This is a genomic window from Streptomyces sp. NPDC050617, from assembly GCF_040654795.1.
Taxonomy (GTDB): Bacteria; Actinomycetota; Actinomycetes; order Streptomycetales; family Streptomycetaceae; genus Streptomyces.
Map to the genome: position 1 here is coordinate 1 of NZ_JBFAIS010000018.1, position 56,489 is coordinate 56,489.

The window sequence follows — 56,489 nt, forward strand, 5'->3', positions numbered from 1 at the left end:
CAGGCCGGTACCCCGGGGACGCCCCCAGGGGTACCGGCCTGACCGGCCCAGTGGCCGACGGTCAGAAGTCGTACGGCTTCTTGGTGTTCCAGTTCAGGACGTCGGCCTCGTTCCAGCTGAACTGCGGCTTGTCGCCCTTGGCGTCGACGGAGTAGGAGGGGCCGTCGTGGCCGTTCGCGTCGCGCAGGGCGAGGGCGAGGGAGGTGGCGGTGTGGTGCTTCGAGCCGTAGTCGAAGAGGTTCACGGCGCTGTACGCCTTGCCGCCGGGCTGGAGCGTGATGCGCTCGCCGCTGCCCGGGTCGTCCTTCTTCGAGTGCGGCAGCGCGGCGCTGTCGACGTCGCCGCCGAGCCTCACGGACGGGTACGAGGCCACCCAGCAGGGCTTGTCGCCCTTGTTCACCGCGGTGAGCAGCAGGTGGTCGCCCTGCTCGCCGGCGAACCGGTGCACCGCGCCGACCAGCATCTCGTCGCCGCGGCACTGCTGGGCGCCGGCCGTCGAGCCCTTGCTCGCCGTCTCGGCCGTACCGCCCGAGGCGGCGGGCTGGCGCGGGCCCGTCTTGCTGCTGCTGTCGGCCTCGCTGGCGAACGCCGACCGGCCCTGCGCGGAGCCGGCGGCGCTGCCGCTGCCCGCCGCCTTCGAACCGCTGTCCGAGCCGTCCGCGCCGCCGCAGGCGGTCAGTCCCAGCGCCAGCGCCGCGGTGACGCCGGCCAGAGCGACGGTACGAATCCGGGAAGTACGCATGTCAGATTCTCCCTGCGTGTCATGCGGGACGTTTCTTCGGCCGTTCCCGCCCTGTGCACACCACTGTTCCCGGGCCCGCTGACGTTCCGGAAACGCCTCGCTTACGTCCCGCTGAGGGCGGGCTCGCGGGGCCTGCGCAGGGCAGAAAGCGCCGTAGCCGAGCGGAAGTCGGTGCGGGAGAGCTTCAAGTGGCGTGACGAACGCTGGTTTCCGGAACCGGCGATCGTCGTCTGTGTTCCTTCGGCGATGGGGAGCGGGCGCGGCCGGCGGGGTGAGGCGAAGGCCGCTGGAGGCCGACGCTTCACCTACGTGCCCTTCCGCTGTGACTGCTGTGACTGTTGTGAAATGGGCTCGGCGCCAGGCCGCTGGTGGAGCCGGAGGCTGATCAGCGCGGTGATCGTGAAGGCGGCGACCTGGTAGAGCATGGCGTGCCGAAACGCGGTGTCCGCATCGGCGGCGGGGGCGTAGTAGGCGAGTCCGGCCGCGGTCACTCCGATGGATCCGCCGAGCTGCTGTGCTGTGGGCAACAGGCCGGAGACCGAACCGGCCGCGGGGCCGTGCACCTGGGCCAGGACCAGGGCGAACACCGACGCGGTGAAGGCGCCGAACGCGGCTCCGCCGACGGCCAGCACCGGCAGTGCCGTCTGGCGTCCCGCCGCCGAGCCGACGAGGGGGACCAGCGCCAGGCACATCCCGGCGAGGATCAATGACGCGACGGTGAGCACCGTCGGCCCGTGCCGGCGAGTAAGAGCGGGCGCGGCTCTGCTGCCGACGACGGCGCCGGCGGCGAACGGCGCCGACACGAGTGCGGCCGCCAGAGCCGAGTACCCGACAGCGGACTGAAGGTGGAGGAAGAGCAGGTAGGTGAAGGAGGGCACGCCCGTGTTGAACACGAACACCAGCAACGTGCCTCTCCGCGCCGACCGGTCACGCAGCACCGCGGGATGGATCAGCGGATCAGGCCGGTGCGGGAGGCTCCGGACGAAGTGGCCGAGGGCGGCCACAGCCGCGGCGAAGGCGGCCCACGTCCACCAGGGCCAACCTGCTTCCCGCCCCAGCGCCAGGGGCAGGACCAGCGCGCCGGCTCCTATGGTGACCAGCAGCACACCCAGCTTGTCGACGCGGAGTCCGTCCGCACCGCGGGTGCGGGGCAGCGCGGTCGCTCCTGCCAGCGAGGCGAGCGCCACCGGAACGGTGAGGAGCATCACCGGCCGCCAGCCGAGGCCGAAGAGATCGGCACTGAGGACGAGTCCGCCGATCAGCGGCCCGGCCAGTGACGCGACGGCCATGGTGGCGCCGTACAGGCCGAAGGCGCGCGGCCGGCGCGTCGCAGGAGTGGCGGCCCGGATGAGCGACAGGACCTGGGGGGCGACCAGACCGCTGCCCGCGCCCTGCACCAGCCGGGCAATGATCAGCGATGCGGCGTCGGGAGCACACGCGCCGGCCAGCGAACCCGTGGTGAAGACCACGGTGCCCGCCACGAACAGCCGGCGGTAGCCGTACCGGTCGCCCAGCCGTGCTGCGGGGATGAGCAGGCACGCGTACGTCAGGGTGTATCCGGCGAGGACCAGTTGAACGGCGCCGGGGCCAGCGCCCAGGCCGTCCTGTATCGCCGGCGCGGCCACTTGGGCGACAGTGACGTTGAGCAGTTGCACAAAAGTGGCGCTGAGCACCACCGGCAGCACGAGGCGTCCGCCGCTCACGGCAGCAGAGCCGCGGCGAGCTCACGGGGCCGGGCGGCGAACGGGCTGTGGCTGCCAGGGAGGGTGCGCACGGTGAACGGGTTGCCGGGCATGGCCCGGTCGGCTTCCGCGATCATCAGGTCCTGCACGGCCGTCGGCAGAGCCCGATCGTCCGCGCAGCGCAGGAAGGTCCGCGGGACGCGCCCCCAGCACTGTGGAGTCACGATGACCGGGGTGGTGGGGATCGCCAGCGGCAGATCGGGGCTCAGTGCCGAGCGCCAGCGGTCGAAGCGGTCCGGAGCGGTGTCGTGGTAGTGAGTCTGGCGCAGCTCCTCGATGTAGGCGGGATCCTGCGAGAGCGGGTTGATCCGCACGGCGCCCAGTTCTCCGGGGTCACCGAGATTGAGACTCTGGCCTCGTGCCGAGGCGTTCTCAGGTGAGCCGAGGTAGTCGAAGAACCGGGGCCGCCCGGCGGGCACGAAGGCCGAAAGGTAGACGATCTCGTCGACGAGTTCGGGTGCGCGCTCGGCAGCCAGAGACGCGGGGCCGCCGCCCGCGCTGTGTGCGACGAGCACGACGCGACGGTGGTGGCGGGCCTGGCGCAGCGTGTCGAGGACGGCCTCGGCGCTGTCGTCCATCGTCACGGTGGCGAGCGCGGACTTCTCGGTCAGCAGGCCCGGCTGGCCCGGCTGGAGGTATCCGGTGGGCAGTGGCGCGTCAAAGCCGTGCCCCGGCAGGTCGATGGCCATGCTCGCGGCGCCGAGTGCGGCGAGTGCGCGCTGGGTCGCCGCCCACTGTCCGGAGCCGTGCCAGGCGCCGTGCACGAAGACGAAGACGGTGTCTGTGGAGGAAGAATCGGTCATGACCGCATTCCACGCGACCCGGCCCCGGCCATCCAGTGAAAGATCTGACAGACTGCTCGGCGATACATGTGAGATATGGCTGGGAGGCTGACATGGAGGCGCGGCACCTGCGGTATGCGCTGACCCTCGCGGAGCACGAACACTTCGGCCGGGCGGCCGGTGCGCTGGGCATCGCGCAGCCTCCGCTGTCCAAGCAGATCGCCGACCTCGAACGGGAAGTGGGCGCCCGCTTGTTCGATCGCACCCGCCAGGGGGTGTTTCCGACGGCTGCGGGCGCGGCCTTCCTCTCCAGGGCGCGCAGGGCCCTCGACGAGATCGCGGCGGCCTCGGTCGACGCGGCCAGGGCGGCACGCGGCGAGACCGGCCGACTGCGTCTGGGGTTCATCGCTTCGGCGCTGCTCGAACCCCTGCCGGACGTCCTCGGCCGGTTCGGCCGTGAACGGCCCGACGTACGGCTGGAACTGCACGAGATGGCGACCAGGCGCAGCACGGCCGCGCTCGTCGCCGGCGAACTGGACGTGGCGATCGGCCTCGGTCGGCCAAGGGGCATCGGAGCCGAGCAGCTGGTATCGGTCCCGATCGGACACGACCACCTGGTCGCGGTCGTGAGCAGCACGCACCCGTACGCGGGGCAGTCGTCGGTGGCCGTGGACCAGTTGCGGCGACAGCCGCTGATCGTCGCGTCGGGGGAGGACGAGCCGGCCGTCGTCGCCGGGCTGCGGACCCTCCTGGGCAAGGACTCCCCGGCGCTCTCCGGCGCGACCATCGCGAGGGACATCCACACCATCGTCGGCCTCGCCGCCTGCGGGGTGGGCGTCGGTCTGGGACCCTCTCGCATGCTGACGGCCCCACGACGGGGCACGTGGTTCTGCGAGGTGACCCCGCGCACGCCGCTGCCTGATCTGGTGCTGTCCTTCAGTGCCCGGGACCGTTCCCCGGCACTGAACGCCTTCCTCGACGTCATCCGAAAGAACTGCCCCGATGTCGGCGCCGCGCTCGACCACCGGCTCGGCCCGCTCGGACCACAAGAAGAAGGCGACCGCGACTCGACCCCTACCTGACTTCGCCCAGCCGGACGACGGCGAGGCCCCAGGTGTGTTGTTCGGGCACGTTGGTGACGCGAGCGCGGTACACCCCCGCGACCTCAGACCAGGCTGTCCCACCAAGCCCGGTGCAGATCCGCGAACCGCCCCGCCCCCGCGATGAGTTCGGCCGGTGTGCCGTCCTCGACGACGCGGCCGTCGGCCATCACCAGCACCCGGTCCGCGATCTCCACCGTCGACAGGCGGTGCGCGATGACCACGGCCGTGCGGCCGCGCAGCACCGTGTCCATCGCGCGCTGCACGGCCCGTTCGCCGGGGATGTCGAGCGAGGACGTGGCCTCGTCGAGGATGAGGACCGCCGGGTCGGCGAGCAGGGCGCGCGCGAAGGCGACGAGCTGCCGCTGGCCCGCCGATATGCGGCCGCCGCGCTTGCGTACGTCCGTGTCGTAGCCGTCCGGCAGGGCGTCGATGAACTCGTGCGCGCCGATCGCCTTCGCCGCCTGCTCGATCTCCTCGGGCGTGGCGTCCGGCTTGCCGATGGCGATGTTCTCGCCCACCGTGCCGGAGAAGAGGAACGCCTCCTGCGTCACCATCACCACCGTGCCCCGCAGCTCCGCCGTGGCCAGGTCGGCGAGCGGCACCCCGTCCAGCAGCACCCGGCCGCCCGTCGGGTCGTAGAACCGGGCGAGCAGCTTCGCCAGCGTCGACTTGCCCGCGCCGGTCGCCCCGACGACCGCGACCGTCTCCCCGGCGCGCAGCGTCAGATCGAAGCGCGGCAGCACCTCGGCGCCCTCGCGGTACGCGAAGCGCACCCCGTCGAAGACGACCTCCCGGCCGGGCCGGCCGGCGCGGGGCTCGGGCAGCGGGCGCGGCGACGCCGGCTCCGGTACGGAGGGCCGCTGGGCCAGCAGCCCCGCGATCTTCTCCAGCGAAGCCGCCGCCGACTGGTAGGAGTTGAGGAACATCCCCAGCCGGTCGATCGGGTCGTACAGCCGCCGCAGATAGAGCACGGCCGCCGCGAGCACGCCCAGCGCCAGGCCGCCGGAGGCGACGCGGTACGCGCCCCACACCACGAGCACGGCCAGCGCCGAGTTCGCCACCAGCCGGGACGAGACGACGTACCGGGCCATCTCCAGTATCGCCGTGCCGTTGAGGCGCTCGTGGTCCCGGTTGAGCTCCGCGAACTGCGCCTCGTTGACGCGCTCCCGGCGGAACGCCTGCACCGGGCGGATGCCGTTCATGGTCTCCGCGAACTTCACGATCACCCGCGCCACGGCCGTGGACCGCGCCCGGTAGGCGAGCAGCGAACGGTTCCGGAAGTTCCGTATGAGCAGGTACAGCGGCGCGAAGACGAGCAGCGCCGCGCCGCCCAGCCCCCAGTCCAGGTAGAGCAGCATCGCCGAGATGAACACCGTCGACAGGGCGACGCCGATCAGTTCCTGGAGGCCGTCGTTGAGCAGCTCGCGGATCGACTCGACGTCCGTGGTGGCGCGGGAGATGAGCCGGCCGGAGGTGTAGCGGTCGTGGAAGTCCACGCTCAGCGCCTGCGCGTGCCGGAAGATCCGGCCCCGCAGATCGAGCAGCGCGTCCTGGCCGATCCACGCCGCGAGCCGGACGAACGCGAGCTGAAGCGCCCCCGCGAGCAGGGCGCAGACCGCGTAGGCGGCGCCGACCGCGATCAAGGGCCCGTAGTCGTGCTTCCGGAACGCGGGCACCGCGCGGTCGATGGCGAACGCGACGAGCAGCGGCCCCGCCTGCACCGCCGCCTGCTGCAGCAGCAGGACGACGACGCTCACCCACACCCGCCCGTGGGCGGGCTTCAGCAGCGAGCGGAGCAGCGCCCGGGACGCGCCCTTGGGCGCGGGCAGCACGTCCTTGTCGAACGCGTCGTCCGCCACGGCGGGCGCGGCGCGCTCGTCTTCGGCGGTCGACTGGTCGGAGACGACGGTGCTCATCGTCGTACGCCCCCCTCGTGGCTGTCGTGGCTGTCGTGGCCGGACATCAGCGACGCGTACTCGGCGTTGCCGTGCAGCAGTTCCTGGTGGGTGCCGACGGCCGCTATTCGGCCGCCGGACAGCAGCGCGACCCGGTCGGCGAGCAGGACCGTGGAGGGGCGGTGCGCGACGACCAGCGCCGTCGTGGACGCCAGCACCTCCCGCAGCGCCGCCTCCACCAGCGCCTCCGTATGCACGTCGAGCGCGGAGAGCGGGTCGTCGAGCACGAGGAACCGCGGTCTGCCCACCACGGCGCGGGCCAGCGCGAGCCGCTGCCGCTGGCCGCCGGAGAGGCTGAGCCCCTGCTCGCCGACCTGCGTCCGCGCGCCCTGCGGCAGATCGTGCACGAACCCGGCCTGCGCCACCTCCAGCGCCCGCGCCAGGTCCTCCTCCGCGGCGTCCGCGCCGCCCATCAGGACGTTCTCCCCGGCCGTGGCGGAGAAGAGCGTGGCCTCCTCGAAGGCCACGGCGACCAGCGCGCGCACCGTCTCGCGCGGCAGCGCCGCCACGTCCGCGCCGTCGAGCGTTATGCGGCCCGCGGTCGGCTCCTGGAGGCGGGGGATCAGGGTCGTGAGCGTCGTCTTGCCGCTGCCCGTGGCCCCGACGAGCGCCATGGTCTCGCCGGACCGGACGTGCAGGTGCACCTCGTGCAGCACGGCGGGGGCGTGCGGCGGCGCGTCGGGGTAGCGGAACCCGACGCCGTCGAGCCGCAGCCCGTCGTCCGTCGCCCGCGCCCCGTCGAGCGCCCGCGCCCTGTCCAGCCGCGGCCCGTCGCCCGCCGGCCGCGCCGCCGCCGTGCTCCCGGCCGTTGCCGTGCTCCCGGCAGCTGCCGCGGGGCCGGGCGGGCCGGCCGAACCGGACGAAAGAGCCGGGGTGTCCTCCGGCACGGGCGCGTCCAGCACCTCGAACAGCCGGTCCGTCGCCGTCGCCGAGTCGTTGCTGATCGCGAGCAGGAAGCCGATGGACTCGACCGGCCAGCGCAGCGCGAGCGCGGTCGACAGGAACGCCACCAGCGTCCCCGCCGACAGCACGCCGTCGGCCACCTGCACCGTGCCGAGCACCAGCGCCGCCGCGATCGCCAGCTCCGGCAGCGTCGTGATCAGCCCCCAGAGCCAGCCCAGCAGCCCCGCCTTGCGCAGCTCCGTCCCCCGCACCCGGCGCGACAGCGCCCGGAACGCGCGCTCCTGCGCCCGGTGCTGGCCGAAGCCCTTGATGATGCGGATGCCCAGCACGCCCTCCTCGACGATCGTCGTCAGATCGCCGATCTGGTCCTGCGAGGCGCGCGCCGCCACCGCGTAACGGTGCTCGAAGACCGAGCACAGCGCCACGATCGGGACGATCGGCGCCAGCAGCACCAGCCCCAGCGTCCACTGCTGGACGAACAGGATGACGCAGCCGACGACGATCGTGACCCCGTTGACCAGCAGGAACATCATCGGGAACGCCATGAACATGCGCAGCAGCATCAGATCGGTCGTGGCCCGCGAGAGCAACTGCCCCGACGGCCAGCGGTCGTGGAAGGAGACCGGGAGCCGCTGGAGATGCCGGTAGAGGTCGCGGCGCATGTCCGCCTCGATGCGGGCGAGGGGCCGCGCCACCAGCCACCGCCGCAGCCCGAACAGCCCCGCCTCCGCGAACCCGAGGAGCAGCAGCATCCCGCCGCCCAGCCACACGCCCGACGGATCGCGGTCGGCGACCGGGCCGTCCACGATCCATTTCAGCGCCAGCGGAATGACCAGGCTCAGGCACGACGCCACGACGGCGACCACCGCGGCCGTGCCGAGCCGGGCGCGCACCGGCCGCAGATAGGGCCGCAGGCGCAGCAGTGAACGGACGGCGGAGCGGCGCGGCGCGCGCTCCGCGTCCTCCGTCGGCTGGGGTACCTCGCTCGTCATCGACATCAGTGGTGAGACTACGGTTCACCACTGACAACGCTCATTCGGTTTTCCGGCGGGCTTCGCTCCGCACCGGCAACGGCCCGCTCGCGGCCGCCTCGACGACCTTCAGCAGGACGACCGAGCGCGCCTCGACCGTCAGCAGGGTCCCCGCGCGGCGCCGGACGCCCGCCCCCCGCCCCGACTCGCGCGCCGTGTCCACCAGCACCTCGTACGCGGCCGCCCACGGCGCCCCCGGCAGCGTGCAGCGCACCGCCTCGTCGCCCGCGTGCAACAGCGCGAGGAAACTGTCGTCCACCACCGGCACGCCCTGCGGATCGCGCTGCGCGATGTCCCGGCCCGACAGATACATGCCGACCGTCGAGGACGGCGCGTACCAGTCCGCCTCCGTCATCTCCGCCCCGGCCGCCGTGAACCAGGCCAGGTCCCGCAGCCCGTCCGGGGTCTGCCGGCCGGAGAAGAAGGCGCGCCGGCGCAGCACCGGATGGGCGCGGCGCAGCGCGATCAGCCGCGCCGCGAGATCGCGCAGCGCCCGCCACCCGGGGTCCTCCAGCAGCGACCAGTCCACCCAGCTCGTCTCGTCGTCCTGGCAGTACGCGTTGTTGTTGCCGCCCTGCGTGCGCCCCATCTCGTCGCCCGCGACGAGCATCGGCACCCCCGTGGACAGCAGCAGCGTGGTCAGCATGTTGCGCAGCTGCCGCCGCCGCAGCGCCCGTACGGCCGGGCTGTCGCTCTCGCCCTCCGCCCCGCAGTTCCACGCCCGGTTGTCGTCGGTGCCGTCCCGGTTGCCCTCCCCGTTGGCCTCGTTGTGCTTGTGCTCGTACGACACGAGGTCGCGCAGCGTGAAGCCGTCGTGCGCGGTGATGAAGTTGACGGACGCGTACGGGCGGCGGCCGCCCCACGCGTACAGGTCGCTGGAGCCGGAGAGCCGGTAGCCGAGGTCGCGTACGTCCGGGAGGGCGCCCCGCCAGAAGTCGCGCACGGCGTCCCGGTAGCGGTCGTTCCACTCCGTCCACAGCGGCGGGAAGGACCCCACCTGATAGCCGCCCGAACCGACGTCCCACGGCTCGGCGATCAGCTTGACCCGCCGCAGCACCGGGTCCTGGGCGATGACGGCGAGGAACGGCGAGAGCATGTCGACGTCGTGCATGGAGCGCGCCAGCGCCGCCGCCAGGTCGAAGCGGAAGCCGTCGACCCCCATCTCCGTCACCCAGTAGCGCAGCGAATCCGTGATCAGCCGCAGGACGTTGGGCTGCACCACATGGAGGGTGTTGCCGCAGCCCGTGTAGTCCGCGTAGCGCCGCAGGTCGCCCTGGAGGCGGTAGTAGCCCCGGTTGTCGATGCCGCGCAGCGACAGCGTCGGCCCGTACTCGCCCGCCTCGGCGGTGTGGTTGTAGACGACGTCGAGGATCACCTCGATGCCGGCCGCGTGCAGCGCCCGCACCATCCGCTTGAACTCGCCGACCTGCTCGCCGCGCGTACCCGAAGCGGAATAGGCCGCGTGCGGCGCGAAATAGCCGACCGAGTTGTAGCCCCAGTAGTTGCCCAGGCCCCGCCGCAGCAGATGGTCCTCATGGGCGAACTGGTGCACCGGCAGCAGCTCCACCGCCGTCACGCCGAGCTCCCGCAGATGGGCGACGGCCGCCGGGTGCGCCAGCCCCGCGTACGTGCCGCGCAGCCGCTCCGGGATGTCCGGGTGGCGCATGGTGAAGCCGCGCACATGCAGCTCGTAGATGACGGAATCGGCCCACGGCGTCTTCGGCCGGTGGTCGTCAGCCCAGTCGTCGTCGTCATGGACGACGACGCCCTTCGGCACGTACGGGGCCGAGTCGCGCTCGTCGCGCACGGTGTCGGCCACATGCTGCTGCGGCCAGTCCCGCACGTGCCCGTACATCTCGGCGGGCAGCGCGCCGCGCCCGCGCCCCGCCGGCCCGTAACCGGTGAACTCGCCGTCCACGGCCCGCGCGTACGGGTCGAGGAGCAGCTTGGCCGGGTTCCAGCGGGCGCCCATCCAGGGGTCCCAGCGGCCGTGCACGCGGTAGCCGTACCGCTGGCCGGGGACCACGCCGGGCACGAAGCCGTGCCAGATCTCGTGCGTCAGCTCGCCGAGCACGCAGCGCGTCTCCGTACCGTCCTCGGCGAACAGGCACAGCTCCACCGCCTCGGCGCCGCCCGCCCAGAGCGCGAAGTTCGTCCCGGCCACGCCGTCCGGGCCGACCCTGAAACGCGCCCCCAGCGGCTCCGAACTGCCCGTCCACACGCGGGACCCCACCCGCCGCCCGCCATTGCGCCCGCCCGGCCCGGCGGAGCCCGGCGCGGGCGTGCCGGAGGCGGCCGGGGGAGGGGCTCCGTTCGTACGGGTCCGGGCCGGCCCCTCCCGGACGGTCCCCTGCTCGGCTGCGCTCGACACCTGTTCGCCTCCGGGCGGCTCGCGGACGGCTGATTCCTACGATTACGCGCTGGTTCCCGCTGTTCTCTGCTGCACAGGACGGCACCGCCACCGCTCCGGCGTCCCGGCCGGGCGGACGCGATCCCGTCCTTTTACCTGTTCTTCCCAGAACAGGGCATGTCATCACACCAGCGTCCGGCCCCGGAGCCTGCCCGCGTCCTCGTTTCCCCCGGTGGGGCACCGTCGTTGGGCCCGGCGTGACACATGCGACGAAGCGCGGGGCGCGCACGGGGGCAGGACTCTGCTTTGCAACGGCCGTATCGGCGCTCACGGGGCTCGCGGCGCTCACGGGGTGCGGCCGCGGCGGGCCCGCGCCGGACGACGGCGCGCGCCCGGCCGAGGAAGTCATCAAGGTCGCGCCGCGCGACGGCGCGAAGGGCGTACGCGCGGCGGACGCCCTCACCGTGGACGCCCCCGGCGGCAAGCTGGAGCGCGTACGGATCGCCGCCGTCGCGGACGGCGAGGAGCGGACCGTACCGGGCCGGATCTCGGCCGACGGCCGCCGCTGGCGGCCCACCGGACCGGCCGGGCTGCGGCTCGCCGCGAAGTACACCGTGGACGCCGTCGCCCTGGACGCGCGCGGCCACCGCGCCGCCCGGCACACCGCGTTCACCACCTACGTGCCGGAGCACCGCTTCATCGGCTACTTCCAGCCCGAGCACCGCTCCACCGTCGGCACCGGCATGATCGTCTCCCTGGACTTCAACCGGCCCGTCACCGACCGGGCCGCCGTCGAACGCGCCGTCCGCGTCACCGCCGAACCGCGCACCGAGGTCGCCGCCCACTGGTTCGGCTCCGGCCGCCTCGACTTCCGCCCGCGCGCGTACTGGAAGTCCGGCACCAGGGTCACCCTCGACCTGCGGCTGCGCGATGTGCGCGGCGCGGCGCGGGCGTACGGGATCCAGCAGAAGAAGGTCTCCTTCACCATCGGCCGCTCCCAGGTCTCCACGGTGGACGCGGCCGCCCACACCATGACCGTCGTACGCGACGGCCGGCGGCTCGCGACGCTCCCCGTCACCGCGGGCGGGCCGGGCAGCGCCACGTACAACGGCAAGCTGGTGATCAGCGAGAAGTACGATGTGACGCGGATGAACGGCGAGACGGTCGGCTTCGGCGGCGAGTACGACATCGACGACGTGCCGCACGCGATGCGGCTGACCCGGTCGGGCACGTTCCTGCACGGCAACTACTGGGCCCCCGCCGGGACGTTCGGCTCCGCCAACACCAGCCACGGCTGCGTGGGCCTCCGCGACGAGCAGGGCGGCAGTCCCACCACCCCGGCCGGCTGGTTCTTCGGGAAGTCGCTGATCGGCGACGTGGTCGAGGTGGTCAACTCGCGGGACGGCGAGGTCGCGCCGGACAACGGGCTCAGCGGCTGGAACATGCCGTGGGAGCGGTGGCGGGCCGGGTCGGCGCTGCGCTGAGCTCCGCGCCGCGGCGGCGGAGCGGACCGTACGATTCACGCCTCCCGGCCGCGCCTCAGTACGCCCGTTCGCACGGCCCTTACCAGCGGCCCCACTTGGGACCGAACGGTGACATTCGAGGAAGGTGATCTGTCAGTGCCCTGTGGTTATCTATCGCCATGCGCGGTGTGGCGCGCTGTGGACATGCCGCGGGGCCGGCCGTTCGAGGGGAGACGACCGCTTTGTATGCGCAGTCGGGATCGGGGAGGCGGCGGCAGGGCCTGTTGGCACTGCTGCTCGGGGCGTTGCTGCTGCTGGTGACCGCGTGCGGCGGGGGCGGCGGCTCGGACGACGGGAAGAAGGCGGGCGCGAAGCTCGGGGACAAGGCCGAGTCGCGGGCCGTGGTGACCATCACGCCCGAGGACGGCACGACCGACGCCGCGACCAGCGGGGCCCTCAAGGTCACCGCCGACAAGGGCACGCTGAAGACCGTGAAGGTCGTCGACTCCAAGGGGAAGGAGGTCGACGGCAGGATAGCCGCCGCCGGGACGGCCTGGACGCCGACCGGACACCTGGGCGCCGCCACCAAGTACACGGTGGACGTCGTCGCGCGGGACGAGGACGGCCGGGAGGCCGCCAAGCACTCGACCTTCACCACGCTCACGCCGAAGAACACCTTCGTCGGCTACTACACCCCGGAGAACGGCTCGACGGTCGGCGTCGGCATGCCGGTCTCGATCAAGTTCAGCCGCGGCATCACCGCCCCGAAGGCCGTCGAGTCGGCGGTCAAGGTGACGGCCGAGCCGTCCGTGCCGGTCAAGGGGCACTGGTTCGGGAACGACCGGCTCGACTTCCGCCCGGAGAAGTACTGGGCGGCGGGGACCAAGGTCACGCTGTCGTTCGACTTCAACGGCATCGAGGGCCGCCCCGGCGTGTACGGCACGCAGACGCGGACCGTGAAGTTCACCGTCGGCCGCTCCCAGGTCTCCACGGTGGACGCGAGCTCCAAGCAGATGACCGTCAAGCGCGACGGCAAGGTCGTCAAGACCATCCCCATCACCTCCGGCAGCCCCTCCAACCCCACGTACAACGGCCAGATGGTGATCAGCGAGAAGTACGACGTGACGCGGATGAACGGCGAGACGGTCGGCTTCGGCGGCGAGTACGACATCAAGGACGTGCCGCACGCGATGCGGCTGTCCAACTCGGGCACCTTCATTCACGGCAACTACTGGTCGGGCGCCGGGGCCTTCGGCTCGGTCAACGCCAGCCACGGCTGCGTCGGCCTCTCCGATGAGCGCGGCGGCGGCGACCCGTCCACGCCGGGGGCCTGGTTCTACAAGAGCTCGCTGATCGGGGACGTCGTGGTCGTGAAGAACTCCAAGGACCGGACCATCCAGCCGGACAACGGCCTCAACGGCTGGAACATGTCCTGGGCCGACTGGACCCGGCGCTGAGGGCGGCGGGGAGCGGCGGAAGGCGGCGGCGCGGTCCCGGCGGCCTGTGACCGAACGCACCGGCGCGGAGGGTGTTAACGGCAGCTAACCTGCTGCCATGACTGTGCATCTTGAGGCCGCCGACGGCGTCGGCACCATCCGCCTGGACCGCCCGCCGATGAACGCGCTGGACGCGGCCACCCAGGACCGGCTGCGCGAGCTCGCCGAGGAGGCGACGCGGCGCGAGGACGTGCGCGCCGTGGTGATCTGGGGCGGGGAGAAGGTGTTCGCGGCCGGCGCGGACATCAAGGAGATGCGGGACATGGACCACGCCGCGATGGTGGCCCGCGCCCGCGACCTCCAGGGCGCGTTCACCGCCGTCGCCCGCATCCCCAAGCCCGTCGTCGCGGCCGTCACCGGGTACGCGCTCGGCGGCGGCTGCGAGCTGGCGCTCTGCGCGGACTTCCGGATCGCCGCCGAGAACGCCAAGCTCGGCCAGCCCGAGATCCTGCTCGGCCTGATCCCCGGCGCGGGCGGCACCCAGCGGCTGGCCCGGCTCGTCGGCCCGTCCAAGGCCAAGGACCTGATCTTCACCGGCCGCCAGGTGCGCGCGGACGAGGCGCTGACGATCGGGCTCGTCGACCGGGTCGTACTGGCCGAGGAGGTGTACGGGCAGGCGCACGCGTGGGCCGCCCGGCTCGCCGCGGGGCCCGCCATCGCGCTGCGCGCGGCCAAGGAGTCCGTCGACGCGGGGCTGGAGACCGATATCGACACCGGGCTGGCCATCGAGCGCGGCTGGTTCGCGGGGCTGTTCGCGACCGAGGACCGGGAGACCGGGATGCGGAGCTTCGTCGAGGACGGGCCCGGCAAGGCCAAGTTCCGCTGAACGCCCGTGAGTTATGGGCAGTGCTCGACGGGCCGTGCTCCTTGCGGGGGAATTATCCCGGGCTTCGACCGGCCTAATTTTTCCGGCCCCCAGACGTTTGGTGATCTTCCATATGCGAAAGGTCACCGCAGGTCAGTGGGGTAGTGCGGGAGATTAACTGCCGTTGGCATATGTCGGGAGGGTTGCGCGGAACGGCGGATTCCGGCCTGATGAATCCCTCCGTTCCACCCCGGAGGGTCATTTTGACGGCCATGATGGTGCCATGGCGGGCTTGGAGGAAATGGGGCAGCCGCAGCCGCGAGCCGCTACGGCCGGGGCGCGGTGGACGCCGGCCGTCGACGAGGATCCGGCGGCCAAGGTGTTCGAGCTGTACGGGGACCCGACGGCCCGGGAGGTGCGGTTGCCCTCGCGTCCCGAGTCCGCCGCCTGCGCCCGCCGGCTGACCCAGTGCGTGGTGCTGCGCAAGTGGGGGATGTCCCCTCAACTCGCCGAGTACGCCGTCCTGTTGGTGTCCGAGCTGGTCGGCAACGCGGTCCGGCACACGGGCGCGCGCTCCTTCGGGCTGCGGATGCACCGGCGGCGCGGCTGGATACGGATCGAGGTCTGCGACCCGTCTCGGGGGCTGCCCTGCCTGATGCCGGTGCAAGAGCTGGACATCAGCGGTCGCGGCCTCTTTCTGGTGGACAAGCTCTCGGACCGCTGGGGAGTGGACCTGCTGCCGCGCGGCAAGACGACCTGGTTCGAGATGCGCGCCGCCGACCGCTGACCCCTGACCGCCGGGCGCCGGGGATGTACTCGCGAACGCCGACGCGGGCGCGGTCGAAAACACCGCTGAAGAACATCACTGAAGAGCACCGCTGAAGAACACGGCTGAAAACGCAGAGGCCCCCATCCGTCGTCATGCGACAGTGCGGGGGCCTCTGCGTGCCGCCGCGGACGAAAGGGGTGTTGTCCACGGCGCTGTGGTCGACCTTGCCCGGGTCAATGGGGGTCGTGAGACCGACTATGGCAGACGGTGCGCTGTCCCGCTAATAGGCGATAGGCGGAAAATACCCCGCTAAAGCGGACAAAACAAAAGTGAATCAAAGGTGACGTGTGACACGAGCCTTGCAAACAATGGGTGAATGGGTATGTGCCCAAGGGAATCAGGTTCCGGCGTGCGGGAGTATGGGGCGCCCGTAGGTGGACACGCCGCCGCCCGGAATGCCCGTGTCCAATTCCCCTCCGTGCCAACGGAATTGCCCTCCGTTACAGGGGTGGGGAAATCGCCGCGCGCCGTGTGGTTCTTGGCGTGGAGTCGTTGAAAGCTCAGCATGGAGGCGCGCCAGTGAGTGGCATGTACCTGCCTGTATCAGCAGCTACGGATTCGGGAGAACGCATGGCAGAGCAAGAGCACCACAGACCCGGCCTGTCCCGCAGGCACCTTCTGCGCGGTTCGACCCTGATCGGCGCCGCCGCCGCGGTCGGCCTCACCGCCGCCCGCATGACCGGCCGCAGCGCGAGCGCCGCGCCGCAGCCCGACCCGGCCTATCCGCCGCTCCACTGGATCCCGGCCAGCCCCGCCAACTACACGGTCTCCAACCGCCCCGCCGCCTACCCGCTCGACTTCGTCGTCATCCACGTCACGCAGGCGACCTTCCCCAAGACGATGAAGATCTTCAAGGACCCGTCCTCGAAGGTCTCCGCGCACTACGCGGTCGCCTCGGCGGACGGGTACATCGGCCAGTTCGTACGCGAGAAGGACGTCGCCTGGCACGCCGGGAACTGGAACTACAACACCCGCAGCATCGGCATCGAGCACGAGGGCTGGGTCGACAAGCCGGAGTACTTCACGGACGCCCTGTACCGCGCCTCGGCGGCGCTCACCGCGGCCATCTGCGACCGGTACTCCATCCCCAGGACCCGCAGCCACATCATCGGCCATGTCGAGGTCCCCGGCACGGACCACACCGATCCCGGCCGGTACTGGGACTGGACCCGGTATATGAGGCTCGTCAACGCGGCCTGAGCCGTGCGGCGCGGCCCGGACGGCGCGGCGCGGCGTGAGCCGTCAACGCCGCCCGGCGGGGCCGGGGTTCCGGGCGGTGTCTCCTCTGCGGCGCCGCCCGGCGCCACTCGCTGCGACGAGGGTCAGCGCCAGCCCCGGCGCTGCGCGCTGGCCCGCCGCCGGCGGTCGTTGCACAGCAGGCACCGGCCCCACCCCGGCGGCAGCGGGTCGTTCTTGTCGCCGAACAGCGGGTCGACGGCCCCTCTCGGATGCTCCGAGCAGCCCGTGGCGCCGCCGCCCGTCCCGAGGGAGCTCGCGGCGGCGAGCGCCCGGCGCAGGGCGTCGACGAGCTGGTCGGCCTCGTGCGCCGCGGGCGCGGATTCGATGGAGAAGGCGATGTCCGAGGCGGTGCTGAGCGCGCTCTGGAGTTCGCGCAGGTCTGCGTAACTCATGCTCCGGAGCGTACGCGCCACCACTGACAACGCCCTATCCGCCGACCGTGACGGCGGCGCCGCCGCTGTCCCCGCTGCTGGCGGCCGGCTGCCCGGCGGGCACGGGGAGGAGCCGGAAGGCGTCGCCGTCGCGCCGTACGAGCCCGGCGGTCGGCGGCGGGAAGTGGCTGCCGAGGAGCAGCGTCCCCGTGCCGGCCAGCTCCGTCAGCAGCCGGGTCCGGGTCCGGGCCGCCTGCTCGGCGTCGATGTCGACGCTGCTGCACAGGTCCGGGTGGGCGAGCTGCACCGGGTGGTGCACGCAGTCCCCGGTGACGACCGCGGAGTGCTCGCCGTCGCGCAGGGCGACCGAGATCTGGCCGGGCGTGTGCCCCGGCGTGGGCAGGAGGGTGAGTCCGGGGACGACCTCCGTGCCGCCCTCGGCCACGTCCACGAGGTCCAGCAGCCCCGCCTCGCGCACCGGGGCGACGGAGTCCTGGAGCATCTGGCGGCGGCTCTCCTCCATGTCGACGCCCGACCAGTAGTCGTGCTCGGTGCGGGAGGTGAGGTAGCGGGCGTTGGGGAAGGTGGGGCGCCAGGAGCCGTCGGCGGCGCGTCGGGTGTTCCACCCGACGTGATCGGCGTGCAGATGGGTGAGGATCACGTAGTCGACGGTCTCGGGGGCGAAGCCGGCGGCGGCGAGCCGGTCGAGGTAGGGCGTGTCGAGGTCGTGCCAGGCGGGATTGGCGCGCGTCTTGTGGTTGCCGATGCCGGTGTCGATCAGTACGCGCAGGCCGCCGATCTCCACGGCGAAGGTATGCACGGCGAGGCGCAGCCCGCCGTCCTCGCCCGCGAACTCCGGTGTCAGCCACGGTGCTTGCGCCGTGACCTCGGGGGTCGCGGCGGGCAGCAGCCAGGGGCCGGTCTCCGGGGGGAGGGCGATCTCGTCGATGCGGTGGACGGTGGTTCCGTCGCCTACGCGCCAGCTGGTCATGAGGGCCTCTCCACTCTTAAAGCTCAATGTTTGCGTTAGTCGACCATGACGTCTAACGTCTCTAAAAGTCAAGAAAGAGCTTTTAGGAAGGACGGGCCGCCCCATGCCCGCTACTCACGATCTGTCCGCCCAGGACCTGGCGCTGCTCGCAGGCCGCGCCGGGCTGCCGCTCCCCGCCGACCGGCTGCCCCTCGTCACGGCGACCGTCAACGGCATCCACCAGGTCGTCAGCGTCCTGCGCGACATCCCCCTCGGCGACACGGCCCCCGCCTTCCCGCCGGCCCCCGCCGCGGTCACCACCCCCGGCCACGCCCCCGCCCCGTGACCACTCTCCCCCCGGTCCCGTAACCACCCCCACGCCGCCCCCGCTCTCGACGCCCGCTGAGGAGCACCCCATGACCGCCGCCACCCAGCCCTTCCAGCTCACCCTCACCGAGGCCGCCCGCGCCATCGCCGACAGGTCCCTCTCCCCGGTCGAGCTCACCGACTCCGTGCTGAGCCGCATCTCCGCCGTCGAGCCGGAGATCAGCGCGTACGCGACCGTCACCGCCGACGCCGCCCGCGCCGCCGCCCGAGAAGCCGAGCGCGAGATAGCCGCCGGCCGCGGCCGCGGCCCGCTGCACGGCATCCCCGTCGGCGTGAAGGACCTGATCGACACCGCGGGCGTCGCCACCGCCGCGGGCTCCCGCGTACGGGCCGGCCGCGTACCCGACACGGACGCCACCGTCATGGCGCGGCTCCGCGCCGCCGGCGCGGTCCTCGTCGGCAAGACCCACACCCACGAGTTCGCCTACGGGACCATCACGCCCCAGACCCGCAACCCCTGGTCGACCGGCCATGTGCCCGGCGGCTCCAGCGGCGGCTCGGCCGCGGCCGTCGCCGCCGGGGCGGCCACCTTCGCGCTCGGCACCGACACCGGCGGCTCCATCCGCATCCCCGCCGCCCTCACCGGCGTCGTCGGCCTCAAGCCGACCTTCGGCCTGGTGTCCCGGCAGGGCGTCGCCCCGCTCTCCTGGTCCCTCGACCACGTCGGCCCGATCACCCGCTCGGTCCGCGACACCGCCACGGTCCTCGCCGCGCTCGCCGGCCCCGACGACCCGCGGGACACCGCCGGCCCGGCCGGCTCCGGTCAGCAGTCGCAGGACTACGGGCGCGACCTCGGCCGGGACCTGCGGGGGCTGCGCGTCGGCGTACCGGTCAACTTCTTCTTCGACCGGGTGCAACCCGAGGTCGAGGAGGCCGTCCGGCACGCCATCGACGCCCTCACCGGACTCGGCGCGACCGCCGTGCCCGTACGTATTCCGATGGCCGAGTACGTCCACGCCGCCCAGTGGGGCCTGCTGGTGCCCGAGGCCACGGCCTACCACCAGGAGACCCTGCGCGCGGTCCCGGAGCTGTACTCGGAGGACGTACGGCTGCTGCTCGAAGCCGGGGAGTTCATGCCCGCGACCGACTACATCCGGGCCCAGCGCGCCCGGACCCTGATGCGCGACGGCTGGCACGAACTGCTCAAGGACGTCGACGTCGTCGCCGCTCCCACGGTCACCTCCACCGCCGCGCGCGCCGACGAACCGCTGCTCCACTGGGCCGACGGCAGCGAGGAGCCGGTGTCCGAGAGCTACGTACGCCTCTCCGCCCCCGCCAACCTCACCGGCCTGCCGTCCCTCTCCGTCCCCGTCGGCCGCGACGCGCAGGGCCTGCCCATCGGCATGCAGCTCATCGGCAGGCCGCTGGAGGAGGCGACCCTCATCCGGTTCGGCGGCGCGTACGAGCAGGCGCACCGCCCCGCGCCGGAGCTGGCGCCCCTCTGACCCCGCCGGGGCCGGGCCTCTCCAAACGGGCCCCGCTAACCCCGCCGGGACCGGGCCTCTCCAACGGGCCCCGCTAACCCCGCCGGGACCGGGACCCGCTAACCCCGCCGGGGCTCCGCGCGGCGGGACAGCAGGTCGGCCACCAGCTCCCGCGCGTACTCGGCCGTCAGCGGGCTCGGGCGGAACAGGATGCGGTACATCATCGGCGCCACCACGTGATCCATCGCGTACTCCAGCTCCGGCACCGCCTCGCCCCGCTCGGCGGCCCGGCCGAAGACCACCGCCAGCTGCTGCGCCGCGTACTCCGAGCACTGCCCGGCATTGCCGCCGTCCGGGTCGCCGATCAGGGCGTCCCGGATATAGGCGCGTCCGGGCGGGGACGCCATCTCGTCCAGGAACAGCTCCGCCCACGCGTCGAGATCGTCCCGCAGCGACCCCAGGTCCTCCGGCGGGCCTTCCGGCCGCAGCCGCTCGACCGCCACATCGGACAGCAACTCGCCGATGTCGCCCCACCGCCGGTACACCGTCGAGGGCGTGACGCCCGCACGGGCGGCCACCATCGGCACGCTCAGCCCGTCCCGCCCCTGCTCCTCGACCAGCTCCCGGACAGCCCGGTGGACCGACTCCTGCACCCGCGCACTCCGGCCTCCGGGCCGCACGGCTCCTCTCGCGCTCATCCGCCTACCGTAGCGCGAGCCCGTTCGAACCGGTCGCGGCCACGGGACAGTTCGACCACCGGGGCCGGATAGCCGGCCGGGGCCCCGTCCCCGTGCTCCGCCAGCCGCCACGGCTCATGGATGTACCGGTCCGGGACCTCCGCGAGCTCCGGCACCCACCGGCGTACGTACGTACCGCGCGGGTCGAAGCGCTTGCCCTGCACCACGGGGTTGAGCACCCGGTTCGGCCGGGTGTCCGTGCCGGTGCCCGCCACCCACTGCCAGTTGAGCTGATTGTTGGCGATGTCCCCGTCCACCAGGAGGTCCAGGAAGTGCCGGGCGCCCACCCGCCAGTCCGTGTACAGCGTCTTGGTCAGGAAGCTCGCCGCCAGCATCCGGCCCCGGTTGTGCATCCACCCCTCGTGGAGCAGCTGCCGCATCGCCGCGTCCACCAGCGGGTACCCCGTACACCCCGTCCGCCACGCGTCGATCTCCCCGGCGTCCTCGCGCCACCGGTCGCCCCTCGGCCGGTAGTCGGCCGCGGACGTCTCGGGCCGGGCCGCGAGCACTTGGTGGTGGAAGTCCCGCCAGGCGATCTGCCGTACGAACGCCTCGGCGCCGGGCCCCGACGTCCGCCGCGCCCGCTGCACCGCCTCGGCCGCCGACACCGCGCCGAAGTGCAGATACGGCGAGAGGCGGGAGGTGGCGTCGCCCGCCAGGTCGTCGTGGCCCGCCTCGTACCGGGCCAGGCCGCCGGAACACCACGCGGTCAGCCGCCGCCGGGCCTCCGTCTCGCCGCCCCCGGCCAGCCCCGCCGAGACCCCGGTGACCTTCGCGCGGGACGGCAGCGACTCGCTCGCCACCTCGTCGGGCACGCGCACCGTGCGCGGGGCGCCCACAGCCGCCCGTACGCCCTCCTGGCTCCAGCGCCGGAAGTACGGCGTGAACACGGCGTAGTGGTCGCCGCCGGACGGCGTCAGCCGGCCGGGCGCGATGGCCGTCACCACCGCGTCGTGCACCACCAGCTCGCAGCCGGTCCCCTCCAGCGCGTCCCGCAGCCGCTCCTCGCGCCGCAGCGCGTAGCGGCTCACCCCGGCCGCGATGTGCAGCCGCCTCGCCCCCGCGGACGTCGCGACGGAACACGCCCGGTCCACCACGTCGCCGCGGCGGAGCACCAGGCGGCCGCCGCGCGAGCGGAGCGAGGCGTCGAGATCGGCGAGGCAGTCGGCGAGGAACGCGCGGCGGTTCGGCGCGTCGAACCCGGCGTCGCGCACCCCGTCGTCCGCCACGAACAACGGGACGACCTGGTCGGACTCGCGCAGCGCGGCGCGCAGCACCGGGTTGTCGTGGACGCGCAGGTCGGAGGTGAACAGCACCACGGAAACACTCACGCGAGCGGGCTCCTTGCATGGGGGGAGAAAGGGGGATTGCGGGGAATCGCGCGGCTCGGGGCCCGCTGATGCTGCCATATGCCGGGCCGGGGAACGGTGAGGCGGGGCGGGGCCAGGGGGCGCGTACCGGGGCGCGTAAGAGGAGCGCGAGCGTCCTGCCGCGATCCGTGGTCCTAGGACTCCGCGTCAGCGGATTCGGCGGCGCGGGCGATGTTGCGGGCCATGCCGCCGAAGACCAGGGCGTGGAACGGCGCCACGCTCCACCAGTAGGCGTGCCCCAGCAGCCCCCGCGGGTGGAAGAGCGCCCGCTGCCGGTAGAGCGTCCGCCCCGCGTCGTCCTCGTCCACGTACATCTCCAGCCACGCCAGCCCCGGCAGCCGCATCTCGGCGCGCAGCCGCAGCAGCCGCCCGCGCTCGATCTCCTCGACGCGCCAGAAGTCCAGCGAGTCCCCGACCCGCAGCCGCTGCGCGTCGCGGCGCCCGCGCCGCAGCCCCACCCCGCCGACCAGCCGATCGAGCCAGCCCCGTACGGCCCAGGCGGGCGGGAAGGAGTGCCAGCCGTTGTCGCCGCCGATGCTCTCGATGACCCGCCACAGCTGGTCCCTGCCGGCGTCGACGGTACGTTGGCGCCGGTCGGTGTAGAGGCTGCCGCCGGCCCAGCTGGGGTCCGTGGGCAGCGGGTCGCTGGGCGCGCCGGGCACGGACGCCGACGACCAGCGGGTGCTGACCTGCGCGTCCCGTACCCGCTGGAGCGCCAGGGACAGGGCCTCGTCGAAGCCGAGGGGCGTGCCGGGGGGATCGGACACGTACCGCGCGATGTCGTGCTCGGCGCACACCACCTCGTGACGCAGCGACTCCGCGAGCGGCCGGGCGATGGACCGGGGCACGGGGGTGACCAGGCCGACCCAGTAGCTGGACAGCCCCGGCGAGAGCATCGGCACGGGCATGATCAGACGGTTCCGCAGCCCGGCCACGGCCGCGTACCGGCGCATCATCTCCCGGTAGGTCAGGACCTCCGGGCCGCCGATGTCGAAGGAGCGGGCGACGTCGTCGGGCATGGTCGCGCTGCCGACGAGATAGCGCAGGGCGTCCCGGACGGCGATCGGCTGGATGCGGGTGCGCACCCAGCTCGGGGTGACCATCACCGGCAGCCGTTCGGTGAGGTAGCGCAGCATCTCGAAGGAGGCGGAGCCGGAACCGATGATGACGGCGGCGCGCAGCACGGTGGCCGGCACGCCGGAACCGAGGAGGATGCGGCCCACTTCGGCGCGCGAGCGCAGGTGGGGGGAGAGCTCCCCGTCGGGGACGCCCGCCGGAGTGAGGCCGCCGAGGTAGACGACGCGCCGCACGCCCGCCGCGCGCGCCTGCTCGCCGAAGATACGGGCGGCCCGGCGGTCGGTCGCCTCGAACCCGGAACCGGTGCCGAGCGCGTGCACCAGGTAGTACGCGACCTCGACGCCGCGCAGCGCGGCGCCGATCGAATCGGCGTCGGTGACGTCGCCGCGTACGGTCTCGACCTGATCGGCCCAGGGGTGGTCGCGCAGCTTCTCCGGGGACCGGGCGAGGCAGCGCACCCGGTGCCCGGCCGCCAGCAGCTCGGGCACGAGCCGGCCGCCGATGTAGCCCGTGGCGCCTGTCACCAGGCAGCGCCGCGATCCGCCGTCGCTCATGGTCTCGTCTCGTCTCGTCTCCGCCGTGTGTCCACGTGGCCTCTGGGCGCGCTCGCCCCGATGCCTTACGTGCCCACCGTCCCCCGGCGAAGGCGTTTCCGCCTCTCGGGCGGCCGCACTCCGCGACTGAGTGTCGCGCCGCGTGCGCCCGGGCCCTTCCCGAAGCGGTGAGCCCGCGAGGGGAAGGGCCCGGGGCCTGGCTCGGCGCCTGGCTCGGCGCCTGGCTCAGGAGAAGACGACCGAACGCACCTTCAGCCGCTCGGAGCCGCCGCCGGTGTGCGGACGCAGGGAGAAGTACTCCCCGCCCGCGCAGTTGGCGTGCAGGAAGACCGTGGCCGTCCGGTCGGTCCGGTTCTTCGGCGAGTGGCCGGGCGGCAGGGTGTCGGAGCCGACGCCGTGCAGGTTGATGCACTTGCCGCTGCGCGGGTTGTTGAGGAACCCGACGACCTCGTACCCCTCGGTCGTCTTGTACGTGTACCGGAACTGCCCCTCTGCGGCGGACGCGGAGCCGGGCACGGCGGCGAGCAGCGCGAGTCCACTGACGACGGCGGCCGTGAAGGTTCGAAAACGCACGAGGGCAACCCCTTTGATTCGAGGCGGGTATATGGCTCCTCGACGTTGCCCAAGCTCGTGTCCCGAAAGCCCTGCCTCACCCGAAAGGACCAAGCAGAATCGTCCCTGCTCACCCGTATGGCCCACCCAAGCCGGCTTCCCACGGCTCCCTGGCGGCCGCCCACGCGAAACGCTCGACCGGGAAGTCCAGTCGAGCGTTTCGCCGAGTCGCCGAGTCGCCGAGTCGCCGAGTCGCCGAGTGCGGTGCCAATCGTTCACGCGGTGGCGGCGGTTTCAGCGAGTCATGGAACCTTCGGTCTTCAACTTCGCTATGAACGATCCCCACGCCTCCGCGCCGAAGACGAGGGCGGGGCCGGAGGGGGCTTTGCTGTCCCGTACGGGCACGAGCCCCCGCACACCCTCACCGATCTCCACGCACTGACCGTTGCCACTGCTGTAGCTGCTCGTGCGCCACGTCAATTCGGACAGGTCGTACTTCATTCCACGCACCTTCTCCCTTAGTCTCGCGCCTCTGCAACCTTAACCAGCAGGTCAGCGCTTTCGTTCGGGGCCAAGGCGACCGCCTGCAGATGCTCGAACATCGACTTGTAGCGACGCATCTCGGCCTCGGACTCCAGGAAGAGATCGCCGGCCGGAGTGTCCACGTAGACCAGCTCCGGATCGGTGGCGTCCGGAAAGTCCATGTGCACAAAGCCGCCTGGCATCCCGGCGTGGGCCCCTTTATCGAAAGGGATCACTTGGATGGTGATGTTCGGCGCATCCATGAGCCTGAGCAGATGCCGCGCCTGTTCTCCTATGACTTCACGGCCACCGACCATGCGACGGATGGCGGCCTCGTCCACGATCGCCCACAGTTGCAGAGGAAGCTCCTTGGTGAGCAACGCCTGCCGCTCCATACGAGCTTGCACCCGCTGGTCGACTTCCTTCTCGCTGGCCTTCGGCAGTACACCTTTGATGACCGCACGGGCGTAACCCTCGGTCTGAGCCAGGCCGGGGACGAAGAGCGACTCGTAATTGCGCACCGTACGGGCTTCGGCCTCGAAGCCGATGTAGGCGGTGTATTCCTCGGGCAACTCCGAGTGGTACGGCCGCAGCCAGCCTTGGTCATTGGCTCCGCGGTGGGCCGCGAGCAGATCTTCTCGCTGGTCTTCGGTCGCCTCGTAAAGATCGAGGAGGGCGATGAGTGTTCGCTTCTGCGGCCGAGCCCGCGCGTGCTCGACGCGGTAGATCGTCGCTTCGTTGATGCTCGTCCGCGCCGCCACCTCCTCCCGCGTCAGACCTGCGTCCGCCCGGAGCCGACTGATGCCTGCGGCCAGGCGACGCAGTCTGACGGTAGGCGGGCGCTGTTGCTTGTCCGACATGGTGCGTCCCTTCGCTGTCTCGGTAGTACCCGTGAGTCTGGGTGACCACCACACCGCCCTCAATCTACTCCTAATGCACGGACGTACTTTGCAAGGCTTGCATTCTCCTGGTGTGCGAGAGCATGCTGAGCGCGGCAGTCACACACCGTTGCCGCATGTGACGGGAGGGTGATCGCGATGCTCCACCATGCGCTCCAAGGGGATAGCTATGTCCGTACGCGCCAGGTCAGCAGTGGAGACCCCAACGCCCGCAGTGGCGATCGAGGTTGAGTACTGGTTCGCGCCGCATCGAAGAAGCCCGGGGCTGGCTCGCGCGGCCCTTCGGAACCGGCTCCAGGAGTGGGGTATCGGGGGCGAAGTCGCGGACGCGGCCGAGCTGTTGCTGTCCGAGCTGGTCGCCAACGCCGTGAAGGCGTCGGCGGAGCCGGGTGGTGCGGGGCGGGACGTCGGCGTTCGGTTCACGCTGGCGGCAGGGCGACTGCGGGTGGAGGCGGTGGACGGTGGTGACGGGTGGCCGGTGCTCAACCAGGCGGAGGGCGACGACGAATGCGGGCGTGGTTTGGCGGTGGTGGCCGCGTTGGCCGACGCGTGGGGCGTCGCGCCGCACGAGGCCGGAAAGGCCGTCTGGGCGGAGCTGACGGTTACGAACTCGGCGGTGCCGTGAGCGGGTGCGCCTCGCCCGTGCACCACCCCCGGCTCACCCGCGAGATCCGCGTACTGGCGTTGGCGTATCTCCCCAACGGCCGTACCGTGCCGCTTGGTTGTTCCCTGGCGAAGTCGCCGAGGCTGGCGATGCGGTGTGTGCTGAACCGGGTCGCGGACATGGCTGACCAAGTTCACGAGGGTTCGGTGTGGCCGGGCTGGGGGCTGCCGGCCGACTCGCTCGCATACGAGCGGGCTCTCGACCGGTTGGCGGCCGGGTTCGCGTACGCCTTCGAGGTCACGGACGACGACGGTACCCAGTACGTCGTCAGCGCCGCGCCGACGCCGTCGCGGAGAGGCCCCCGGCCGGGAGCCCCGGAACTCCTGCAGGAGTGACTTCAGGCGTCGTCGCCAGCAGGTGAGCCAAGGCCCCCGCGCGTACGGGGTAGGGGCGTTCGCGGGGCAGGAGTCGTCGCGCGGCGGCCAGGTCCCCTTCCCGTACGTGCGCGTGGACCGTATGGGCGAGCGGGGTGACGTCGGTGATGGAGACGGTCCACTCGTCGGCGTAGCGGCGCGCGGCTTCGCCGGTGAGTCCGAGTTGGAGCGACCGGTGGGGGAGCGGCCGGAGGCGCAGGTCGCGTTCGGGGTCCCATTGGACCCGCGCCGGGGCCTGTTTCAACTGGCTTTTCCACGCCGCGTGGTCGGCGTGGAGGCCCTGTTCGTAATGGGACAGGAAGGCGTTTTCCAGCGCCCATTCGAAGCCCTCACGGGCGATCTCCACGGCGAGGACGGTTTCCTGGGATTCTTTGGCGCCCCATCCGCAGCGGTACATCATCCACAGGAATGACGGTTTGATCCACGTCATCCGGTCCCGTTTCCACGCCGCGGGAAATCGGCCGTCCCGCGCCGACGGCAGGCCGATTTCCGGCGCGTACGCCTGATAGACGGTGACCGTTGCACCTGTGTACTGCGCTCGAATCCGGTACTTGGGTTCTTCCACGAAGATCAGGGTGGGCGCGTTGTTCCGCGTACGCCATCGAATTTCCCCGACGCGAGGCCGAAGGGACTACCGCGACCCCTCGGCGAACGAACCCCTCAGCCCGTGACCCGTTGGCGATGGGCGCCGCGGGCGGTGGAGGCGTGGCGGGTGGTGGGGGTGGGGCCGGGGGTGAGGTCGAGTTGGCGGATGAGCTGGTGGAAGCAGAGCAGTACGGTCACGGGCGGCAGCCCGGCCACGATGATGCCGGCGGGGGTGGTCGGGGCGTGGATGATGCACAGGGCCATGGCGATGGCCGCGAAGAGGATGATGACGCACCAGGAGTGGACGGTGCGGCGCCGGTAGGCGCGGGCGCGCAGGATCGAGAGGGTGGCGGCGAGCCACGGCCCGTACACGAGCAGCGGCCACAGCAGCGCGACGCCGCCCGGCGCGACGCCGCTGGCGAGGCCGTGCAGCGCGGGGTACGACGCCGCGGCGCCGAGGATGCCGACGGCGGCCACGAGCACCGTGGTCAACAGGACGGAGACGAGGCTGAGCAGCCGCTTCCAGGTGTAGCCGCCCTTGCCGAAGCTGTCGCCCTTGCCGACGCGGCGGAACGGCAGCCGGGCGGCCTTCCGGTGGCTGTGCGGGGCGGTGGCGTACGGGGCTGTGGCGTACGGGGCGGCTGCGTACGGGGCGGTGTCCGGCCCGGCGTACGGAACGTCGGCCGCTACGGGCGGCTGTTCCGCGGCGCTGAGCAGATCGGCGATCTCGGCGTCCAGGTAGGTGCCGTTCGTCGCGGCGATCGCGTCGCAGGCATCGGCCAGGCTCTCGTGCGAGGCCGTGCCGTTGAAGAGGCCGGTGAAGAGGGGGCCGTCGCCCAGGCCGTACCGCGGCTCGGAGGCCCGGTGCGGATCGGCGGGCGAGGGTTGGAACAAAGGGGAGGCGTTGGGGTCGTACACGGTGACTCCGTGCTGTGAGGAAGCGGTGCGGACCGGGACCGGTTCGCTCAGACCATGGCCGGCAGGGGCCGGTGCGCGGGCGGTGGGCCCGCGGGCGGGCGGGGGTCCGCGGTGAAGGTCTGCTCCCACAGAGCGGCCCCGATGCGGTCCAGTTCGGCGAGCAGGCGCTTCAAAAGGTCGGCGGAGTGCTCAAGTTGGACCTCTTGGCCATCGCATTCCAGGCAGGCGGAGGGGGTTTGGCCGGTCCGGGAGGGAGTGGCGGTCGGCTTGAGGAGCCACTTGCCCATGCGGCGAGTGGGCTGAGCATACGGAGAGGAGGCGCGGGCCATATCGGTCATAACCACTGAAACGACGACCAACGGAGGTTAGATACCGGCCATTCGGCTCAATTCGATAATGTCTTGCGTGCCTCTGTGGGCTGCTGCGTGCTGCTGTGGGCGTCCGCGGACGTCCGCGTACGTACGCGTGCCTCCCTGCGGGCCAGTGCTCGGCGGCGGGGGCTCAAGCCTTCTGCGCCGCGTCCGCCCCTGCTCCTGACCTTGGCCCCGGCTCAGCCCCCGCCCCTGCCCCGGTCTCCGCCGCGTCGAGCACGGCGGAGGCGGCGATGCGTGCCTGGTCGGCGGCGTCCGCACCCAGGAGCGCGGACGTCACCATGGCCCCTTCCATCAGTACGTGCATGCGCTCGCCGATGGCCCGCGGGTCGGCGTAGTCCTCGGCGAGCCCGACCAGGTAGTCGCGGAACAGCGTCTTGTGCTCCTGCACCGCCTCGGTCACCAAGGGGTGGCTGTCGCGTCCGTTCCCGCCGAGTTCGGCCCAGGCGTTGACGAAGGCGCAGCCCCGGAAGCCCGGCGCTTCGATGGTTCCCCGGAGGTCGTCGAACGCCGCGAGCAGGCGCGCCCGTGAGCCTTCCGAGGCCGGGGCGGCCCGCTCGACGGCCTCGGCCAGCCGCGCGCGCAACTGCTTTCCGTGCGCCTGGAGATAGGCCGCCGCGAGGTGGTGCTTGGACGGGTAGAGCTTGTAGAGCCGCGCCAGCGACACCTCCGAGCCGTCCCGGACCTCGGCCATCCCCACCGCGGTGATGCCGCGCTGGTAGAAGAGTTCGTCGGCGGTCTCCAGTACGCGCGACCGCGCCTCGTCGTCGTCCACCCTCAACCTCGGAACCCTTCCGTACTAGAACGCTGGTTCTAGTGTACTGGCGCGGGTCGTAGGGTGAACCATTCGCCGGGCGTCGTGACGAGCGGAACCATCCCGAGCTCGGTCGCACGCTCCTCGAAGCGCTCGACCGCCCGCGGGGTCTCGATATAGATCGGCGGCTTGTGCAGCGTCCCGTAATGGATGGGGACGGCGGTGTGCGCGCCCAGGATGTTCGCCGCGACCGCCGCCTCCTCCGGCAGCATGGCGGCAGCGAACGGGCTCGGCGGCTGAAGGTGGGGGAGCTCCACTATCGCGCCGTTGATGGGCACGAACGCGATGTCCACGGGGCCGAACCGGCGCGCGATCGCCCACCAGAACCCATGGAACATCGTGTCCCCGCCGTGGAAGACGCGGACGCCGTCGCACTCGACGATCCAGCAGATCTGCGGATCCCCCAGCCCGTCGATCGACGGGCCCGCGGCGACGCGGAACGGCCCCACGGTCCGTTCCTCCCACGGTCGCACGACCTCCGTCGCGATCTCGTGCTCGCGGAACAGATCCTCCGCCTCGCAGGTCCACTTCAGATCGTCCCCCGAACCGGGGAACGGCTCGGGCCGGTAGACCGGCGCCCCCTCGGCCAGCGCCTTCCGGATCGCCACCGGGTCCGCGTGGTCCGTATGCAGGTGCGTCACCAGCGCCGCAATCGCCTCTCCGGGGCGGGACGCCGCGGGGAACTTCTCCTTTGAGAACAGCGGCGAAGCGTCCTCGATGAGGTCGATGACCAGCGTCTGCCCCTCGTGTTCGAGCTCGACGCCCGCCCATCCCATACGTCGCAGTCGCACTGCTACTCCTCTGCGGTGAGCCGAAAACGGGCGTGCCGAAGGTCGACAGGCCCTGAGAATGGCCGTTCTTAGAACGGTCATTCTGACCCTAGCAGAATGACTGTTCTAGCTCTGGGTGGAGGGAAGCACCCCGGCCTGCGGACATACGGGCCTACGGACATACGGGCCTACGAGGCTCTGGACCTACCGGCCTACGATGAGCGGCATGCCGCCCGACGCCGCCTTCACCTCTGCCTTCACCTCCACCCCCACCTTCACCACCTCCGTATGGCCGGTCCTGCACTACGACGACACGAGTGCGGCGCTGCGCTTCCTGACCGACGTGCTGGGCTTCGCGGAGGCGGTCGCCGTGTCGGACGACCACGGCGGCATCGGCCACGCCGAACTGCGCCGGCCCGGCGGCGAGATCCTCCAACCACCGCACGCGACCGAGTTCGGTTCGGGCGCTCGGGCATACGCGTTCACGGTGAGCGACCCGGAGGGCAACCTGTGGACGTTCGGCGCCTATCGGGGGACGGAAGCAGTCCATAGCGAAGGCCGGGTGCGATGAGGAAGCGAACTCTGCGGTTCGGCTTGTACGCAGACGCTCAGGGTGCGGCCTGGGTCAGGGAACTCGTCGACGGGGCCGTGGCACCCCGAAATGCCCGCGTCCTCAGGCAAGACGTTGCGCGTACTTGCGCTGACGGCGACCTGACGACAGCTGAAATGTACGACTTCCTGGCGGAACAGTGGGCCGTCGAGCACCCTGGTCAGGACAGCGGCGAGCGGGAAGCGGTTGAACTGCGCGTCCACTTGGCGTGTTCCCTGCGGACATGGCGGGCGATCCGCAAGTCCCTGATCAAGGCTTTGTGCCCGGAAGGCGCCGCGCCCCACACCTGCCGCGTCCCCTGGTGCGCTCTCTGATCCGGCGCCGACCGGGGACCCCCGTGAGGTCCCCGGTTCCCTGAACGTCGCGGTCAGGGCCCGAGCCGGATTTCCCGGCCCTGCCAGCGTTGTCGGAGCCAGCGGTCGTGGCTGGCCAGGACGATCGCGCCGGGGGCAGGGCCAGGGACGGCGCCGGGGCCCGGGCCCAGGGCCGCTTCCAGTTCGTCGCACAGGCGGGGTGAGAGGTGGTTGGTGGGTTCGTCGAGGAGCAGCAGTTGGGGCGGGCGCGCTACCAGCAGGGCGAGGGCCAGGCGTCGGCGTTGGCCGGTTGAGAGGCGGCCGACTGGTTTGTCGAGGTCGGTCTCGTACATCAGGCCCAGGGAGGCCAGTGGTACCGCCTCGGCGCGTCGGGGGCCCAGCGCTTGCTCGTACGTGTCCCGGGCGGAGCGGTCCGGGCGGTCGAAGGCGGTGTCCTGGGTGAGGAGGCCCACGGTCAGTCCGGGCCTGCGCCGCATGTCGCCCTCGGGGGTGAGGCGCCCGGCCAGCGCGGCCAGCAGGGTCGACTTGCCGGTTCCGTTGCCGCCGGTGACCAGGAGGCGGTCGGTCGCCGAGATGTCCGTGCTCAGCGGTGCGAGACGGCCCCGTACCCGTACGGCTTCGAGGGACACCAGCGGGGCGTCGCCCTCGGCCGCGGGTGCGGCGAGCGCCGGGCTCCCGAACCGCAGGGGCTTCGGGGGCTCGGCGACCTGGGAGCGTTCCCGTTCTTCCAGGCGGCGGGCGGCGTTCCGTACGCGCCGGGAGATCTGGTGCTGTACCCGGCCGGCGCGGCGGCCGTAGCCCATCTTCTCGTTGTCGCGCGGGCCCCGGTCCGGTGCGACGCGGTGCGCGGTGGTCCCGGCGGAGACCCGTAGCGCGGTCAGTTCTTCCTGCTCCTCGGCCCAGCGCCGTTCCCAGCGGTCCCGCTCGGCGTGTTTCTCGGCCAAATAGGCGCTGTAGTTGCCGCCGTAGCGGACCGGGCCGTTCACCGCTGGATCGAGATCGATCAAATCCGTGCACACCGCGTCCAGAAAGGCCCGGTCGTGGCTGGCCAGCACGACGACGCCGGGCAGGGCGCGTACCTGTTCCTCGATGAAGGCGGCGGCACTGTCGTCGAGGTGGTTGGTCGGCTCGTCCAGCAGGAGCGCGGCGGGCCGCCGGATCAGCAGCGCTGCGAGCGCGAGCCGACCGCGCTGACCACCGGACAGCGAGCCCAGGGTCCGGTCCGTTCGGTCTGCCCTGTCTGCCCTGCCTGTCCGGTCCGTTCGGTCGGGTCCGGAGAGGCCGAAAGGTCCGAAAGGTTGGAAGGGGGCGAGGCCGAGGCCGTCGAGTACGAGCGCGGCGCGCCGTTCGGCGTCCCAAGCCTCCCGCACCTGGGCCCGTTCGAGCCGCGCGCCGTACGCGTCGAGCAGGCCGGCGTACTCGGGCGCGTCCTGAGGGGTCCGCGCGAGCCGCTCGCCCAGCCGTTCCAGCTCGGCGAGGTCCTCCCGGGCCTCGTACAGGGCGTCGTCGAGTACGTCGGCGACCGTCGCGCCGGCGTCGTACGGCATCTCCTGATGAAGAAAGCCCAGGTCGGGCGGGCGCGTGACGCTGCCGGAGTCGGGTTCGTCCGTACCGGCCAGCAGGCGCAGCAGGGTCGACTTGCCGACGCCGTTCTCCCCGATCAGCCCGATGCGGCGGCCGGGCGAGGCGGTCAGGGAGACGCCGTCGAGCACCCGCCGGCCGCCGAGGGTGTGGACCAGGTCATGGGCGAGCAGAGCATGGGCGAGCAGAGCGCGGTGGGGTTGCTGAGGCATGGGGGCGTCCGTCCAACGTGTTCGGGTTCGGCCCGCGGGGCGGCGCGCCTCGGGCGCGGGCCACATCGACACGCCGGCGGCTCACACCTCAGGGGCCCCCGTCTCCGTCAGCTCGCCGGCGGCCAGCCGCAGCCACCGGTTCACGCCGATCTCGCGCAGGAACCGCTCGTCGTGGCTGACCACCACGAAGGCCCCCTGGTAGGAGTTCAGGGCGCTCTCCAACTGCCCCGCGCTGACCAGGTCGAGGTTGTTCGTCGGTTCGTCGAGGAGCAGCAGGTGCGGGGCCGGTTCCGCGCACAGCACACAGGCCAGGGTGGCGCGCAGCCGCTCGCCTCCGGAGAGCACCCCGACGGGCAGATGCGCGCGGGGTCCGCGGAAGAGGAAGCGGGCGAGCAGGTTCATCCGCTCCGCCTCCGGCCGCTCGGGGGCGTAGTCGGCGAAGTTCTCGGCGACCGTACGATCCGGGTCCAGCAGGTCCAGGCGCTGCGAGAGGTAGGCGATACGGCCATCGGCCCGCTTGACCTCGCCGCCGACCGCCGTCAGGCCGCCGCTGCCCGCCGTCAGGCCGCCACCGCCCGCGGTCAGGTCGTCGCTGCCCGCCGTCAGGCCGCCACCGCCCGGTGTCGGGTAGCCGCTGCCCGTGGTCAGGTCGCTGTCGGCCGGTGTCCGGTCGCCGCCGGCCGGTGTCAGGTCGTCGCTGCCCGGTGTCAGGTCGCCGTTGAGGAGGCGCAGCAGCGTGCTCTTGCCGGCGCCGTTGGGGCCGGTCAGCGCGATGCGCTCGGGGCCCCGGACGGTCAGGTCGACGCCCTCGCCGGCGAACACGTCCTTGTCGCCGAGGCGGACGCGGAGCCGCTCGCCAAGGAACAGGTTGCGCCCGGCGGGCACGTTGGTGTCCGGCAGGTCGAGCGTGATGCGCTGCTCCTCGCGCAGCGCACGCCCGGCCTCGTCCAGCCGGGCCTTCGCCTCGCCGACCCGGCCCGCGTGCATCTGGCCCGCGCGGCCCGCGGACTCCTGCGCGCCGCGCTTCATGTTGCCCGCGAAGATACGGGGCAGACCGGCGCTCTTCAGGTTGCGGGCGGCGTTGCTCTGCCGGCGGTCGGCGCGCTCGCGGGCCTGCTGCATCTCCCGCTTCTCCCGCTTCAGCTCCTGCTCGGCGTTGCGCACGTTCTTCTCGGCGACTTCCTGCTCGGCGCGCACCGCCTCCTCGTACGCGGTGAAGTCGCCGCCGTACAAGCGCAGTTCGCCGCGGTCGAGTTCGGCGATACGGTCCATGCGGTCGAGCAGGGCGCGGTCGTGGCTGACCAGGAGGAGACAGCCGGTGAAGTCCTCCAGGGCGTCGTAGAGCTTGTGCCGGGCGTCGTGGTCGAGGTTGTTGGTGGGCTCGTCCAGCAGCAGCACGTCGGGCCGCTTCAGCAGCTGGGCGGCGAGGCCGAGGGAGATGACCTGGCCGCCGCTGAGGGTGCTCAGGCTGCGGTCCAGGGCGAGGCCGGCCAGGCCGAGGCGGTCGAGCTGGGCGCGGGTGCGTTCCTCGATGTCCCAGTCGTCGCCGATCGTGGTGAAGTGCTTCTCGTCGACGTCCCCGGACTCCACGGCGTCGATGGCCCGGATGACCGCTGCGACGCCCAGCACCTCGGCGACCGTGAGATCGCCGGTCAGGGGCAGGCTCTGCGGGAGGTAACCGAGGGTCCCGGCCACGGAGACCGACCCGGCGCCGGGCCGCAGCTCACCGGCGACGAGTTTGAGCAGCGTGCTCTTGCCGGCGCCGTTGGGCGCGACGAGACCCGTGCGGCCGGAGCCGACGGTGAAGGACAGGCCCTGGAAGACGGGGGTGCCGTCGGACCAGGAGAAGGACAGGTTCGAGCAGACGACGCAGGCGTCGGACATGGAGGCGACCTCGTGGGGAGGGGGCAGCGCAGACACGTCTGCCCCGGCGTCAGACAGGGGAAGAGGGGACGACAGCGAGGCCACGACGGCGGCGCTTCCGCGCACCGGCCGGTGGCCTGTCGGGTCCGGGTATCACCCGGAGATGTCGTCGTCCACCACCATGTCTGGGCTCCTCAGCACGTAATCAAGGTCAAAACCAAGGTCAAGATCAAGGTCAAAACCAAGGTCATTGCCAGCGTAACAGCAGGGGGTGTCGGAGAGGAGGTGTCGGAGCGGGGGCGGAGGAGAGGGGGTGGAGGAGGGGACGGAGCGCGGGCGCGATCCCCCACGCCGGCCGACCAACTCGTCGTCCGGCTCGTCGTTCGGCTCGCCGCCCGGCGGTGTGCTCAGCGGTCGCGGGCCGTCGGAGCCGACGACCGGTGGAGGGGCGGCGGCGGGTTCCCGGCCGGGGGAGCTGGAGCTGCCTGCACAGAACTGATCAGGAGGTCGAGCGCCCGCCTGGACGGCGAGTCCGGTTGCACGGTGTAGACGTAGAGGCTCGTGTCGGGGTCTCCGGGCGGGGTCAGCGTTTCGTACTGCACGGTCAGTTCGCCGACCAGAGGGTGGCGGAGGCGCTTGGATCCGTAGGTGCGCTGGTGGACGCTGTGCTGGCGCCACCAGTGGTTGAAGTCCGGGCTCTCCTCGCGCAGCTCCTCGATGAGAGCGGTCGTGGCCCGGTCGTCCGGATCCCGGCTGACCTCAAGGCGCAGGCTCTCCACCGTCGCACGGGCCTGGTCCTCCCAGTCGACGAACAGCGCGTGCGCCTCCTCGCTCAGAAGGAGCCAGCGGGCGTAGTTGCGCTGCCGTGGCGGGATCTCGTCGAAGTCGGCGAAGAGCGCCTTGCCCATGCGGTTGACGGCCAGGACGTCGCTGCGGCGGCCCAGTACGAGCGCCGGCTCGCCGTCGAGCGCATCGACGAGCTGGCGGAGCCCGGGGCGGAGGCGCTGGACACCGTGGCCGCGCCGCCGGGCGGGAGCGGCCCTCACCCCGGTGAGCTGTTCCAGATACGCGCGTCCCGCGGCGTCGAGGTTCAAGGCGCGGCACAGCGCGTCGACGACGCCGGGGGAGGGGGAGATGGGGCGGCCCTGTTCGAGCCGGGCGTAGTAGTCGGTCGACACCCCGGCCAGGAGGGCGACCTCCTCGCGGCGCAGGCCCGGCACGCGGCGTACGCGATCGTCGGGCGGGAGACCGGCCTGCTCCGGATCGACCTGGCCGCGCGCCCGGCGCAGGAAGGCTCTCAGTTCACGGTTGTTCTCAGCCACGCGTCTCAGTCTCGCGCGCGGCGGTGGTCACCGCATGGACCTGCGAGTCCTAGGTCGCCGGGTCCTCGGTTCCACAGGGCGCGATATGCGCGCCGACGGCGGCTCGCGGCGGGCGAGTCTTGGTGCAGGTCCTGGGACAGCTCCTGGCGGACGGCCTGGTGGAGGTCCTGGGACAGCTCCTGGCGGACGGCCTGGTGGAGGTCCTGGGACAGCTCCTGGCGGACGGCCTGGTGGAGGTCCTGGTGCAGGTCCTGATGGAGGTCCTGATGGAGGGGCCGATGCAGGTCCTGACGTACGAGGAAGGGAAACACTCATGAGCAAGGGCATGAGCAAGGGCAAGGTCCTGATCGTCATGTCGGCTGCTGCCGTCTGGGAGCGCACCGACGGGTCGAAGTACCCGACGGGCTACTGGGCCGAGGAACTGGCCGCTCCGCACGCGAAGTTCGAGGAGGCCGGTTACGCGGTCGACTTCGCCTCTCCGGGCGGGGTGCTGCAGCCGCTGGACGAGCACAGCGCCGACCCGGCGGTCGCCGGGGAGGACTGCGGCCGCTACGTGGACCACGCCCAGCAGGCGCTGAAGGCGTTCGGTCCGCTGCTCAAGCTCGACGAGGTCGACATCGACGACTACGTCGCGGTGGTGCTGCCCGGTGGCCACGGCCCGGTCGTCGATCTCTTCGAGGACGCCGACCTGGGCAGGCTGCTGGCCCGCGCGGACAAGGACGGGAAGCTCATCGGCGCTGTCTGCCACGGACCGGCCGCCCTGCTGCGCGCCAAGGAGGCGGACGGCGGCTGGCTCTTCGCCGGCCGCAGGATGACGGCGTTCACCGACGAGGAAGAGCGCATGTTCGGCACCGCCGAGGGAGCTCCGTGGCTGCTCGCCTCCCGTCTGCGGGAGATGGGCGCGATCCACAGCGGGGGTGCGGCCTACGAGGAGTACACCGTCTGCGACGGCAACCTGTTCACCGGTCAGAACCCCGCCTCCAGCACCCGGATGGCCGAGAACATGATCGCCGCACTCGATCGCCGCGCTCGGGGGGCAGCCGCGTCTCGGTGAGCGAGAACGGAGAGTTCGGGCCGCGGCGGCCGACCGGCGCGGCTTTGGGCCCCGGCCGCCGTGGGTTGGGCTGCTGCGCTGCGCCGCCCGGGCGTGGGGCGAACTGCTACGGAACCAAGGGCTGCGGCAGCAGGCGGAAGCGGGTTTCGAGCGCGTACGGGGATGCATCGCGGACGCGCCCCGCACCTCAGCCGACCCCGCCGGGTCCTCCGGGTCGGGGGTGAACGGCGCCGGGGCGCTCAAAGTCAGCCGTACCCCGTCTGCGCAGGCGACCGCCCCGGGTCCGTCTCGCCGCGGGTGAAGAAAATCAGGCACACGCGCCGGGCGGGCTGACGAGGCCGGTTCGGTCCGGCCGGCTCCGCGGAACTTGCCGCACGCGGTTGTAACAGTTAGCGTTACGACAGAGGTCGAGAAGCGGGGGGAGGCGGAACCGGACGTGAGCGCCAACAGCAGGCTGACCATCGCGGCACACGCCCTGACCTGGATCGGGCTGTATCAGCGGCGCGGTCACGAGGTCGCCACCTCCGAGCAGATCGCGACGAGCGTCAACACCAACCCGGTGGTGATCCGCCGCCTGCTGTCCGAGCTGCGCAAGGCCGGTCTGGCCGATTCGCGGCGGGGAGCGGGGGCGGGCTGGACGCTCGCGCGTGACCTGGCGGCGATCACCCTGCTCGACGTCTATCAGGCGATCGAACCGGGGCCGGTCTTCGCCCTGCACCGGGCGACACCGAACCCCGAGTGCGTCGTGGGCCACGGCATCGGGCCGGCGATGACCGCCGTGTACGAGGACGTGGAGGCCGCCCTGCGCAGGGAGTTGGCCAAGACCACGCTGGAGGACGTGTTGCGGGACATCTTGAAAGCCGCCTGACCTCGAACCGTCGATTTCCCCCGACTTTTCCCCGACTTTGCCCCAATCGAGGGGGATCGTGTTTTGCGCTCGTAGACGTAACTGAAATAGTTACTTCAAGGAATCGGAGAGTCTCATGGGACAACTGGACGGCAAGACCGCTCTCGTCACCGGCGCGTCCAGCGGCATCGGACTGGCGATCGCCCGCCGTTTCGCCGCCGAGGGCGCGACCGTCTACCTGACCGGGCGCCGCAAGGCCGCGCTGGACGCCGCCGTCGCGCAGGTCGGCGCCCGCGGCATCGCAGTCCAGGGCGATACCGCGGACCTCGGCGATCTTGACCGGCTCTTCGCCGAGATCGCGAACCGCAGCGGCCGCCTGGACATCGTCGCGGCCAACGCCGGGGTCGGGGAGTACGGCCCGCTCGGCGCGATCACCGAGGAGGAGTACGACCGCATTGCCTCGATCAACTTCAAGGGCACGGTCTTCACTGTCCAGAAGGCGCTGCCGCTGCTGACGGCCGGCGCCTCGGTGATCCTGCTCTCCTCCAGCTCGGCTCTGCGGGCCACCCCGGGCCTGAGCGTCTACGCCGCCACCAAGGCCGCGATCCGCAGCCTCGCCCGCACCTGGGCCGCGGAACTGGCCGACCGCGGAATCCGCGTCAACGCCCTCACCCCCGGACCTGTGGAAACCCCGGGCTTGGCCGATCTGTTCGCCGCTTTCCCGCCCCACGCTCGGCCCACCGCGGACGAGTCCGCCCCACTGACCCCACTCGGCCGCGCCGGCCACCCCGACGAGGTCGCCGCCACCGCCCTCTACCTGGCCGGCGGCCAGAGCACTTTCACCACCGGCGCGGAACTGTTCGTCGACGGCGGAACCACACAGCTATAGGCGCCGCATCGACGACGCGGGACGCGCTCCCTGCGCCAGGGCCGAGGCCCGACCGGCACACCTCATGCGCACGACGAAAACACAAAGGACAAGGACAAGGGCAGGGGCAGGGGCGACGGTGGTGACGTCATGCTGCTGGCGGTCTTCACACACACCGCCGCGACCAGCGCGAAGCAATTCACCACACCGGCGGCCATGCACCTGACGGTCGAGAACAACCAGATCGTCCGCATGCACCTGTACGAGGACACGCTGACGGTCGCGGAGGCGTCCGACGCCGCCTGAGCGGAGAGGACTCAGGACCCCGCGGCCCGGGGCGCACGGCGACCGGCGCCTTGCGGGGACCAGCGCGCAGCACTCAGCTCTCTCTCAGCACCCAGCGCTCAGCACTCAATGACATTCACCGCCAGCCCGCCCCGAGCCGTCTCCTTGTATTTGACCTTCATGTCGGCGCCCGTCTCCTTCATGGTCTTGATGACCTTGTCGAGGGAGACGTGGTGGCGGCCGTCGCCGCGGAGGGCCATGCGGGCGGCGGTGACGGCCTTGACGGCGGCCATGCCGTTGCGTTCGATGCAGGGGATCTGGACGAGGCCGCCGACCGGGTCGCAGGTGAGGCCGAGGTTGTGTTCCATGCCGATTTCGGCGGCGTTCTCGACCTGTTCGGGGGAGCCGCCGAGGACCTCGGCGAGGCCGCCGGCGGCCATGGAGCAGGCGGAGCCGACCTCGCCCTGGCAGCCGACCTCGGCGCCGGAGATGGAGGCGTTCTCCTTGAAGAGCATGCCGATGGCGCCGGCGGCGAGGAGGAAGCGGACGACGCCGTCCTCGTCCGCGCCGGGCACGAAGTTCATGTAGTAGTGCAGGACGGCGGGGATGATGCCGGCGGCGCCGTTGGTGGGGGCGGTGACGACGCGGCCGCCCGCGGCGTTCTCCTCGTTGACGGCCATGGCGTAGAGGGTGGTCCACTCCATGGCGCGGGCCGCCGGTTCGCCCTCGGCGCGCAGTTGGCGGGCGGAGTGGGCGGCGCGGCGGCGGACCTTGAGGCCGCCCGGCAGGATGCCCTCGCGGGACATGCCGCGTGAGACGCACGCCTGCATGACGCCCCAGATCTCCAGCAGACCGGCGCGGATCTCGTCCTCGGTGCGCCACGCCTTCTCGTTCTCCAGCATCAGGGCCGATATCGACAGGCCCGTCTCCTGGGAGCGGCGCATCAGCTCGTCACCAGTGCGGAAAGGATACTTCAGCACGGTGTCGTCGAGCTTGATGCGGTCCTCGCCGACCGCGTCCTCGTCCACGACGAAGCCGCCGCCCACCGAGTAGTAGGTCTTCTCCAGCAGCGGCAGGCCGTCCTCGTCGTACGCGAAGAGGGTCATGCCGTTGGCGTGGTACGGCAGTGAGCGGCGGCGGTGCAGGATCAGCTGGTTCGGCTCGTCGAAGTCGATCTCGTGGGCGTCGCCGATCTCCGCGCCGAGCAGCCGCAGCCGCTTGGTCCGCCGGATGCGGTCGACCTCGTCGTCCGCGGTCTCGACGTTCACGCTGCGCGGGGAGTTCCCCTCCAGACCGAGGAGTACGGCCTTGGGGGTGCCGTGTCCGTGCCCGGTCGCGCCGAGGGAGCCGAAGAGTTCGGCCCGTACCGACGTGGTGTGGGCGAGCACGCCTTCGTTCTTGAGCCGGCGCGCGAACATCCGGGCCGCGCGCATGGGGCCGACCGTATGGGAGGAGGACGGGCCGATGCCGATGGAGAAGAGATCGAAGACGGAGATGGCCACGGTGGCGGACCCCTTGTCTGCTCGTGGTGGGTGGTGCGGGGCACTGCTGTGGCCGCGGCTGGCGCCCTGGTGAGGGGCGCCGTGCGGCGCTGGTGCTGCGCCGTGACGGGGCGCATGGGACGGGGCACCGGTGCACTGTTCTGTGTCCAGTGTGCGCGGTGCCCCGTACTCGCGGGTGAATCGGCTACTTCACTCGGACTTCAGGCCCGGGTACAGCGGGTGCTTCGCGGCGAGGGCGGTGACCCGGCCGCGCAGCGCCGTCGCGTCGTAGGACGGCTTGAGCGCCTCGGCGATGATGTCCGCGACCTCGGTGAAGTCCTCGGCGCCGAAGCCGCGGGTGGCCAGCGCCGGGGTGCCGATCCGCAGGCCCGAGGTGACCATCGGGGGGCGCGGGTCGTTCGGGACGGCGTTCCGGTTGACGGTGATGCCGACCTCGTGGAGCCGGTCCTCGGCCTGCTGGCCGTCCAGCTCGCTGTTGCGCAGGTCCACCAGGACCAGGTGCACGTCGGTGCCGCCGGACAGCACGGAGACGCCGTGCTCGGTGACGTCGGCCTGCGTCAGGCGCTCGGCGAGGATGCGGGCGCCGTCCAGCGTGCGCTGCTGGCGCTCCTTGAACTCCTCCGTCGCCGCGACCTTGAAGGACACCGCCTTGGCCGCGATCACATGCTCCAGCGGGCCGCCCTGCTGGCCGGGGAAGACCGCCGAGTTGATCTTCTTGGCCAGCTCCTGTGTGGACAGGATCACACCGCCGCGCGGACCGCCGAGGGTCTTGTGCGTGGTGGTGGTGACGACGTGGGCGTGCGGCACCGGGTTGGGGTGCAGCCCCGCGGCCACCAGGCCGGCGAAGTGGGCCATGTCCACCATCAGGTACGCGCCGATCTCGTCGGCGATCTTGCGGAACGCCGCGAAGTCGAGCTGGCGCGGGTACGCGGACCAGCCGGCCACGATCAGCTTCGGCTTGGACTCCTTGGCGAGCCGCTCGACCTCGGCCATGTCGACCTGGCCGGTCTCGTCGTCCACGTGGTACGCGACCACGTTGTAGAGCTTGCCGGAGAAGTTGATCTTCATGCCGTGGGTCAGGTGCCCGCCGTGCGCGAGGTTCAGCCCCATGATCGTGTCGCCGGGCTTGAGCAGCGCGAACATCGCGGCGGCGTTCGCCTGCGCGCCGGAGTGCGGCTGCACATTGGCGTGCTCGGCGCCGAAGAGCGCCTTGATGCGGTCGATCGCGATCTGCTCGACCACGTCGACGTGCTCGCAGCCGCCGTAGTAGCGGCGGCCGGGGTACCCCTCGGCGTACTTGTTGGTGAGGACCGAGCCCTGCGCCTCCATGACCGCGACCGGAGCGAAGTTCTCCGACGCGATCATTTCGAGGGTGGACTGCTGGCGGTCGAGTTCGGCGTCGACCGCGGCGGCGACGTCGGGGTCGAGCTCATGGAGGGAGCTGTTCAGCAGAGACATGAGTTCTTCCTGGGAAGCGGAGGCGGAGGGCGGAAGGTGTGCGGGGCGTACGGGCGTACGGTCGTCCTAGCCCGCGAAGGCGGTGTACTCGTCGGCGGACAGCAGCTCCGCCGGCTCGTCCGTGATCTTCACCTTGAACAGCCAGCCGCCCTCGAAGGGGGCGGAGTTCACCAGCGACGGGTCGTCCACGACGTCCTGGTTGGCCTCGACGACCTCACCCGTCACGGGGGCGTACAGGTCGCTGACCGACTTCGTCGACTCCAGCTCACCGCAGGTCTCGCCCGCCGTGACGGTGTCGCCTATCGCGGGGAGCTGGGCGAAGACCACATCGCCGAGCGAGTTGGCCGCGAACTCGGTGATGCCGACCGTCGCGACGCCGTCCTCGGCGGTCGACAGCCACTCGTGCTCCTTGGTGTAACGCAGCTGCTGGGGGTTGCTCATGACTAGATTCTCCTGGATACGCGTGAATGCTCGTGCAACGGGTCTTGACTGGTGAGACGGGGCGGGCAAGGACCGGACGTGCGGGACGGCTCCCGCCCGAGCCCGCATCCCCCGGGAAACGGCGGCGGCTCCCGCGGAAGGGCGGCGCCGACGCCTGGGGATCCGGTGGTCAGCGCCGGCGCTTGTAGAAGGGCAGCGCGACCACCTCGTACGGCTCGTGGCTGCCGCGGATGTCCACGCCCACCCCGGCCGTACCGGGCTCGGCGTGCGCCGCGTCCACGTACGCCATGGCGATCGGCTTGCCGAGGGTGGGGGAGGGGGCCCCGGAGGTCACCTCGCCGATCACCGAGCCGTCGCCCGCCACCACCGAGAACCCGGCGCGCGGCACCCGCCGCCCCTCCGCGACCAGCCCGACCAGCTTCCGCGGCGGCGCCGCCTCCGCCTTCTCCGCCGCCTCGGCCAGCGCTGCCCGGCCCACGAAGTCGCCCGCCTTCTCGAACTTCACGACCCGGCCCAGGCCCGCGTCGAACGGCGTTGTGCCCTTCGTCAGCTCGTGCCCGTACAGCGGCATGCCCGCCTCCAGGCGCAGCGTGTCCCGGCAGGACAGCCCCGCCGGCACGAGCCCGACGCCCGCGCCCGCCTCGGTCAGCGCCTGCCACAGCCGCTCCGCGTCGGACGGGTCGACGAACAGCTCGAAGCCGTCCTCGCCGGTGTAGCCGGTACGGGCGATCAGCGCGGACACGCCCGCGACCGTGCCCGGCAACCCCGCGTAGTACTTCAGCCCGTCCAGGTCCGCGTCGGTGAGCGACTTCAGGATGCCCGCGGACTCCGGGCCCTGCACGGCCAGCAGCGCGTAGGCGTCGCGGTCGTCCCGTACGGTCACGTCGAAGCCGGCGGCGCGCTCGGTCAGCGCGTCCAGCACCACCTGGGCGTTGGAGGCGTTGGCGACGACCATGAACTCCTGCTCGCCGAGGCGGTAGACGATCAGGTCGTCGAGGATGCCGCCCCCGGCGTCGCAGATCATGGTGTAGCGGGCGCGGCCCACGGCGACCTTGCCGATGTTGCCGACGAGCGCGTAGTCGAGGGCGTCGGCGGCCTGCGGGCCGGTCAGCGTGATCTCGCCCATGTGGGAGAGGTCGAAGAGGCCGGCGCGGCCGCGGACGGCGAGGTGCTCGTCGCGCTCGCTCGCGTAGCGCAGCGGCATGTCCCAGCCCGCGAAGTCGGTCATGGTCGCGCCGAGGGCGCGATGGGTCGCGTCGAGCGCGGTACGGCGCGGAGAAGACGAATCGGTCATGGTTCAGGCTCCCGGCTGACGGTGGCGAGTTCTTGGAAGAAGCACACGAAGAACGCGCCTCCCCATCTGTCATCGGAACCTGAGAGGTTCACCGGGAGGCCCGGACGGGCCCCTCGGCTTGCACCTTGGGTGGGGCCGCCGGTGGAACGGCGGCCCGCTTTTCAGATCTGCCTCGCCCGCGCGGTACGGGGCCTGAGAGATTCAAGGGAGGAACTTGCTCCTTCGGCGCCCAGCGCACGGAGCGTGACCGGGACTCTCCCGCGCGGACTACGAGCGGCCGATATGCAGTTTGCGGGCACATCATCGCATGGCACGGTCCGCTGTAAACCCCCGGACGTGCGGTCAATCGTTTTGATCCGCCCTTGAAGCGCATTACCTTTTCTTGACACTCTTCGGGTAGCCCGCAGTGACCGGACCGGGGAGGACGATCACCGTGCACGCGCAGCGTACGTATCCGAGGCCGGCGTTGCCCGGCCCCTCACCGCGGCTCAGGCCCCCGGCCGCGGTGGCGGACCTGCGGGGCACGGCCGCCGCGCACGACCTCAGATTTCCCGTCGGCGACCTGCTCGTCGTCTCCGGCCTGCCGGGCAGCGGCAAGTCCACCCTCATCCGGCGGGCGGTGCCGGGACTGGACGCCCGCGGCGGCATCGTCTGGCGCGTCGACTCGCAGGACGCCCGCGACCGCTGGGCGCACCGCGTCCCGGCGTACGTGCCGTACGGGCTCTACCGCCCGCTCGTCCGCCTCTCCCACTACACGGGACTGCGGCGCGCGCTCCGCTCCGGCTCCAGCGTGGTCGTGCACGACTGCGGCACGCTCGCCTGGGTCCGCCACTGGCTGGCGCGCGACGCGCGGCGACGGGGCGTCGCGCTGCGGCTGCTCCTCCTGGACGTGCCGGCGGCGGACGCCGTGGCCGGGCAGGCCCGGCGAGGGCGGCGGGTCTCCGCCTACGCCTTCGCGCGCCACCGCCGGGCGGTGGCGCGCCTCGTCTCGGCCCTGGAAGCCGGCCGCCTGCCCGCCGGCACGGCCTCGGCGGTCCTCCTGGACCGGCCCGCCGCGGACGCGTTACGCACGATCCGCTTCGGGCGGGCGGTGGAAGGGGTGGTGGAAGGCGTGGTGGAAGTCGTGGTGGAAGGGGTGCCGAGGCCGGGCGCCGGGGGCCTGTGACCGGCCGTCGGCATCGGCGGGGCGCCACGGCGCGGGTGTCGATCGCCCTTGGCCCCGGTGACCCGCCGCGACGGGTTACGGCGCCGGGTGCCCGTAAAAGACTGTCTGGTCGGTTCAGGCGTCGCGCACTACGACGGCAGGCCGGGGGTCTTCGGCGCCGCCGGGAGCTTCGGGAGGCCGGGGAGGTCCGGGGCGGGGAGGCCGCCGCCGAGGAGGGTGCTCGTCACGACGTTCACCGTGGCGGTCAGCGTGGTCTTGAGCGCCGTCGCGACCTCGGCCGGGCTGCCGTCCGTCGTGGCCTTCAGCAGCGCGTTGACCTTGGCCTGGAGGTCGGTCACGGCCTTCGTGACCAGCTCCGGCTTCGGAGCGGCCTGCGACGGCGCGCCCTGCTGACCGGCCTTCGGCGCGACCTTCGGCGCGGCGGGCGTCTCCGGCGCCTTGGCGTTCGTCGGGTCGACGGGCGGGGCGGACGCCTCCGGCGCCTTCGGAAGCTCTGATGTCTGTTGCTTCTGCGTCTTCTGCGTCTGCTGTGTCTTGGGTGTCTTGGGCGAGGCCGGGTCCACCGGCGTCTTCGGCACCTCGGGCGCGCTCGGCGCGACCGGCGCCTCCGGCGCCTTCGGAAGCGTTGATGCCGATGCCGTCGGCGCCTTCGCCGCCGCCGTGATCTTGGCGAGGGCCTCCTTCACCGCCTCCGCGTGCTTCGCCGCCTCCGGTGTCGGGAGTTTGCCGTCCGGCGACTTCAGCACCGCGTCGACGAGGTCCGTCACCGGCTGGAGCACCGAGCCCAGGCCGCCCAGCAGTCTCGTCTGGCCCGCCAGCGCGTCCGCCCCCGGGATCGGGGCCGCGGCCGTCGCCCCGGCCGCGTGCGTACTGTCGTCGTGCGCGGTCGCGAGGGCCGCTCCGGAGGCGCCGAACGCCAGCGCGCCGCATACGACGGACGAGACGACCGCGCCGGTCTTCCGGGACATCTTCCGGGGCATGCGCATAGGGGCTTCCCTTCGTGGTGCGTGCAAGGTGTCCGACCACCCTGCGGAGGGCCGGTACGGTCCGCAACTCGCCGACTACCCGCAGTGTGCCCCCGTCCAATTCCCATCGCCCCCGCCTGACCTGGGTGTTCGTCAAGAAATTCGGCGGTCTCCGAGGAACGTGGGGCATGCAGCCGTTAGGGTTCGGATGCGGCTTTGTCGAGACGGCGGTTGGACGGAATGAGCATCCCGGAGAGTTACGGACACACCCAGGCCCATGGCTGGCCCGCCAATGAACTCGAAGAGGTGCTGGCCGCCTCGCTCGGCGTGCCGGACGCCGGGGCGCGCATCGTCGAGGTGCTGGGCCGCAGCGTGCTGTGGATCCCGCTGCCCAACGGCGGCTCCCCGGAGAGCCGCGAGCTGGACCTGCCCACGCTGGAGATCGACGGCGGCGCGTACGTCCCCGTGTTCAGCTCCGAGCAGCAGTTCCGCAGGGTGACCGGCGACCGGATGTCCTGCACCGTCGCGCCCGCCGTCGAGTTCGCCCGCGGCCTGCCCCCGCAGCTCGGCATCGCGGTGAACCCCGACGGCGCCGTCGGGGTGCCGCTGCCGCCGCCCGCCGTCGCGGAGCTGTGCCGCGCCGGGCGCGGCCCGCTGGACGGCCCCGCCACCGGCGGCCGGGTGCGGCTCCACGAGCCCGACTGGCAGGACGAGCCCGTCGACTTCCTCGCCGCCGCCGGGCTGGAGTTCGCCGCCGTCGGCCGGGTGCGGACCGCCCGGCGCGCCCTGGCCCGCGTCGAGACCCAGCCCCCGGCGCTGTTCGTCGGCGTCGAACTCGACCTGCCCGACGACGAGGGCCGGGCCGCCGCCGTCGACGCCCTCGGGCGCGCGCTGCACGCGGTCCCCGTCGCCTGGCCCGTGCAGATGGTGTTCCTCGACGTCGCGCAGGACCCGGTGGGGGAGTGGCTGACCGAGCGCGTCCGGCCGTTCTACGACCGTGACCGGTGACGCCGTGACCGTGGCGGACGTGGCGGTTCCCCGACGGGGCCGGCGCATGACGACCGGCCGTGGATATGACACGAGCGCTGACCCGCGGCAGGGCGGTACGGACTCGTAAGCTGGTGGGATGACCGGCGGGGCGCACTGGCGCGCCCCGAAGCGGTGCCGATACGGCCGAGGGAAAGGGCGGACCCAGGTGAGCGCGGGCGCGGAGAGCGGCGTGGAGCAGATGCTGCGCCAAGTGGCGCCCGGCCGGTACGACGCCTACGAGGCGCTGCTGCACGCCCTCGCCGACGGCCAGGTGTGGATGCTGCTCTGGCACGGCCGGGCCGGCTCGCCCGACGCCCAGTACGGGAACATGGAGATCGACGGCCTCGGCTACGCGCCCTGCGTGACCTCCGCCCCCGAGCTCGCCGCCAGCGGCTGGAACCGCGCCCATGAGGTGGTCGGCGGCCGGGCCATCGCCGCCTCCCTCTTCCCCGACCGCTGGGGCCTGTGGCTCAATCCGCACGCGCCGGGCGGCGGCGTCGGCGTCCCCTGGCTCGACCTGCGGCGCGTCGCGGGCGGCCTGGAGCGGCTGCCCGCCGGTCCGCTGCGGCTGAGCGAGCCGGCCATCGAGATCGACCATTTCTATGGCCTACTGGGGCAGAACGCGCACCGTACGCCCGTGGTCCGGGCGCTGCGCCGGGCCTGGGTGCAGCCCGCGCTGGGCGCGCCCTATCTGGCTATCGGCCTCGATCTGTACGACACGTCCCAGCCGGCCGTCGATGCGGTGCGGCTGATGATGCAGCAGTCGGTGGGCGTGGTGCCGGAGGGGCTGCCGGTGTCGACGGTGTCGATGTCGGACGAGTACGACCCCGTCGCGATGTGGATGCGGGCCAACGCGCGGCCGTTCTTCGACCGCGACGCGTACGGCGCCGGAGCACCCGCGCCCACAGCCGGTTACGGCTACCCGCCGCCGCAGGGCCGCCAGGCCGGAGCGTACTGACACCAACTGGACAAACTGTCCTCCCAGTTACTGATCCGCTCACGGATCACAACTGTCCGTATAACGGAACCTCTCCCTACACATCACGGTTGCGCATCCATTGCCGGTCAGGTCTGGCGGGTGATCGCGAGCCCGATGAAGACTCCCCGAAACAAGCAGAGTCGGTCCTGTGTACGACCTGCCCCGCGTGAACTTCCCGCGCCTTCAGCACCATTCGCAGCACCAGATGTGAACCAAGCCGCGTCGGCGGCAGCGTGGGCCGGCTATTGCCGGTCGAGAGGGGTCCCCCAGACGATGACGGCACCAATGCACGACACGAGCGCGGCCGAGACCGCCGCCGTCGATGTCGCGGCCGGCGTCCCGGCGAAAGCCATCGAGGGCCGTTCCCCGTGGCGTATCGCCTGGGTGCGGCTCAAGCGCGACAAGCTGGCCCTGGCCGGCGGAATAGTCGTGCTGCTGCTCATCCTCGTCGCGGTGTTCGCGCCGCTGATCGTGGATCTGCTCGGACATCCGCCGAACAACTTCCACGAGGACCAGATCGACCCGCTCTTCGGCACCCCCAAGGGCTCCTGGGGCGGCATCAATTCGGACTTCATCTTCGGCGTCGAGCCCGTCAACGGCCGCGACGTCTTCAGCCGGGTGGTCTACGGCGCCCGCGTCTCGCTGCTCGTGGCGTTCTTCGCCGCCGTGGTCGCCGTCGTCGTCGGCACGGTCTTCGGCATCATCGCCGGCTACTTCGGCGGCTGGGTCGACGCCATCATCAGCCGCGTCATGGACATCCTGCTGGCCTTCCCGCAGCTGCTCTTCATCATCGCGCTGGTCTCCGTGGTGCCGAACTCCATCTGGGGATTCACCGGTTCGGGCGTGCGGATGGGCGTGCTGATCGTGGTGATCGGATTCTTCGGCTGGCCCTATGTGGGCCGGATCGTGCGAGGCCAGACCCTCTCGCTCAGAGAGCGCGAGTACGTGGAGGCGGCGCGCAGCCTGGGCGCCGGACGCTCGTACATCCTCTTCCGTGAGCTGCTGCCCAACCTGGTGGCGCCGATCACCGTGTACGCGACGCTGATGATCCCCACCAACGTGCTCACCGAGGCCGCCCTCAGCTTCCTCGGCGCGGGCGTCAAGCAGCCGACCGCCTCCTGGGGGCAGATGCTCTCCGCGGCCGTGAACACCTACGAGTCCGACCCCATGTTCATGATCATTCCTGGTCTGGCCATCTTCATCACCGTGCTGGCCTTCAACCTCTTCGGCGACGGCGTACGGGACGCGCTCGACCCGAAGGGCTCGCGCTGACCCTCGCGCGCCGCCGCCGGGCCGAGGCTCGCGGCCACGAAACCCCACAGCAGCACCCCGCAGCAGCACCCCGCAGTACGCACCAGAACCACCCGCAGCAGCACCCATGACGGCTCCGGCGAACCGCACGACTGGCCCTCCGCCAGGAGCTCACCCCCGAACCACCGGTCCGCTCCGGGCCGAGAATCTCACGGAGGTCGCGACAACGTGACAACTCATCGCATTCCGAGGCGCAGACTGGCCGCCGGATCGGCCTTCGTGGTCGCGGCGCTGGTCTCCACGACCGCCTGCGGCGGGGGCGGCGGCTCTGCCGACAGCTCCAAGGCGCCCGGCTTCAACGCGGCCGTCGGCAAGGTCGCCAGCACGTCCGCCAAGAAGGGCGGCGAGCTGAAGTTCATCGGCACGCAGGACGCCGACTCCTGGGACCCGCAGCGCGGCTACTACGGCTTCATGTGGGACTTCGCGCGCTACTACACGCGCACCCTGGTCACCCCCAAGCCCGCGCCGGGCGCGGCCAGTTCCGAGCTCGTCCCGGACATGGCCACCGACACCGGCCAGATCTCGGCCGACAAGAAGACCTACACCTTCAAGCTCCGCCCCGACCTGACCTGGGAGGACGGCAAGCCCGTCACCAGCCAGGACATCAAGTACGGCATCGAGCGCACCTGGGCCAAGGAGAAGATCACCGGCGGTCCCACCTGGGTCCAGCAGGTCCTCGACCCGGAACTGGACTACAAGGGCCCGTACAAGGACACCAGCAAGGACAAGCTGGGCCTGAAGCAGATCGAGACGCCGGACGCGAAGACCATCGTCTTCAAGCTGCCGCAGCCCAACGGCGACTTCCTCCAGATGCTGGCGCTGCCCGCCGCCGCCCCGGTCCGCCAGGACAAGGACACCGGCGAGAAGTACGGCCTCAAGCCGTTCTCCAACGGCCCGTACAAGTTCCAGTCGTACACCCCGAACAAGGGCGTCGAGCTGGTCCGCAACGACAAGTGGAAGCAGTCCTCCGACTCCGTCCGCAAGGCGCTGCCGGACAAGGTCTCGGTCAAGATCACCACCAACGCCGACGACATGGACAACAAGCTCATCTCCGGCGAGTACGACATCGACATCAACGCCACGGGCATGGGCTCGGCGGGCCGCCAGAAGGCGCTGCAGGCGCACAAGGCCAATGTCGACAACCCGCAGACCGGTTTTATCCGCTACGCGGCGTTCCCCAAGACGGTCAAGCCGTTCGACAACATCCACTGCCGCAAGGCGGTCATCTACGCGGCCGACCACACCTCGCTGCAGACCGCGCGCGGCGGCCCGATGGCCGGCGGCGACCTCGGCACCAGCATGCTGCCGCCGGCGGTCAAGGGCTACGACGCGAAGTTCGACCCGTACAACATCAAAGCGGGCAAGCCGGACCTGGCCAAGGCCAAGGACGAGCTGAAGCAGTGCGACCAGCCGAACGGCTTCGCCACCACGATCGCGGTGCGCAACAACAAGCCGCCGGAGGTCGCCACCGCCACGTCGCTCCAGGCGTCGCTGGCCAAGGTCGGCATCAAGGCCCAGATCGACGAGTACGACGGCGCCCAGTACGCGGGCATCATCGGCTCCCCCGCGAACGTCAAGCGCAAGAACTACGGCATCATCATCCAGGGCTGGGGCTCCGACTTCCCCAGCGGCCAGGGCTTCCTCCAGCCCATCTCCGACGGCAAGTTCATCCAGCCGACCGGTAACCAGAACTACCCCCTGCTGGACGACGCCGAGGTCAACAAGCTCTTCGACCAGGGCAACGCCGAGACCGACCCGAACAAGGCCGCCGAGTTCTACGGCAAGGCCAACGAGAAGGTCATGAACGACGCCTGGTACCTGCCGTTCACCTACGAGAAGAACGTCATCTGGCGCTCCTCGCGAGTGACCAACGTCTACACGGCGGACGCCTACAACGGCCGCTACGACTACGCCTCGCTGGGCGTTACCAAGTGATCGTCCGTCCGCTCCACCGGCACACCCGCCGCTAGGCCCGAAGGGCAGGTGAGGGCCGCGCGTGGTGGTCCGGGAACCCCTCCGACCGTCGGGAGGAGGGGCCCCGGGCCACCGCCGGCCGACCGCAGTGTTCGCTTATATCGTCCGGCGGCTGATCGCCGTCATCGTGATGTTGCTGGTGGTCATCCTGGTGACCTTCGGCATTTTCTTCGCGGTTCCGAAGCTCACCGGAACCGACCCCGCCACGCTCTTCGTGGGCAAGCAGGCGGACCCCGCGGCCATCGAGGGCATTCGGCAGAAGCTCGGTCTCAGCGACCCGATCTTCGTGCAGTTCTGGCACTTCGTCAGCGGCATCTTCGCGGGCCGCGACTACACCAGCGACGGTGACGTCGTGCACTGCGCCGCGCCCTGCTTCGGCTACTCCTTCCGCACCGAGCAGGCCATCTGGCCGGTGCTCCAGGACCGCCTGCCCGTCACCATGCAGCTCGCCGCCGGCGCCTGCGTGCTCTGGCTGCTGGGCGGCGTCGCCACCGGCATCCTCTCCGCGCTCAAGCGGGGCACCGCCGTGGACCGCTCGGCCATGACCGTCGCCCTCGCCGGCGTCTCGCTGCCCATCTACTTCACCGGCCTGGTGTCGCTGGCGATCTTCTCGTACGGGCTGGGCTGGGTGAAGGGCGACTACACGCCCCTCGCCGACGACCCGCTGACGTGGTTCCGCGAGATGATCCTGCCCTGGGTCACCCTGGCGTTCCTCTACGCCGCCATGTACGCCCGGCTCACCAGAGCCACCATGCTGGAAATCCTCGGCGAGGACTACATCCGCACCGCCCGCGCCAAGGGCCTGCGGGAACCCGTGGTCATCGGCAAGCACGCGCTCCGCTCCACGATGACGCCGATCCTCACCATCCTCGGCCTGGACCTCGGCGCCGTACTCGGCGGCGCGGTCCTCACCGAGACCACCTTCAACCTGCCCGGCCTCGGCCAGGCCGCGGTGAAGGCGATCAGCGACAAGGACCTGCCGCTGATCCTCGGCGTGACGCTCATCGCGGCCTCCGCCGTGGTCATCGCCAACCTCGTCGTGGACCTGCTGTACGCCGTGATCGACCCGCGAGTGAGGCTCACGTGAGCGACGACCTGACCAGGAGCGGCGCCGTCGGCGAGCCCGTACCCGCCTCCGCCGCCCCCAGCGCCTTCCTCGAAGTGCGCGACCTGCGCATCCACTTCCCGACCGAGGACGGCATCGTCAAGTCCGTCGACGGGCTCTCCTTCCAGCTGGAGCGGGGCAAGACCCTCGGCATCGTCGGCGAGTCCGGCTCCGGCAAGTCGGTGACCTCGCTGGGCATCATGGGCCTGCACACCGTCGGCCAGTACGGGCGCGGCAAGGCCCGGATCTCCGGCGAGCTGTGGCTCGACGGCAAGGAGCTGCTGACCGCCGACCCGGACGAGGTGCGGCGGCTGCGCGGCCGCGAGATGGCGATGATCTTCCAGGACCCGCTGTCCGCGATGCACCCCTACTACACCGTCGGCCAGCAGATCGTCGAGGCGTACCGGGTCCACAACGACGTCGACAAGAAGACCGCCCGCAAGCGCGCCGTCGAACTGCTCGACCGGGTCGGCATCCCGCAGCCCGACAAGCGGGTCGACGACTACCCGCACCAGTTCTCCGGCGGCATGCGGCAGCGCGCGATGATCGCGATGGCGCTCGTCAACAACCCCGAACTGCTCATCGCCGACGAGCCGACGACCGCCCTCGACGTCACCGTCCAGGCGCAGATCCTCGACCTCATCCGCGACCTCCAGAAGGAGTTCGGCTCCGCGGTCATCATCATCACCCACGACCTCGGCGTGGTCGCCGAGCTGGCCGACGACATCCTCGTGATGTACGGCGGCCGGTGCGTGGAGCGCGGCCCCGCCGAGAAGGTCTTCTACGAGCCGCAGCACCCCTACACCTGGGGGCTGCTCGGCTCGATGCCGCGCATCGACCGCGACCAGACCGAACGGCTGATCCCGGTGAAGGGCTCCCCGCCCAGCCTCATCAACGTGCCCTCCGGCTGCGCCTTCAACCCGCGCTGCCCGTACGCGGACGTCCCCAAGGACGGCATCACCCGCACCGAGCGGCCGGAGCTGCGGCAGGTCGCCGAGGGGCACCTCTCGGCCTGCCACATGTCGCAGGAAGAGCGGACGCGGATCTGGACCGAAGAGATTGCGCCCAAGCTGTGAAGGACGACGCCGTGCCGGAAAAAGAGCTGACGACCCCGAAGCCGAAGGCGGACCCCTCCGCGGAGCCGCTGCTCAAGGTCGAGGGCCTGGTCAAGCACTTCCCGATCACCAAGGGGCTGCTGCGCCGCCAGGTCGGCGCGGTGCAGGCCGTGGACGGGCTCACCTTCGACGTGCTGCCGGGCGAGACCCTGGGCGTGGTGGGCGAGTCGGGCTGCGGCAAGTCGACCATGGGCCGGCTGATCACCCGGCTGCTCGAACCCACCGGCGGCAAGATCGAGTTCGAGGGCAAGGACATCACGCACCTCGGCGTCGGCGCCATGCGCCCGATGCGCCGCGACGTGCAGATGATCTTCCAGGACCCGTACTCCTCGCTGAACCCGCGCCACACCGTCGGCACGATCGTCAGCGCGCCGTACAAGCTCCAGGGCATCACCCCGGAGGGCGGCGTCAAGCAGGCGGTCCAGGCGACGCTGGAGCGCGTCGGCCTCAACCCCGAGCACTACAACCGCTATCCGCACGAATTCTCCGGCGGCCAGCGCCAGCGCATCGGCATCGCCCGCGCGCTCGCGCTCAGCCCCAAGCTGGTCGTCGCCGACGAACCGGTCTCCGCCCTGGACGTCTCCATCCAGGCGCAGGTCGTCAACCTCCTGGACGACCTCCAGCAGGAGCTGGGCCTGACGTACGTGATCATCGCCCACGACCTCTCGGTGATCCGGCACGTCTCGGACCGGATCGCGGTCATGTACCTCGGCAAGATCGTGGAGCTGACCGACCGCAAGTCGCTGTACGAGTCGCCGATGCACCCCTACACGACCGCCCTGCTGTCCGCCGTGCCGGTGCCGGACCCGCGGCGGAAGTCGGCCAAGAGCGGGCGCATCCTCCTCAAGGGCGACGTGCCCTCGCCGATCAACCCGCCGTCCGGCTGCCGGTTCCGCACCCGGTGCTGGAAGGCCACGGACATCTGCGCCTCGGAGGAGCCGCCGCTGCTGGCGCTCAAGACGGGCCACCGGGTGGCCTGCCACCACCCGGAGAACGCCCCGGACCAGGCGCCGGGCAGCACCGGCAAGCTGGCCTCGGCGTCGGACGCGGTCTCTTCGACGACCTCGAAGGGTTCGGCGGCCTCGAAGGGCGCGGCGACCTCGAAGGGGTCGGCGGCCTCGAAGGGTTCGTCGACTCAGAAGGGCTCGGCGAGTCCGAAGGGTTCGTCGACTCCGAAGGAGGGGGAGTCGGAGTAGGCGGCGCCGAAGTAGCCGGCGGCGAAGGAGGGGGCGGGGCTTCAGCGGCCCTGCCCCTTCAACTGCCTTGTCATTCATGACAAGTTGGCAAAGCTGTGCGCATGGCGGTACGGGAGAGTGCAGAGTTCGGCGGGTCTGCTCCATTGGGCTCACGCGTTCGAAGGGACAGCTATGGCACTCTCCCGTTCGACCAGGCTCCTCGCCCTCGCCACCGCGGCGGCCTCCGCCTGGGTGATCTCAGCGGCCCCCGCCCCCTCGCCCGGCGCGCCGGGCGTCGGGGACCCGTACTTCCCGCAGCTCGGCAACGGCGGCTACGACGTCAGGCACTACGCCCTCGACGTCGCGTACAACCCCGACACGGACCGGCTCGACGGCCGTACGACCGTCACCGCGAGAGCGACCAAGAACCTCTCCTCCTTCGACCTCGACCTCCAGAAGCTGGAGGTCACGTCCGTCGAAGTGAACGGCAGACGGGCCGGCTTCAGCAGGTCCGGGGACGAAATTAAGATCACGCCCAAGAGCTATCTGCGCAAGGGCCGCACCTTCGACGTCACCGTCGTCTACGGCGGCGTGCCCGAACCGCTCAGCGGCCCCATCGTCTTTGGCTCCGACTACGGCTGGATGAAGACCAAGGACGGCGTCTTCGTCGCGTGTGAGCCGAACGCGGCCTCCACCTGGTTCCCGTCCAGCGACCACCCCTCCGACAAGGCCACGTTCGACATCCGGATCAAGGCGCCCAAGGGGCTGACCGGGGTCTCCAACGGGCGGCTGGTCTCGACGCGGGACGAGGGCTCCGACACCGTCAGCCACTGGCGCGAGAGCCGCCCGATGGCGACGTATTTGGCCACCGCCACGATCGGGAAGTTCGACGTCAAGACCGGGAAGACGCCCGGCGGCACGCCGATCTACGTGGCGATCGACCCCGTGCTCCAGAACTCCGGGCAGGTCGACGTCTACGGCCTGACCTCCGAGATCACCGACTACTGGTCCACGGTCTTCGGCCCGTACCCCTTCGAGGAGACCGGCGCGATCGTCGACGACATGCCGCAGGCGGGGTTCTCGCTGGAGACCCAGTCCAAGCCGATCTACTCGGCCGTCCGCAGCGAGGGCACCATCGCGCACGAGCTGGCGCACCAGTGGTTCGGCGACTCGGTGTCGGTCGAGCGGTGGAAGGACATCTGGCTCAACGAAGGGTTCGCCACGTACGCGTCGTGGCTGTGGAACGAGCACAAGGGCCGCACCTCCGCGCATGACGCGTTCATCGCCGCGTACAACCGCTACCCGGCCGGCGACAAGTTCTGGACGACCGTCGTCGCGGACCCGCAGCGCGACACGATGTTCGCCAGTGCGGTCTACCAGCGTGGCGCGATGGCGCTCCAGGCGCTGCGCGAGCGGATCGGGGACAGTGCGTTCTTCAAGCTGCTGCCCGCGTGGACGGAGGAGAACCGTTACGGCAACGCGGAGATCGACGACTTCGTGGACCTCGCGGAGGAGATCTCGGGCATGTCGCTGGACGGGCTCTTCGAGACGTGGATCTATCAGCCGAGCAAGCCTGGTTCGCCCAGCGCGCGGTAGGGGGTAGGCGGTAGGAGGTGCTGAGAGGCCGGGCCTCGCCGTGGGAAGGGGAGGCCCAGCCTGTGGGGGAGCTGTGGGGGTGGGGAGGCGTGCTGCTCAGGTCCGGCGCGGCCGGGGCAGGTGCAGCCCGAAGTACATCGCCCCCATGCGCAGCGCGAAGACCACCCCCGCCGAGGCCACCGCCGCGGGGGTGGCCGCCACCCCGGCCCGGTCGAGCAGGAGGTAGCACAGGGCCCCGGCCAGCGCGGCGGTCGCGTACACGTCCTCGCGCAGCAGCAGCGGCGGGAACTCGCCGCACAGCACGTCGCGGATGACCTCGCCGGCGACGCCGGTCAGCACGGACAGGATGAGGACCGCGACGGGGGTCGCGCCCGCGCCGATGGCGGCGCGGGCGCCGATCACGGTGACGACGGAGAGGCCGACGGCGTCCACGACCAGCAGCGTGCGCTGCGGCAGCGCGCGGAAGCGCAGGAACGCCATGGTGGCGGCGCCCACGCAGGCGATGATCGTGAGCAGCACCCAGTCGTGGGTCCAGTACAGCGGGTGCCGGTCGAGGATGAGGTCGCGGAGCGTACCGCCGGAGATCGCGGCGGCGAAGGCGAGGACGAGCCCGCCGAAGGGGTCC

Annotated in this window: 51 protein-coding genes, 1 pseudogene and 1 riboswitch (1 of these 53 running past the window's edge); of the genes and pseudogenes, 24 read left to right on the forward strand and 28 right to left on the reverse strand. The window is 71.5% G+C overall.

Annotated elements, in window-relative coordinates; all coding sequences use genetic code 11:
- Positions 1-61: 61 nt before the first annotated feature.
- The 3 genes from AB0I49_RS23170 to AB0I49_RS23180 form a co-directional block, all read right to left on the reverse strand.
- Positions 62-742 (reverse strand): DUF4232 domain-containing protein, encoded by a 681-nt coding sequence (locus AB0I49_RS23170; RefSeq protein ID WP_363228939.1) that lies wholly within the window; start codon positions 740-742, stop codon positions 62-64.
- Between the two features lie 305 nt (positions 743-1,047).
- Positions 1,048-2,445 carry an MFS transporter gene (locus AB0I49_RS23175; protein ID WP_363228940.1) on the reverse strand — a complete coding sequence of 466 codons (1,398 nt, stop codon included), beginning with the start codon at positions 2,443-2,445 and terminating at the stop codon, positions 1,048-1,050.
- Complete coding sequence (locus AB0I49_RS23180; protein ID WP_363228941.1) at positions 2,442-3,287, reverse strand: alpha/beta fold hydrolase; 846 nt, start codon at positions 3,285-3,287, stop codon at positions 2,442-2,444. Before AB0I49_RS23180 ends, AB0I49_RS23175 begins: the two co-directional genes overlap by 4 nt.
- A gap of 92 nt (positions 3,288-3,379) precedes the next feature.
- Here AB0I49_RS23180 and AB0I49_RS23185 point away from each other — a divergent pair, with 92 nt between their 5' ends.
- Complete coding sequence (locus AB0I49_RS23185) at positions 3,380-4,348, forward strand: LysR family transcriptional regulator (protein WP_363228942.1); 969 nt, start codon at positions 3,380-3,382, stop codon at positions 4,346-4,348.
- Positions 4,349-4,431: 83 nt separating this feature from the next.
- On the opposite strand, the gene AB0I49_RS23190 is transcribed toward AB0I49_RS23185, so the two are convergent.
- Genes AB0I49_RS23190 through glgX form a run of 3 tightly spaced genes read right to left on the reverse strand, consistent with a single transcriptional unit; the run spans position 4,432 to position 10,491 of the window.
- Positions 4,432-6,285 carry an ABC transporter ATP-binding protein gene (locus AB0I49_RS23190; RefSeq protein WP_363228944.1) on the reverse strand — a complete coding sequence of 618 codons (1,854 nt, stop codon included), beginning with the start codon at positions 6,283-6,285 and terminating at the stop codon, positions 4,432-4,434.
- Positions 6,282-8,225, reverse strand: coding sequence for an ABC transporter ATP-binding protein (locus AB0I49_RS23195; protein WP_363228945.1), 1,944 nt, complete (start codon positions 8,223-8,225; stop codon positions 6,282-6,284). The genes AB0I49_RS23190 and AB0I49_RS23195 overlap by 4 nt, the downstream gene beginning before the upstream one ends.
- A 34-nt stretch (positions 8,226-8,259) precedes the next feature.
- Entirely contained in the window at positions 8,260-10,491 is a 2,232-nt protein-coding gene (gene glgX, locus AB0I49_RS23200; protein WP_363229086.1) for a glycogen debranching protein GlgX, read from the reverse strand.
- Positions 10,492-10,865: 374 nt separating this feature from the next.
- Between glgX and AB0I49_RS23205 the strand changes: the two genes are divergently transcribed.
- From AB0I49_RS23205 to AB0I49_RS23225, 5 genes are all read left to right on the forward strand, one after another.
- On the forward strand, positions 10,866-12,092 hold the full coding sequence (locus tag AB0I49_RS23205) for an Ig-like domain-containing protein (protein WP_363228946.1): 1,227 nt from the start codon (positions 10,866-10,868) through the stop codon (positions 12,090-12,092).
- Between the two features lie 221 nt (positions 12,093-12,313).
- On the forward strand, positions 12,314-13,528 hold the full coding sequence (locus AB0I49_RS23210; RefSeq protein WP_363228947.1) for an Ig-like domain-containing protein: 1,215 nt from the start codon (positions 12,314-12,316) through the stop codon (positions 13,526-13,528).
- Positions 13,529-13,625: 97 nt separating this feature from the next.
- The gene (locus AB0I49_RS23215) at positions 13,626-14,393 is read left to right on the forward strand and encodes an enoyl-CoA hydratase-related protein (RefSeq protein WP_363228948.1); all 768 of its coding nucleotides are present in this window, start codon (positions 13,626-13,628) and stop codon (positions 14,391-14,393) included.
- 163 nt (positions 14,394-14,556) lie between these two features.
- Positions 14,557-15,159, forward strand: a complete 603-nt coding sequence (locus tag AB0I49_RS23220) for an ATP-binding protein (RefSeq protein ID WP_363228949.1) — start codon at positions 14,557-14,559, stop codon at positions 15,157-15,159.
- Between the two features lie 612 nt (positions 15,160-15,771).
- Positions 15,772-16,401 (forward strand): N-acetylmuramoyl-L-alanine amidase, encoded by a 630-nt coding sequence (locus AB0I49_RS23225; RefSeq protein WP_363228950.1) that lies wholly within the window; start codon positions 15,772-15,774, stop codon positions 16,399-16,401.
- Positions 16,402-16,523: 122 nt separating this feature from the next.
- On the opposite strand, the gene AB0I49_RS23230 is transcribed toward AB0I49_RS23225, so the two are convergent.
- Together AB0I49_RS23230 and AB0I49_RS23235 are read right to left on the reverse strand one after the other, a co-directional pair.
- Positions 16,524-16,832 (reverse strand): hypothetical protein, encoded by a 309-nt coding sequence (locus AB0I49_RS23230; protein WP_363228951.1) that lies wholly within the window; start codon positions 16,830-16,832, stop codon positions 16,524-16,526.
- A gap of 34 nt (positions 16,833-16,866) precedes the next feature.
- Positions 16,867-17,802, reverse strand: a complete 936-nt coding sequence (locus tag AB0I49_RS23235) for an MBL fold metallo-hydrolase (RefSeq protein ID WP_363228952.1) — start codon at positions 17,800-17,802, stop codon at positions 16,867-16,869.
- Between the two features lie 103 nt (positions 17,803-17,905).
- Between AB0I49_RS23235 and AB0I49_RS23240 the strand changes: the two genes are divergently transcribed.
- A complete protein-coding gene (locus AB0I49_RS23240; protein WP_363228953.1) occupies positions 17,906-18,127 on the forward strand; it encodes a hypothetical protein in 222 nt (73 codons plus the stop codon).
- A gap of 70 nt (positions 18,128-18,197) precedes the next feature.
- The gene (locus AB0I49_RS23245) at positions 18,198-19,613 is read left to right on the forward strand and encodes an amidase (RefSeq protein ID WP_363228954.1); all 1,416 of its coding nucleotides are present in this window, start codon (positions 18,198-18,200) and stop codon (positions 19,611-19,613) included.
- A 98-nt stretch (positions 19,614-19,711) separates the two neighbouring features.
- Here the strand turns inward: AB0I49_RS23245 and AB0I49_RS23250 are convergent, their stop codons facing one another.
- From AB0I49_RS23250 to AB0I49_RS23275, 6 genes are all read right to left on the reverse strand, one after another.
- On the reverse strand, positions 19,712-20,290 hold the full coding sequence (locus AB0I49_RS23250; RefSeq protein ID WP_363228955.1) for a TetR/AcrR family transcriptional regulator: 579 nt from the start codon (positions 20,288-20,290) through the stop codon (positions 19,712-19,714).
- Positions 20,287-21,660, reverse strand: a complete 1,374-nt coding sequence (locus AB0I49_RS23255) for a deoxyribodipyrimidine photo-lyase (protein ID WP_363228956.1) — start codon at positions 21,658-21,660, stop codon at positions 20,287-20,289. Before AB0I49_RS23255 ends, AB0I49_RS23250 begins: the two co-directional genes overlap by 4 nt.
- 173 nt (positions 21,661-21,833) lie before the next feature.
- Positions 21,834-23,330 carry an SDR family oxidoreductase gene (locus AB0I49_RS23260; protein ID WP_363228957.1) on the reverse strand — a complete coding sequence of 499 codons (1,497 nt, stop codon included), beginning with the start codon at positions 23,328-23,330 and terminating at the stop codon, positions 21,834-21,836.
- A gap of 225 nt (positions 23,331-23,555) precedes the next feature.
- On the reverse strand, positions 23,556-23,903 hold the full coding sequence (locus AB0I49_RS23265) for a hypothetical protein (protein ID WP_363228958.1): 348 nt from the start codon (positions 23,901-23,903) through the stop codon (positions 23,556-23,558).
- 273 nt (positions 23,904-24,176) lie between these two features.
- Positions 24,177-24,383 (reverse strand): DUF397 domain-containing protein, encoded by a 207-nt coding sequence (locus AB0I49_RS23270; protein WP_363228959.1) that lies wholly within the window; start codon positions 24,381-24,383, stop codon positions 24,177-24,179.
- 17 nt (positions 24,384-24,400) lie between these two features.
- Positions 24,401-25,264 carry a helix-turn-helix transcriptional regulator gene (locus AB0I49_RS23275; protein WP_363228960.1) on the reverse strand — a complete coding sequence of 288 codons (864 nt, stop codon included), beginning with the start codon at positions 25,262-25,264 and terminating at the stop codon, positions 24,401-24,403.
- 208 nt (positions 25,265-25,472) lie between these two features.
- Here AB0I49_RS23275 and AB0I49_RS23280 point away from each other — a divergent pair, with 208 nt between their 5' ends.
- Positions 25,473-25,928 carry an ATP-binding protein gene (locus AB0I49_RS23280; protein ID WP_363228961.1) on the forward strand — a complete coding sequence of 152 codons (456 nt, stop codon included), beginning with the start codon at positions 25,473-25,475 and terminating at the stop codon, positions 25,926-25,928.
- Between the two features lie 306 nt (positions 25,929-26,234).
- Here AB0I49_RS23280 and AB0I49_RS23285 read toward each other — a convergent pair whose 3' ends face one another.
- From AB0I49_RS23285 to AB0I49_RS23305, 5 genes are all read right to left on the reverse strand, one after another.
- Positions 26,235-26,906, reverse strand: coding sequence for a DUF4291 domain-containing protein (locus AB0I49_RS23285; RefSeq protein ID WP_363228962.1), 672 nt, complete (start codon positions 26,904-26,906; stop codon positions 26,235-26,237).
- A 95-nt stretch (positions 26,907-27,001) separates the two neighbouring features.
- Positions 27,002-27,844 (reverse strand): DUF2637 domain-containing protein, encoded by an 843-nt coding sequence (locus tag AB0I49_RS23290; RefSeq protein ID WP_363228963.1) that lies wholly within the window; start codon positions 27,842-27,844, stop codon positions 27,002-27,004.
- A gap of 47 nt (positions 27,845-27,891) precedes the next feature.
- Positions 27,892-28,131, reverse strand: a complete 240-nt coding sequence (locus AB0I49_RS23295; RefSeq protein ID WP_363228964.1) for a hypothetical protein — start codon at positions 28,129-28,131, stop codon at positions 27,892-27,894.
- A gap of 214 nt (positions 28,132-28,345) precedes the next feature.
- Positions 28,346-28,990 carry a TetR/AcrR family transcriptional regulator gene (locus AB0I49_RS23300; protein WP_363229087.1) on the reverse strand — a complete coding sequence of 215 codons (645 nt, stop codon included), beginning with the start codon at positions 28,988-28,990 and terminating at the stop codon, positions 28,346-28,348.
- 38 nt (positions 28,991-29,028) lie between these two features.
- Entirely contained in the window at positions 29,029-29,820 is a 792-nt protein-coding gene (locus AB0I49_RS23305; RefSeq protein ID WP_363228965.1) for an MBL fold metallo-hydrolase, read from the reverse strand.
- Between the two features lie 205 nt (positions 29,821-30,025).
- Between AB0I49_RS23305 and AB0I49_RS23310 the strand changes: the two genes are divergently transcribed.
- Positions 30,026-30,370 (forward strand): hypothetical protein, encoded by a 345-nt coding sequence (locus AB0I49_RS23310; protein ID WP_363228966.1) that lies wholly within the window; start codon positions 30,026-30,028, stop codon positions 30,368-30,370.
- A 406-nt stretch (positions 30,371-30,776) separates the two neighbouring features.
- Here AB0I49_RS23310 and AB0I49_RS23315 read toward each other — a convergent pair whose 3' ends face one another.
- From AB0I49_RS23315 to AB0I49_RS23325, 3 genes are all read right to left on the reverse strand, one after another.
- The gene (locus tag AB0I49_RS23315; RefSeq protein WP_363228967.1) at positions 30,777-32,516 is read right to left on the reverse strand and encodes an ABC-F family ATP-binding cassette domain-containing protein; all 1,740 of its coding nucleotides are present in this window, start codon (positions 32,514-32,516) and stop codon (positions 30,777-30,779) included.
- An 81-nt stretch (positions 32,517-32,597) separates the two neighbouring features.
- A complete protein-coding gene (locus AB0I49_RS23320; RefSeq protein ID WP_363228968.1) occupies positions 32,598-34,400 on the reverse strand; it encodes an ABC-F family ATP-binding cassette domain-containing protein in 1,803 nt (600 codons plus the stop codon).
- 386 nt (positions 34,401-34,786) lie between these two features.
- The gene (locus AB0I49_RS23325; protein WP_363228969.1) at positions 34,787-35,701 is read right to left on the reverse strand and encodes a helix-turn-helix transcriptional regulator; all 915 of its coding nucleotides are present in this window, start codon (positions 35,699-35,701) and stop codon (positions 34,787-34,789) included.
- 119 nt (positions 35,702-35,820) lie between these two features.
- Here AB0I49_RS23325 and AB0I49_RS23330 point away from each other — a divergent pair, with 119 nt between their 5' ends.
- From AB0I49_RS23330 to AB0I49_RS23350, 5 genes and pseudogenes are all read left to right on the forward strand, one after another.
- Complete coding sequence (locus AB0I49_RS23330) at positions 35,821-36,018, forward strand: hypothetical protein (RefSeq protein WP_363228970.1); 198 nt, start codon at positions 35,821-35,823, stop codon at positions 36,016-36,018.
- Between the two features lie 8 nt (positions 36,019-36,026).
- On the forward strand, positions 36,027-36,755 hold the full coding sequence (locus tag AB0I49_RS23335; RefSeq protein WP_363229088.1) for a type 1 glutamine amidotransferase domain-containing protein: 729 nt from the start codon (positions 36,027-36,029) through the stop codon (positions 36,753-36,755).
- A gap of 436 nt (positions 36,756-37,191) precedes the next feature.
- On the forward strand, positions 37,192-37,623 hold the full coding sequence (locus tag AB0I49_RS23340; RefSeq protein WP_363228971.1) for an Rrf2 family transcriptional regulator: 432 nt from the start codon (positions 37,192-37,194) through the stop codon (positions 37,621-37,623).
- Between the two features lie 115 nt (positions 37,624-37,738).
- Positions 37,739-38,491 (forward strand): SDR family oxidoreductase, encoded by a 753-nt coding sequence (locus AB0I49_RS23345; RefSeq protein WP_363228972.1) that lies wholly within the window; start codon positions 37,739-37,741, stop codon positions 38,489-38,491.
- Positions 38,492-38,605: 114 nt separating this feature from the next.
- A pseudogene (locus AB0I49_RS23350) lies at positions 38,606-38,776 on the forward strand (nuclear transport factor 2 family protein); the annotation flags it as partial.
- A gap of 98 nt (positions 38,777-38,874) precedes the next feature.
- On the opposite strand, the gene AB0I49_RS23355 reads toward AB0I49_RS23350, so the two are convergent.
- From AB0I49_RS23355 to gcvT, 4 genes are all read right to left on the reverse strand, one after another.
- Positions 38,875-40,257: an L-serine ammonia-lyase gene (locus AB0I49_RS23355; protein ID WP_363228973.1), complete on the reverse strand. Its 1,383-nt coding sequence runs from the start codon at positions 40,255-40,257 to the stop codon at positions 38,875-38,877.
- A 189-nt stretch (positions 40,258-40,446) separates the two neighbouring features.
- The gene (gene glyA / locus AB0I49_RS23360; protein WP_363228974.1) at positions 40,447-41,715 is read right to left on the reverse strand and encodes a serine hydroxymethyltransferase; all 1,269 of its coding nucleotides are present in this window, start codon (positions 41,713-41,715) and stop codon (positions 40,447-40,449) included.
- A 66-nt stretch (positions 41,716-41,781) separates the two neighbouring features.
- Positions 41,782-42,156 carry a glycine cleavage system protein GcvH gene (gene gcvH / locus AB0I49_RS23365; protein ID WP_363228975.1) on the reverse strand — a complete coding sequence of 125 codons (375 nt, stop codon included), beginning with the start codon at positions 42,154-42,156 and terminating at the stop codon, positions 41,782-41,784.
- Positions 42,157-42,325: 169 nt separating this feature from the next.
- Positions 42,326-43,450, reverse strand: coding sequence for a glycine cleavage system aminomethyltransferase GcvT (gene gcvT, locus AB0I49_RS23370; RefSeq protein WP_363228976.1), 1,125 nt, complete (start codon positions 43,448-43,450; stop codon positions 42,326-42,328).
- 171 nt (positions 43,451-43,621) lie between these two features.
- Positions 43,622-43,721: riboswitch (glycine riboswitch) on the reverse strand.
- A 234-nt stretch (positions 43,722-43,955) separates the two neighbouring features.
- Here gcvT and AB0I49_RS23375 point away from each other — a divergent pair.
- Entirely contained in the window at positions 43,956-44,615 is a 660-nt protein-coding gene (locus tag AB0I49_RS23375; protein ID WP_363228977.1) for an AAA family ATPase, read from the forward strand.
- 128 nt (positions 44,616-44,743) lie between these two features.
- Here the strand turns inward: AB0I49_RS23375 and AB0I49_RS23380 are convergent, their stop codons facing one another.
- On the reverse strand, positions 44,744-45,601 hold the full coding sequence (locus AB0I49_RS23380) for a hypothetical protein (RefSeq protein ID WP_363228978.1): 858 nt from the start codon (positions 45,599-45,601) through the stop codon (positions 44,744-44,746).
- Between the two features lie 219 nt (positions 45,602-45,820).
- On the opposite strand from AB0I49_RS23380, the gene AB0I49_RS23385 reads away from it, so the two are divergent.
- From AB0I49_RS23385 to AB0I49_RS23420, 8 genes are all read left to right on the forward strand, one after another.
- Positions 45,821-46,588 carry an enhanced serine sensitivity protein SseB gene (locus AB0I49_RS23385; RefSeq protein WP_363228979.1) on the forward strand — a complete coding sequence of 256 codons (768 nt, stop codon included), beginning with the start codon at positions 45,821-45,823 and terminating at the stop codon, positions 46,586-46,588.
- Between the two features lie 220 nt (positions 46,589-46,808).
- Entirely contained in the window at positions 46,809-47,567 is a 759-nt protein-coding gene (locus AB0I49_RS23390) for an enhanced serine sensitivity protein SseB C-terminal domain-containing protein (RefSeq protein ID WP_363229089.1), read from the forward strand.
- A 294-nt stretch (positions 47,568-47,861) separates the two neighbouring features.
- A complete protein-coding gene (locus AB0I49_RS23395) occupies positions 47,862-48,860 on the forward strand; it encodes an ABC transporter permease (protein WP_363228980.1) in 999 nt (332 codons plus the stop codon).
- A 207-nt stretch (positions 48,861-49,067) separates the two neighbouring features.
- Positions 49,068-50,834, forward strand: a complete 1,767-nt coding sequence (locus AB0I49_RS23400) for an ABC transporter substrate-binding protein (RefSeq protein ID WP_363228981.1) — start codon at positions 49,068-49,070, stop codon at positions 50,832-50,834.
- A gap of 127 nt (positions 50,835-50,961) precedes the next feature.
- On the forward strand, positions 50,962-51,960 hold the full coding sequence (locus AB0I49_RS23405) for an ABC transporter permease (RefSeq protein ID WP_363228982.1): 999 nt from the start codon (positions 50,962-50,964) through the stop codon (positions 51,958-51,960).
- Positions 51,957-53,054 (forward strand): ABC transporter ATP-binding protein, encoded by a 1,098-nt coding sequence (locus AB0I49_RS23410; protein WP_363228983.1) that lies wholly within the window; start codon positions 51,957-51,959, stop codon positions 53,052-53,054. Before AB0I49_RS23405 ends, AB0I49_RS23410 begins: the two co-directional genes overlap by 4 nt.
- 11 nt (positions 53,055-53,065) lie before the next feature.
- The gene (locus AB0I49_RS23415; RefSeq protein WP_363228984.1) at positions 53,066-54,289 is read left to right on the forward strand and encodes a dipeptide ABC transporter ATP-binding protein; all 1,224 of its coding nucleotides are present in this window, start codon (positions 53,066-53,068) and stop codon (positions 54,287-54,289) included.
- Between the two features lie 171 nt (positions 54,290-54,460).
- A complete protein-coding gene (locus AB0I49_RS23420) occupies positions 54,461-55,864 on the forward strand; it encodes a M1 family metallopeptidase (RefSeq protein WP_363228985.1) in 1,404 nt (467 codons plus the stop codon).
- A 96-nt stretch (positions 55,865-55,960) separates the two neighbouring features.
- On the opposite strand, the gene AB0I49_RS23425 is transcribed toward AB0I49_RS23420, so the two are convergent.
- Positions 55,961-56,489, reverse strand: the 3' portion of a protein-coding gene (locus tag AB0I49_RS23425) for a trimeric intracellular cation channel family protein (RefSeq protein WP_363228986.1). 77 nt of this gene lie beyond the right edge of the window; 529 of the gene's 606 nt are visible here — the last part of the coding sequence; its start codon lies beyond the right edge, outside the window; it ends in the stop codon at positions 55,961-55,963.

Bases quoted from the DNA above. Each gene is read 5' to 3' on its own strand.
- AB0I49_RS23170 (WP_363228939.1), bottom strand. From the start codon at position 742: ATGCGTACTTCCCGGATTCGTACCGTCGCTCTGGCCGGCGTCACCGCG.
- AB0I49_RS23180 (WP_363228941.1), bottom strand. From the start codon at position 3,287: ATGACCGATTCTTCCTCCACAGACACCGTCTTCGTCTTCGTGCACGGC.
- AB0I49_RS23185 (WP_363228942.1), top strand. From the start codon at position 3,380: ATGGAGGCGCGGCACCTGCGGTATGCGCTGACCCTCGCGGAGCACGAA.
- AB0I49_RS23190 (WP_363228944.1), bottom strand. From the start codon at position 6,285: ATGAGCACCGTCGTCTCCGACCAGTCGACCGCCGAAGACGAGCGCGCC.
- AB0I49_RS23195 (WP_363228945.1), bottom strand. From the start codon at position 8,225: ATGTCGATGACGAGCGAGGTACCCCAGCCGACGGAGGACGCGGAGCGC.
- AB0I49_RS23215 (WP_363228948.1), top strand. From the start codon at position 13,626: ATGACTGTGCATCTTGAGGCCGCCGACGGCGTCGGCACCATCCGCCTG.
- AB0I49_RS23225 (WP_363228950.1), top strand. From the start codon at position 15,772: ATGGCAGAGCAAGAGCACCACAGACCCGGCCTGTCCCGCAGGCACCTT.
- AB0I49_RS23230 (WP_363228951.1), bottom strand. From the start codon at position 16,832: ATGAGTTACGCAGACCTGCGCGAACTCCAGAGCGCGCTCAGCACCGCC.
- AB0I49_RS23235 (WP_363228952.1), bottom strand. From the start codon at position 17,802: ATGACCAGCTGGCGCGTAGGCGACGGAACCACCGTCCACCGCATCGAC.
- AB0I49_RS23240 (WP_363228953.1), top strand. From the start codon at position 17,906: ATGCCCGCTACTCACGATCTGTCCGCCCAGGACCTGGCGCTGCTCGCA.
- AB0I49_RS23245 (WP_363228954.1), top strand. From the start codon at position 18,198: ATGACCGCCGCCACCCAGCCCTTCCAGCTCACCCTCACCGAGGCCGCC.
- AB0I49_RS23250 (WP_363228955.1), bottom strand. From the start codon at position 20,290: ATGAGCGCGAGAGGAGCCGTGCGGCCCGGAGGCCGGAGTGCGCGGGTG.
- AB0I49_RS23260 (WP_363228957.1), bottom strand. From the start codon at position 23,330: ATGAGCGACGGCGGATCGCGGCGCTGCCTGGTGACAGGCGCCACGGGC.
- AB0I49_RS23270 (WP_363228959.1), bottom strand. From the start codon at position 24,383: ATGAAGTACGACCTGTCCGAATTGACGTGGCGCACGAGCAGCTACAGC.
- AB0I49_RS23275 (WP_363228960.1), bottom strand. From the start codon at position 25,264: ATGTCGGACAAGCAACAGCGCCCGCCTACCGTCAGACTGCGTCGCCTG.
- AB0I49_RS23280 (WP_363228961.1), top strand. From the start codon at position 25,473: ATGTCCGTACGCGCCAGGTCAGCAGTGGAGACCCCAACGCCCGCAGTG.
- AB0I49_RS23295 (WP_363228964.1), bottom strand. From the start codon at position 28,131: ATGGGCAAGTGGCTCCTCAAGCCGACCGCCACTCCCTCCCGGACCGGC.
- AB0I49_RS23310 (WP_363228966.1), top strand. From the start codon at position 30,026: ATGCCGCCCGACGCCGCCTTCACCTCTGCCTTCACCTCCACCCCCACC.
- AB0I49_RS23315 (WP_363228967.1), bottom strand. From the start codon at position 32,516: ATGCCTCAGCAACCCCACCGCGCTCTGCTCGCCCATGCTCTGCTCGCC.
- AB0I49_RS23320 (WP_363228968.1), bottom strand. From the start codon at position 34,400: ATGTCCGACGCCTGCGTCGTCTGCTCGAACCTGTCCTTCTCCTGGTCC.
- AB0I49_RS23335 (WP_363229088.1), top strand. From the start codon at position 36,027: ATGAGCAAGGGCAAGGTCCTGATCGTCATGTCGGCTGCTGCCGTCTGG.
- AB0I49_RS23345 (WP_363228972.1), top strand. From the start codon at position 37,739: ATGGGACAACTGGACGGCAAGACCGCTCTCGTCACCGGCGCGTCCAGC.
- glyA (WP_363228974.1), bottom strand. From the start codon at position 41,715: ATGTCTCTGCTGAACAGCTCCCTCCATGAGCTCGACCCCGACGTCGCC.
- gcvH (WP_363228975.1), bottom strand. From the start codon at position 42,156: ATGAGCAACCCCCAGCAGCTGCGTTACACCAAGGAGCACGAGTGGCTG.
- gcvT (WP_363228976.1), bottom strand. From the start codon at position 43,450: ATGACCGATTCGTCTTCTCCGCGCCGTACCGCGCTCGACGCGACCCAT.
- AB0I49_RS23380 (WP_363228978.1), bottom strand. From the start codon at position 45,601: ATGCGCATGCCCCGGAAGATGTCCCGGAAGACCGGCGCGGTCGTCTCG.
- AB0I49_RS23385 (WP_363228979.1), top strand. From the start codon at position 45,821: ATGAGCATCCCGGAGAGTTACGGACACACCCAGGCCCATGGCTGGCCC.
- AB0I49_RS23390 (WP_363229089.1), top strand. From the start codon at position 46,809: ATGCTGCGCCAAGTGGCGCCCGGCCGGTACGACGCCTACGAGGCGCTG.
- AB0I49_RS23395 (WP_363228980.1), top strand. From the start codon at position 47,862: ATGACGGCACCAATGCACGACACGAGCGCGGCCGAGACCGCCGCCGTC.
- AB0I49_RS23420 (WP_363228985.1), top strand. From the start codon at position 54,461: ATGGCACTCTCCCGTTCGACCAGGCTCCTCGCCCTCGCCACCGCGGCG.